Source organism: Hansschlegelia zhihuaiae (assembly GCF_004103825.1).
GTDB classification, from domain to species: Bacteria; Pseudomonadota; Alphaproteobacteria; order Rhizobiales; family Methylopilaceae; genus Methylopila; species Methylopila zhihuaiae.
Genome location: NZ_RYFI01000006.1, coordinates 20,584 through 61,625, shown reverse-complemented (window position 1 = coordinate 61,625; position 41,042 = coordinate 20,584). Strand labels below are relative to the sequence as shown.

Genomic DNA, 41,042 nt, shown 5'->3' with positions numbered 1-41,042 from the left:
CCGGGGAGCCGGGAGGCCGCGGCGAGGCAGGCCTCGAATGGATCGGCGGCGTCGGCCGCCGTGTGGAGCGAGCCGCCGGAGGCCATGATTGCCTCGATCAGCATCAGATTGTCGTGGAGGTCGAAATCCTCGACCACGAGCCCGTCAAAATGAAGCGACCGGCCATCGGCGAGAACGACCAGCGCCTCCCTGCCGACGCCGTCCGTCATGCGCTCGAACAGCGGGAGCGCGTGCTCGGAGTAGCCGAACACCGGCTTGCCGAGCGCGAACATGAAACCGAGTTCGAAGGCGGTCCCGGGATCGGCGCTCGGGCTGCGGAATGGGGTGAGGTTGGCGATCACGACGTCGGCCGCGCGCATCATCGCGATATTTCCGGCGAAGATTGCAGGAGAGACCGCGCCGGGAGCGAACCCTTCGAGCGCCTGGTCGAACGGATAGAGCGGCTCGATCCCGTAGGCCCGGCACGCCGCCTTCTTGCGCGCCCCGATCGCCGCGGCGTCCGCGCGGAATACGTCCGGCCCGGCGAGATAGGCTTTCATGAGCGCGAGCCGGTCGCGTCACGCATATTGCGCCACGCCGTCGCCGAAGGACCAGTTCTCCTTCTTCACCTCGACGAGGTTGATCAGGACGTTGTTGGGCTTCACGCCGGCGGCCTTCTCGAAACGCCCGACGATCGCCTTGTAGAGCGCCTTCTTCTGGTCGAGCGTGCGGCCTTCATTGGCGGTGATCTGGACGATCACGAGGTCGTCGTCATGGGCCACGTCGAGATAGCTCGCGGCGTAGACGAAGCCCGCCCGGTCGTGCTCGTGCAGCACGACGAACTTGTCGTTCTCGGGAATGCCGAAGGCCTCGCGCAGCGCCTCATAGGCGGCCTCGCACATGGCGTGCTTGTGGGCCTCGTTGCGGCCTTTCAGGAGCGAGATGCGGACGAGGGGCATCAGCCTGCCTCCTCGTCGCTTGGCGCGTCACCTCGCAACTGCATGTTATTATTACGTGGCGACGTAGGCCAAACAAATTGAAACAAACCCACCGCCAACATGGGAGTCATTATTTCCATGACATTGCCCGTCTTATCGAGACGATACAATACACTATAGAACAAAAAGCAAAATATCGACGTTATGAGCAGCCTTACTAACAAATTATCGACGATCGCCACTATCAGAAGTGCAAAGCAAATACAAAGTGGTGCAAACATAATCAACCAAAGCGCGAGAAATCCAAACTCCGTTTCTAAGTCAAGCCGAAAACCACCGTCTGAAGCGCTGTATCCAGCCACCAGTACGGCAACAAGTAACAATACAGCGGCAATTTTTCGCATCATGTCACATGTATATCAAGAACAAACAATATTATACAAGCATCCCCATCGGTTTCTCGATCAAACGCTTCACGACCGAAATCAGCGTGGCGCCGAGCGCGCCGTCGACGGCGCGGTGGTCGCAGGAGAGCGTGAGGCTCATCACGGTCGCGATCTTGATCTCGCCGCCCTTCACCACCGCGCGCTTCTCGCCGCCGCCGACCGCGAGGATCGTCGAATGCGGCGGGTTGATCACCGCCGTGAAGTCCTTGACGCCGAACATGCCGAGGTTCGAGACCGCCGTAGTGCCGCCCTGATACTCCTCGGGCTTCAGCTTCCGGTCCTTGGCTCGGGCGGCGAAGTCCTTCATCTCCTTCGCGATCGCCGACAGCGTCTTGGTCTCGACGGCCCTTATGATCGGCGTGATCAGGCCGTTGCCGGGCAGCGCGACCGCGACGCCGACGTCCGCATGCTTGTGGCGGAGCATCGCGCCCTCGGTCCAGGTCACGTTGGCGTCCGGCACCTGGGCGAGCGCGACGCCGAGCGCCTTGATCACCATGTCGTTGACCGAGACCTTCCAGGCAGGCTTGCCGTCCTGCTCAGGCGCCGAGGCGTTGATCTCTCCGCGGAGCTTCAGCAGGTCGTCGATCTCGCAGTCGACCGTGACGTAGAACTGCGGGACGGTCTGGCGGGCCTCGGTGAGGCGCCGCGCGATCGTCTTGCGCATGCCGTCATGCGGGACTTCCTCGAACGAGCCTTCGGGGAACAGCTTCTTGGTCGCCTCGTCCGCCGGCGCAGGCGGCGCCTTGGCGGCAGGCGCTCCATCGGGAGCCTTCGCGGCCGGCGCGGGCTTGGCGCCGCCCGAGGCCTTTGCCTGCTCGACGTCGGCCTTGATCACCCGGCCATGCGGACCGGAGCCCTGGATGGCGCCGATTTCGATGCCGGCCTCCTTGGCGAGGCGGCGGGCGAGCGGCGAGGCAAAGACGCGCGATCCCTTGTCATGGCCGTTCGCGGCGGGCTTCGGCGCGGGCTCCGATTTCGGCGCCTCGTCGTGCCTGGCCTCGCTCGGCCGCGGCGCGGACGCCTCGGTCTTCGGCGCTTCGGACTTGGCCGGCTCAGGCGCGGTCTTCGGCGACGGCTTTGGCGCGGCGTCGAGCGCGGACTTGTCCTCGCCCTCCTCCAGCAGGATCGCGATCAGCTCGTTGACGGGAACGTCGGACGTGCCTTCCGCCACCACGATCTTGCCGACCGTCCCCTCGTCGACTGCCTCGACCTCCATCGTGGCCTTGTCGGTCTCGATCTCTGCGATGACGTCGCCGGACTTCACCGCGTCGCCTTCCTTCACGAGCCACTTTGCGAGGTTGCCCTTCTCCATGGTGGGCGACAGCGCGGGCATCAGGATGTTGGTGGGCATCGTCTCAGGCCTCTTCGGAAGGCTTCTGGGAGGGCGTGTCGAACGGAAACAACGCGTCCATCGGAAAACCGACGGCGTCGAAAGGCGCGACGCGCACCTCGTCGCCCATTTCGAACGTCGCTTGGAGCAGCCATCGGCCCGCGGCCAAAGCAAACGCTTCGAGAATGCGCGCCGAGGGATCAAGCAGCCAGAGAAAGCCGACCCCGGCCTCCGCATAGATCCGGCGCTTCGACCCACGGTCGAGCCGCTCTGTCGATGGCGATAGAATCTCGCAAACCCAGTCGGGCGGCGTTTCGATATAGGTCGTCTGAGGTTCGGCAGGCAGTCGCTCGCGTCGCCACCCTGCAAAATCGGGCACCACGACATCGAGACCAAGATGGAGTTCCGGCTCGGGCAGAAACAACCAGCCTCCGGGCCCGCCTCGCCCGCGACCATAAGGGCCGGTGAGTTCGTAACCGAGTTCGTTCGCCGCCCCGCCATGGCTGGGCCGCGGCCGCGGATGCGTCTCCAGCCGGCCGTCGATGATCTCCGCCACGAGATGCGGCGGGACCGCCTCGAGATCGGCGTAGGTCGCCTTTCGAATGGCCGGGTCGGCGGTCACGCGGTCAGCGCCTCATGAAACGCTCGAGGACCTTGCGGATCACGTGATGCGCCGCCCGGTGCTGGGCCTCGCGCATCGAGGTCGGCGGCAGGCGGCGGGGGCCGGTCCCGGTCTGCGCATGGCGGCGGCGGAGGAATTCATTCGCGACGGTCTTGATGATGCGGCCGATCATGGAGCTCTCCTACTGGATGGCGCTCGTCGTCCCGACGTCGGTCGCGCCGTCCCATTCCGCGTCGAGCGCCGACTTTATGGCGGCGAGTGCGGCGTCCTGCGAACAGACGCCCTCGGTGTCGAAGATGCGGGAGACGTGCCGGGCGACGTCGGTCAGCAGCACGCCCCAAACCGCCGGATCGTCGAAGCCGCGCTGCAGCGAGACGTGCAGCCCGTTGTCGACGATCCAGGCTCGCAGCACCTCGGCCGCCTGGTCCGCCTCGTGCGCGGCGAACGGGATGGCGAGTTCGGCGGGCTTCGTCACCGGTAGCACACCGCCTTGGCCGCCTCGACCACCTCGGCGACGCTCGGCAGGGCGAGCTTCTCGAGATTGGCCGCGTAGGGCATCGGCACGTCCTTGCCCGAGACGCGCGTCACCGGCGCGTCGAGCCAGTCGAAGGCGTGCTCCATGACGCGCGCCGCGATCTCGGCGCCGACGCCGGACTGCGCCCAGCCCTCCTCGACCGTGACGATCCGCCCGGTCTTCTTGACTGACTCGACGATCGTCTCGGTGTCCATCGGGCGGATCGTGCGCAGGTCGATGACCTCGGCCTCAATGCCCTCCTCGGCGAGCTTCTCTGCGGCCTTGAGCGCGTAGGTCATGCCGATCGACCAGGCGACGATCGTGACATGCTCGCCCGGCCGCGCGATCTTGGCCTTGCCGATCGGAACCACGTAGTCGTCGAGCTTCGGCACCGGGAACGACTGTCCGTAGAGGATCTCGTTCTCGAGGAAGATCACCGTGTTCTCGTCGCGGATCGCGGATTTCAGCAGCCCCTTGGCGTCGGCCGCGGTGTAGGGCGCGATAACGGTCAGGCCCGGCACGTTCGAATACCAGGAGGCGTAGTCCTGGCTGTGCTGCGCCGCGACGCGCGCCGCCGCGCCGTTCGCCCCGCGGAACACGATCGAACAGCCCATCTGGCCGCCGGACATGTAGAGCGTCTTGGCGGCCGAATTGATGATCTGGTCGATCGCCTGCATGGCGAAATTGAACGTCATGAACTCGACGATCGGTTTCAAACCCGCAAGGGCAGCCCCTACTCCCACACCTGCGAACCCGTGCTCGGTGATCGGCGTGTCGACCACCCGCTCTTTGCCGAACTCGTCGAGCAGGCCCTGGCTCACCTTATAGGCGCCCTGATATTCGGCGACCTCCTCGCCCATCAGGAACACCCGGTCGTCGGCGCGCATCTCCTCGGCCATCGCGTCGCGCAGCGCCTCGCGCACCGTCTGCGACACCATCTCCGTGCCTTCCGGCACGTCCGGCTCCGGCAGCGCCTTCGGCTGGGGCGGATTGGCGGCGGCGGAGCCGGTCGCCTTGGCCTCGGCCGGCGACTGCTTGCCGACGTCGTCCTTGGCCGCCTTTTCGGGCGTGGCGGGCTTGGCCGCGGGCTCCTTGCCGGGCTTTTCTCCGGCGCCGTTGCTCAGCGCGGACTTGTCCTCGCCGTCGCCCAGGATGAGCGCGATCGGCGTGTTGACCTTGACGTCGTCAGCGCCCTCTTCGACCAGGATCTTTCCGAGCGTGCCCTCGTCGACCGCCTCGACTTCCATGGTCGCCTTGTCGGTCTCGATCTCGGCGATCACGTCGCCCGACGTGACGCTGTCGCCCTCCTTCTTGAGCCATTTGGCGAGCTTGCCCGCCTCCATGGTCGGCGAAAGCGCCGGCATGAGGACTTCGATCGGCATGGGGGGACGTCCCTCTGGTTCAGTCTTCTTGCCCGGCGCCCTTCGGCGTCCGCTTTATTTCCGAGTCAGCGCAGGATGTCGGTCCACAGCTCCGACGGATCGGGCTCCGGATCGTTGGTCGCGAATTCGGCGGCGGCGTTGACGAGGTCGCGGACGTCCTTGTCCGCCGCCTTGAGCTCGTCCTCGCTCGCCCAACCCTTCTCGATCAGGCGTTTCCTCACCTGCTCGATCGGGTCGTGGGTCTCGCGCATCTTCTGGACCTCCTCCTTGGACCGGTATTTCGCCGGGTCCGACATGGAGTGGCCGCGATAGCGGTAGGTGATCATCTCGAGGATATAGGGCCCCTTGCCCTCGCGGGCGTGCTTGACGGCCCGGTCGCCGGCGGCCTTGACCGCGCGCACGTCCATGCCGTCGACCTGTTCGCCCGGAATGTCGAAGCTCGCGCCTCGCTGGCTGAGATTGGTGGTCGACGAAGCGCGCTCGAGCGACGTCCCCATGCCGTATTTGTTGTTCTCGACGACGTAGACCACGGGCAGCTTCCAGAGCTTCGCCATGTTGAAGCTCTCGTAGACCTGGCCCTGGTTCGAGGCGCCGTCGCCGAAATAGGCGAGCGCGACCTTGCCGTTCTTGCGGTATTTGTTGGCGAAGGCGAGGCCGGTGCCGAGCGAGACCTGGGCGCCGACGATGCCGTGGCCGCCATAGAAGTTCTTCTCGACGCTGAACATGTGCATCGAGCCGCCCTTGCCCTTGGAATAGCCGCCGCGGCGCCCGGTGAGCTCGGCCATCACGCCTTTCGGGTCCATCTCGCAGGCGAGCATGTGGCCGTGGTCGCGGTAGCCGGTGATCACCTGGTCGCCCTGCTCGAGCGCCATCTGCATGCCGATCACCACGGCTTCCTGCCCGATATAGAGGTGGCAGAAGCCGCCGATGAGCCCCATGCCGTAGAGCTGTCCGGCCTTCTCCTCGAAACGGCGGATCAGCAGCATCTCGCGATGCGCGTGGAGCTCCTGCTCCTTGGAGAAGTCGAGCGCGCCATTCGCGGACTTGGCCGCTCCCGAACCGCTTCGCGCGCCCGACGGGCTCGCGCGTTTGCCGGCGGCGCGGCCGGATGATTTCGGCGCGGCGTTAGACAGCGCGGACTTTGCGGCAGTGCTGGCCATGGCGTCCCCTGATCGCTTCCCGTCTTCTTTTCACCCAAGCTAACGCGGCGCCCACCCGAAGGCGAGACGCCAAGCCGTGAACTCGAGAGCTTGAGCTTGGACGAGCGATGACCAGAAGCCTAGACGAAGGTCGAAGCGCGGCTCAAGCCGCGTCCGACGCATGACGGGCGCCGCGCGCCCGCAGGGCTCAGTCGCTCTGGAGGAGGACCCGGTCCGCCGGGCTGACCCAGCCGAGATCGGAGCGCGCCTGCTCGTCGAGCAGGTCCGGATCCAGTCGCTCGGCGCTCAGCAGGTCGATGCGGTGCTCGATGCCGGCGCGCTCGGCCTTGATGGCGGCGAGCCGCGATTCGAGCTGGGCGATCTCCGTCTCCATGGAGCGGCTCGCGACCAGCCCATGGTCGCCCACATAGGCCTGCTGGCCGAAATAGGCCACGGCCCCGCCTGCGACGAGCCAGAGCGTGACCTGAGCGGCGGCCATGCGCCATTTGGTGCGGACGATCATGGCGCGAAGCTTGGGACCCGCATGGTTTCCGAACCGTTTACGAGGCCGGAAGCCGGGACTTGATCGCGTCGACGATGCGCTTGACCGGCGCGCGGCCCGACGGCGCGGACGCGGCCGGTTGCTCCAGCGCGACCGAGCGCTCGTCGTCGAGGTCGCCCTCGTCCTCGAGTCTCAGGCCGGCCCGAAGCACCCTGCCCTCGTCGACGCCGCGCACGATGAGCGTGGCAGGGCCGAAGCCGAGCGTGTCGCCGACCGCCGGCTCGTGCTCGAAGCGGTTGTCGAACAGCTCGGCCACCGTGAGCCCAGCGTCCTCGGGCGCGACCGCGAGCCCGTAGAGCTCGGAGAGTTGGGCCAGCGCCGTCTCGCCGCGCAGCGGGAACTCGCCGAGCGACGGGCGCGCGCGGCCCGCCTCGGTGGACGCGAACAGGCCGTCGAGCTCCGCGACCCTCTCCGTGGCGGTGAGGAAGTAGCCGTAGTCGCCGGGCTTCAGCGAGCCGGCCTGCAGCGGGTCGAGAATCGCACCCTCGCGCATCACGAAGACCGGCTTCACCCATTTCGGGATCGAATCGCGGTTGAGGATCGGGCAGTGCGGCGTGACCAGATAGCCGACCATCTCATGCGAGAGCTGTCCGGGCAGGTCGATCTCGACGCGCTGAACGCTGCGCGTCGTCTGGCGGACGGCGAGCTGCAGCCGCTTGGCGAGCGGCGCCACGGTCCAGCCCTGCACGATGAGCGAGACGATCACCACCACGAAGGCGACGTTGAAATAGACGTCGGCGTTCGGCGCCTGGGCGAGCGTCGGAATGGCGGCGAGGAAAATCGACACCGCGCCGCGCAGCCCGACCCAGCCGACGAAGGCGGTCTCCCGGCGCGAGAAGCCGAACGGATAGAGGCAGAGCGCGACCGCCACGGGACGCGCGACGAAGATCAGCATGAGCGCGATCGCGAGCGCCGGCAGGATGGTGGGTCCCATCGTGGACGGCGTCACCAGCAGGCCGAGCACGATGAACATCACGATCTGGCAAAGCCAGGTGACCGTGTCGTGGAACGTGATGATCGAGGGCAGCGCTCGCACCTGCCGGTTGCCCACCACGATTCCCGCGAGGTAGACGGCGAGGAAGCCGGAGCCGTGCAGCGCGCCCGACAGGGCGTAGAGCGCGACGACGAACGCCACCGCGAACAGCGGGTGAAGGCCTGACGGCAGCTCCACCCGGTTCAGCACGAAGGCGAGCGCGAAGCCTCCCGCGACGCCGGCCGCGGCGCCGATCAGCGCCTCCTGGAGGAAGTGCCCGACGATCGCGCCGGCCGACTCGCCGCCGGTCGCGGTGAGCACCCCGACCAGCAGCACTGTCAGGAACACGGCGACCGGGTCGTTGGTGCTCGACTCCATCTCGATCGTGACGCCGACTCGCCGCTGCAACTGGAGGCCGCTCGCGCGGATCAGGAAGAACACCGCGGCCGCGTCGGTCGACGCGATGGTCGCGCCGATCAGCAGCCCCTCGAGCCAGGTCAGCCCGAGCGTCCAGGCGGCGAAGATCCCGATCAGGCCCGCGGTCGCGAGCACGCCTGCGGTGGCGAGCGTCACCGCCGGCCACAACGCTCCGGCGAGGTGAGAGACGCGCGTCCGCAGTCCGCCGTCGAACAGGATGATGGCGAGCGCGATCGAACCGATCAGATAGGTGACGCGGTAATTGTCGAAGGCGACGCCGCCGGGGCCGTCCTCGCCGGTCAGCATGCCGATCACGAGGAAGACGAGGAGCAGCGGGGCGCCGAATCGCGAGGCCACTAGCGAGGACAGGATGCCGACCAGCATCAGCGCCGCGCCGAACAGCAGGATCGCGTTGACGACGGCGATATTTTCCATGTCCGCCCGACAGACCCCCACGACGGCGCGGACGCGCCCGGCGCCGTCGGGCGTGCTCCGAGCGCCGAAGCCTCAGAAAGGAAGGCTTTGAATTTCACGGAGAAATGGCGCGATATCAAGGCGGCGTGACGCGCCCGTGATCAACTCCGCGGAAACTCCAGCCCCATCTCGCGATAGCGCTCGGGATCGTCGCCCCAGTTCTCGCGGACCTTCACGAACAGGAAGAGATGCACGGTCGCCTCGGCGATCTCGGAGATCTCCTTGCGGGCCTCGGTCGAGATCGCCTTCACGGTCTGGCCGCCCTTGCCGATCACGATCCGCTTCTGGCTCTCGCGCTCGACATAGATGGTCTGCTCGACCCTGACCGAACCATCGGCGCGCGCCTCCCATTTCTCGGTCTCGACCGTGGAGGCGTAAGGAAGCTCGTCGTGCAGCCGGGCGAACAGCTTTTCGCGCGTGATCTCGGCCGCGAGCGCGCGCATCGGCAGGTCGGAGACGTCGTCGGCCGGGTAGAGCCAGGGGCCGAGCGGCATCTCGTCGGCGAGCCAGGCCGGGATGTCCGAGACGCCGTCGCCGGTCTTGGCCGAGACCATGAAGATGCGGTCGAAAGACACGCGGGCGGCCGCCTCCTGCGCCATGCCGAGCAGCTTTTCCCGCGCGACCGAATCGATCTTGTTCAGAATCAGCAGCTTGCGGCGCGGGGTTTCGGCGAGCTTGTCGAGGATCGCGAGATTGTCGTCGTCGAGCCCCTTCTTGGCGTCGATGAGCAGCGCGATCACGTCGGCGTCGGCCGCGCCGCCCCACGCTGTCGAGACCATGGCGCGGTCGAGCCGGCGCTTCGGCGCGAAGATGCCGGGCGTGTCGACGAACACGATCTGCGCGCCGTCGTGGATCAGCAGCCCCCTGATCAACGCCCGCGTGGTCTGGACCTTGTGGCTGACGATCGAGACCTTCACCCCGACGAGACGGTTCACCAGCGTCGACTTGCCGGCGTTCGGCGCCCCGACGAGCGCGACGAAGCCGCAGCGCGTCACGCCCTCATAGCCGGTCTCGGCTGGTTCCTCAGGCAATGTTGACCACCCCTTCGCGCGCGAGCAGGGCCTCGGCCGCCGCCTGTTCGGCGGCGCGCTTCGAACGGCCGCCGCCCTGCGCCTCCTCGACTCCTTCGACCATCACGGCGACCCGGAACTGCGGATTGTGGTCGGGTCCGGAGCGGGCGACCTCGCGATAGACCGGCGCCGCGAGGCCGCGTCCCTGCGCCCATTCCTGGAGCTCGGTCTTGGGGTCGCGGAGCGGCCGTTTCGGCGCAAGCAGCCGCTCGCCCCAGAACCGCTCGACCAGCGCGGCCGCAGCCGCGTAGCCGCCGTCGAGATGGGTCGCGCCGATCACCGCCTCGCAGACGTCCGACAGGATCGCGGCCTTTCGACGGCCGCCCGAGCCAGCCTCCCCCGCGCCGAGCCGGATATAGGGCCCGAGCTCCATCGCCTCCGCGACCTCGGCGCAGGTCTCGGCGCGCACGAGCTCGGCGAGCCGGCGCGACAGTTCGCCCTCGTCGGCCGTCGGATAGGCTCCGATCAGCATGTCGGCGACCGCAAGGCCGAGCACGCGGTCGCCCAGGAATTCGAGCCGCTGGTAGCTGCCGAGCCGGCCCTCCTTGGAGCGCGCCGCGGTGATATGGGTGAGCGCCCGTTCGAGCAGCGTCCTGTCCGCGAAGACGTGGCCGAGCCGCGCCTCGAGCGCGCCATCCGCCGACGCCCGGCGCTTCATGCCGCTCCGGCCGTCATTCGAGGACCGTCCCGATCCGCGACCAGCGCACCGTCCAGGGCCATTTCCAGAACGCCCAGGCGGCCTCGCCGCGCTCGACGGAAAAGAACAGCAGCTCGGCGCGTCCGACGAGGTTCTCCATCGGCACGTAGCCGACCGCCGACTGGACGCGGCTGTCGGTCGAGTTGTCGCGGTTGTCGCCCATCATGAAGAGATGCCCCGGGGGCACCTCGTAGACCGGCGTGTTGTCGAGGAAGCCTGAGCGGTCCATGTCCAGGACCTCGTATTTGACGCCGTTGTCGAGCGTCTCCTCGTAGCGCGGGATGTGGCGGGCCGCCCCGCCTTCGCCGTCGATATAGTCGTTCGGCAGCCTGACCTTCGGCACCGCCCGCTCGTTGATGTGCAGCACGCCGTCGATCATCTGGATGCGGTCGCCCGGCAGCCCGATCACGCGCTTGATGTAGTCGGTCCAGCCGTCGCCCGGCACCCAGACCTTGAACACCGCGATGTCGCCGCGCTTCGGCACGCCCTCGAAGAGGCGGCCCTTGAAGATCGGCGGGCTGAAGGGCAGCGAATGGTGGCTGTAGCCGTACGAGAACTTGTTGACGAACAGATAGTCGCCGACCAGTAGCGTGTCCTCCATCGAGCCCGACGGGATGTTGAAGGGCTGGAAGATCAGCGTGCGGATGACGACGGCGATCAGCAGCGCCTGCGCGCAGATCTTGACGACCTCGGCGAAGCCGCCTTCCGACGCGTCCTTCTTTTCGGTCGTCACGCTCATGTCCGTCCTGTCCGGGGCGCCGCGCCGCGTCATAAGGGCGGCGACGCGTGATAGCCCCGCCCGCGCCCGGTGGCAAACGACGCGCCGCCCTTCTCCTCTCCCGCGAGGGAAGAGAGGTCCCGTCGCCGATGTCCCGGCCCTGGGCCCGGACCCATTCGACTCGGTCCTGCGCCGAAAGACCCTCGTCGCACAGCGCTCTCCACGCCGGCGCCGGTCCCGCAGGATGGGTCCCGGCCCAGGCCGGGACATGCGTGGAGCGTTCGCCGGGGAGCGTCGCCGACCGTCCTGCAACGCAGGGCGCGCCCCTCCCTGCCCCGCGGCAGCGGGGAGGATGGACCCGAGCGCAGCGAGGGCCGGGAGGGGGCTTGGGGCGTGCAGCGCACGCCGACCGAAGAGCTCCATCCTGCCCGATCCCCACCCGGCGGGGCGGCGCCCGTCCTCCCTCCCCTTTGAAAGGGGAGGGAGAGGCGCGCCTCCTCGTCCGCCGGCCCGGATCAGCCGCCGTCGCCTCAGCTCCGCGATGGTCACGCACTCACATCAGTGGAAGGCGCAGGGCGCCGGGCCACCACATGCCGCAGTCTGTTCGGCGATCCGGTCGCCCGACGCCCCGCGCGCGGCGTCTTTTCACCGGCCGCTCAGCCGCTGCTCCGGCGCGGACGTCGCTCCCGGTCGGGAGACGACGCCCGCCCTTAAGGCGCCTCGATGGCGCGGCCCCGTCATAATGCGGGACGGGCGGCGTTCAGAGCGACAAGACCCGAAGACGGGGCGTTCGCGCCTCGCCTCAGACCTGCCGCCCCAGCGGCCGGCGTCCCGGGACCGCGGGCTCCGGGGCTCGCGGGCGCAGGCGCCGCCCCTCCCCCGCATGGCCGGCCGGTCCGGACACGCCTTCCGAAACGGGAAAGGGTGACGAAATGGGAGCATGGATAAAAGCGGATGTCAAGGAATTAATTCCTAATTATGTAGCTGACATAGCCAAAATCGTGATAGCCTTCCTTCTTAAGGCTCCGGGAGACATTGGAAACTTTGGAGGATTGCTAGATGACGATGAACGGAGAGGTTGATCTGCATCGTGGGACGCTTGTCGTCGCCGAGTATTCCCCTCGCAGGCTAGACGATCTGAAGCCGAGCGTTCGCAGGTGCATTGGGCGGATTGGCCGATTTGAAGCGCTTTGGCAGATTGAAGACGGCTATGACTACGCTGGGGATTGGGCGATGATGTTGCCGCCTGACTGGCGCACAGACGCCGTATGGACGCCGCTAGGCGATCTTAGGATTTTAGCTGCTCGTATAACGGACGGACACCATTCAACGTAACGGAGGTAATGGCGATCATGCTTATTAAAGGGTATGGCTGACCGTTGAAAGTTCCCTGTCGTGCAGTTTCATGTATAACTTGATGTACAAGTTCTCCAACTCGTGGCTTACCTTGATGCGTACCTCCTCCAACGTTTGACACGTATGTTATAAGCTCTCGCACGGTTATCCTGGTTCCGCGGAGGCTGAAAATCATGTCAGACAGAAATTCATCTAAACCCACTAGGCGTGAAGGCAATCCAGGTTCCGGAACGATCTTATGAAACCAATAGACGATGTCGCCTTCAGCTATCATCCTTGATTCAAGTTCTTTGGTTGACACGGCACCGATAATCTCAAATTTTGGTTTAAATTGGTGTTTGCGGGCAAGCTTATGAAGCAGTGGGTCCTTGTCAATCAACAGCTTTCTTAAACGAGTTGAGCAGGTTAAAAGACCATCCACTGTAGGGTTATCGAGAACTAAGGACATAGCTTCAAAATCCAAAAGGAAAATGTGTTCATCAGGGAACATTGCCATGACCAAAAACGAGAAAAATACATCCGATCTTAGTGATATTTCAAAACGCAGAGACAACGCTCTTAGACGCGCTCTTTCAACCCCGCCGAAGCCTATACGGGAGTCGGGGGAGTCGAAAGAGCAAAAGTCGAAGCTAGCGGAACCTAAATCAGGCTCTTAGGGTGGCGCTTTCGCCAGTAGGCAACGGCCCTCGCTTTCTGTTTAGGCGTGACCGGCATTTTCAAATTGGTTGTACGTAAGGCGCTTGCCTGACGCGCCTCTAATGGCGTCGTCAGTGCGCTCGCGGTCGCTGATCTTCAGGGCGGTGCGTCGGTTGTACCGGAAATCAAACTCGGCGAGGTAGCGGTGCAGGTGAGCCTCGCCGCAGTGCTGATAGACGCCAACCATGCCGCGCTTGAACACAGAGAATACGTTCTCGATCGTGTTGGAGTGAACGATAGCTTCGGCATCGCGGCGGACGTACTCGCCAGCCGAGTGCTTCACGGTGCGGTGCCCGTTGAACTCTTTGCCGGTGATCGTGTAAAGGCGGCTTTCATCGGTATGGAGCACCGAAGCGCGGTCGACGTTGCGGACCAGAACCTCGCGCACGGTGTCCCTTGTGGCGTGATTGATGTGGACCATGCGGGTGCGCCCACCGCGCTCGACGAGTCCGATCACGACGCGCTTCTGAGCGCCGCCAGCCTTGCCGCTCTTGGTCGGCGTAGCGATGCGACCACGCGACAGCTTAGCAGGCGTCTCGCGCTTGCCGATGTAGGTTTCGTCCGCCTCGACGATTTTGCCTTCGCCACCGAGCGGCCCTGACGACGCAACGTCTTCCTTCATGGCCTCGCGGATGCGGTGCGCCATGAACCAAGCCGTCTTGTAGGTGACGCCGAGCATGCGGTGAAGCTGATGGGCCGACATACCCTTCTTCGAAGCGGCCATTAGGTGAAAGCCGAGAACCCACTTCGCGAGCGGAACCTTCGAACGCTCCATGACGGTGCCGACAGTCACCGTGAAGTGCTGGCGACAGGCGTTGCACTGGAACAGACCCGGTCGGTGCGACTTGCCCTGGAGCTTGTGAATGCTGGTCTCGTCCGCGTTGCCGCAATGAGGGCAATACAGGCCGTTCTCCCAGCGGATCGCCTCAAGGTGCTCGCGCGCCTTGTCGTTGTCGTGAAAAATTGGGTCGGTCAAAGTGGACATCGGCTAACTCCTAGAGCCTCTTATAGCTCAGGTGCTCAGCTATGTCACGTATATAATTAGGAATTAATTCCTTGCACGCGAGCCCGTCAACTCGTAGCCATGCGGCCGCGGCGTTCTAGGTCCGCCCTCTCCACCGCTGCGCCGTCCCCCTCTCCGCTTCGCAGGGGAGGAGCGCTGCGCCGACCGTCCCGGATCCTCCTCCGTGGCGGCGGCGGAAAGGAGCCATGCGCGATGGCGCCAGGCCGGCGTCAAGCGCCCCCCGCCGGTCGGAGCTCAGGCGTAATACGCCGCGCCCGTGCGCAGGGCCCTCCATTGCGCGTCGTCGTGACCGCAGACGACCGTCGCGCCGGCCTGAGCGAGGCGCGCGATCTCGTCGATCGAGGCGAGGCAGTCGTCGACGTCGACGGTGTTCGTCGGCGCGTAGCGGCGCGCAAGGCAGGCGGAGACCGGCGCGGCGTCGGACGCCAGCACGAACAGGCCGTCCCGGTCGAGCGCGACGCAGGCGGCGATCGATCCCGGCGTATGGCCCGGGACCGGAATCAGCGTGACGCGGCCGTCGCCGAAGACGTCGTGCTGGCCCTCGATCGTGACGGGTGGCGCGCCGACGTCCCAGTCGTTGCGATGATAGCCCATCGCGACGGCGTCCGAGGCGCGTGCGGCGGCGAGCTCGCGCGCGTGGCAGATGACGGTCGCGCGCGGAAAGAACGCGTTGCAGCCGCAATGGTCGAAATGGAGGTGGGAGCAGACGACGACGTCGACGTCTCCAGCGGACAGGCCGGCGACGTCGAGCTGCCCGACGACCGCTGACGCCGGTTCGAAGATCGGCTCGCAATATTTCGCCGCCGCGCCCCACCGCGCCTCGGCGTCCACGGACGCGTCCGGATGACAGCCGGTGTCGAACAGAACGACGCCCTGGCGGTGCTTGATCAGCCCGCAGACGACCGGCATCTCGAGGGTCTCGTCGGCGGCGGCGTCGAGATAATAGACGTCGCGGCGCATGCGCAGCCGCCCGCCCGACAGGAGATGCAGCCTCACGGTCGGATCTTTCGCGGCGACCCGGCGCTCGACGCGGCCCCCTGCGCCCGCGTCACGCCTTCAGCACCACGCTGATGATGACCACGGCCGCGGCCATCGGCGGCTCGTCGGTCAGCGTCACGTCGATGCGCGCCTCGTAGCCTTCCGGGACCATGCGGTCGAGATGCTCCTTGGCGCCGCCGGTCAACGCCATTGTGGGGCGGCCGGAGGGCAGGTTCACGACGCCCATGTCGCGCATGAAGGTCCCGGCGCGGAATCCGGTGCCGAGCGCCTTGGAGCAGGCCTCCTTGGCCGCGAAGCGCTTGGCGAGCGTGTTGGCCGGATCGCCTCTCGCGAAGGCGCGCTTGCGCTCGATCTCGGTGAAGACCCGGTCGAGGAAGCGGTCGCCGAAGCGTTCGAGCGCCCGCTCGATGCGGCGGATGTCGCAGAGGTCGTTGCCGAGACCGAGGATCACGCCGCCACCCTCCGGCGGCCGCGCGCCATCGCCGCCTTCATCAGCCGGATGGTCTCGGGGAAGCCGACGGCGAGCGCCTCGCCCACGAGATAATGGCCGATGTTGAGCTCCGCTAGCTCGGGCAGCCGGGAGATCGTCTCGGCGCTGTCATAGTCGAGCCCGTGGCCGGCATGGACCTCGAGGCCGAGCTTCGCCGCGCGGATCGCGCCCGCCGCCAGCCGGTCAAGCTCCCGCTTGGCGCGTTCGGTCTCGCCGGAAGCGAGCGCCTCGCACCACGAGCCGGTGTGCAGCTCCACGACCGGCGCGTCCATCAGCGCCGCCTGTTCGAGCGCCTCGTCGTGGGGCTCGACGAACAGCGAGACCCTGATCCCCGCCGCGACCAGCTCCTTCACCACCGGCGCGACCTGCGCCTTCTGGCCGACGACGTCGAGCCCGCCCTCGGTGGTCCGTTCCTCGCGCTTCTCCGGGACGATGCAGGCGGCGTGGGGCTTCAGCCTCAGCGCGATCGCCAGCATCTCGTCGGTCGCGGCCATTTCGAGATTGAGCGGCCGGTCGATCTCGGCCATCAGCCGCTCGACGTCCTCGTCGCGGATGTGCCGCCGGTCCTCGCGCAGATGCGCGGTGATCCCGTCCGCGCCGGCCTCGATCGCGAGTTTCGCGATCGCCACGGGGTCGGGATGGAGGGCGTCCCGGGCGTTCCGCACGGTCGCCACGTGGTCGATATTGACGCCCAGTCTGATGATGTCGGTCATGAACCTGCCTAGACGAAGGGCCTGCGTGCTTCGAGACGCCGTCCCAGGGGACGGCTCCTCAGCATGAGGACCGTTTGTGTTTCCTCCCCGCTCCTCATGCTGAGGAGCGCCGAAGGCGCGTCTCGAAGCACGCGACACGCCTCCGTTCTTCTATCCTACCCGTTCACCCGCTCCGCGTTGCTGACGACCGGCGTCTGCCTCAGATCCGCGATGATGGCGCCCAGGTGCTTGGCGTCGAACACGCCGAGGTCGAACACGATGTCGTGGAAGTCCGGCGAGCGCGAGACCATGCGGACGTCGTCGATGTTCGCCTCGTAATTCGAGATGATGCCCGCGATCAACGCGAGCGAGCCCGGCTCGTTGATCGACGTCACGGTGACGCGGACCGGAAACCGCTCGCGGCGGCCGAAATCGACGTCCCAGCGCACGTCGAGCCAGCGTTCAGGCTGGTCGTCGAAGGCTTTGAGCGCCGGCGACTGGATCGGGTAGATGGTGATCCCCTGCCCCGGATCGAGGATGCCGACGATCCGGTCTCCCGGCACCGCGCCGCCATCCGGCGCGAAGCGGACCGGCAGGTCTCCGCGCAGGCCCCGAATCGGGATCGAGGGACGGTCGCCGTCGCCCTCCTCGGCGCCCGGCGCCTTGAAGCGCAGCGATCCGGCGTGCTCGAGGCCGAACCAGCCATTGGCGAGACCCGAGGCGCCGACGGTCGGCGACCGGTCGTCCTTCACGTCCGGATAGACCGCCCGCACCACGTCGAGCGAGTGCATCTCGCCGCGGCCGACTGCGGCCAGCACGTCCTCGACGGAACTCCGGGCGAGCCGGTGCAGCGAGGCGCGCAGCTTGTCCTCCGCGAAGGTCTTGCCCGACCTGTCGAAGGCGCGCTGGACGATCTGGCGGCCGAGCCCGGCATATTGCTGGCGCACCGCCGAGCGCGTCGCCTTCCGGATCGCCGCCCGCGCCTTGCCGGTGACGACGATCGCCTCCCAGGCGGCCGGCGGCGTCTGCTTGTCGGAGCGGATGATCTCAACCTCGTCGCCGTTCTGCAGCGGCTGGACGAGCGATTCGGTGCGGCCGTTGACCTTCGCGCCCACGCATTCATTGCCGAGATTGGTGTGGACCGCATAGGCGAAGTCGATCGGCGTCGCGCCGCGCGGCAGCGCGATCAGCCTTCCCTTCGGCGTGAAGCAGAACACCTGGTCGGAGAACAGCTCGAGCTTGGTGTGCTCGAGGAATTCCTCCGGGTTGTCGCCTTCGGCGAGGAGCTCCACCGTCCGCCGAAGCCACCCATAGGCGCGGCTCTCGCGCGACAGCGCCTCGACGTCGCCGCCGAGCCCGTCCTTGTAGAGCGCATGCGCCGCGATGCCGTATTCGGCGAAGCGGTGCATCGCGTCGGTGCGGATCTGGAGTTCGACGCGCTGGTGGCCGGGACCGACGATCGTGGTGTGGATCGACCGGTAGTCGTTCTCCTTCGGGGTCGAGACGTAATCCTTGAAGCGCCCCGGCACGACCGGCCAGCCGGAATGCAGCGCGCCCAGCGCCCGGTAGCAGTTCGGGACGTCGCTCACGATGACCCGGAAGCCGAAAACGTCGGAGAGCTGCTCGAAGGCCACCGACTTGCGCTCCATCTTGCGCCAGATGGCATAGGGTTTCTTGGCCCGGCCGCTCACCTGGGCGTCGATGCCCTGCGCCTCGAAGCGCTTTTCGAAGGCGAGCTTGATCTCCTCGATCGACTGCGCGCTGCGCGAGGCGAGCCGGTTCAGCCGTCCAGTGATCGACTTGTAGGCGTCGGGAAACAGAGTGCGGAACGCGGCGTCCTCGAGCTCCTCGCGCATCGCCTGCATGCCCATGCGGCCGGCGAGCGGCGCGTAGAGGTCGAGCGTCTCCTGCGCGATGCGGCCGCGCTTCTCCTCGGGCACAAAATGCAGCGTGCGCATGTTGTGCAGGCGGTCGGCGAGCTTGACCAGCAGCACGCGGACGTCGGCCGCGATCGCGAGCAGCAGGCGACGGAGGTTCTCGGCCTGCGCCGCCTCCTTGGTGACGAGGTCGAGCTTCTTGAGCTTGGTCAGGCCTTCGACCAGCTGGCCGATCTGCTCGCCGAACAGGGCGTCGATCTCGGCGCGGGTGGCGTCGGTGTCCTCGATCGTGTCGTGCAGCAGCGCCGCCACGATGGTGGCGTCGTCGAGCCTCAGATCCGTGAGGATCGCGGCGACCTCGAGGGGATGCGAGAAATAGGGGTCGCCCGAGGCCCTGAGCTGCGCGCCATGGGCCTTCATGGCGTAGACATAGCCGCGGTTGAGCAGCGCCTCGTCGGCGTGGGGATTGTACGCCTTGACGCGTTCGACGAGCTCGTACTGCCTCATCATGGGTCGGGGGCCGAGATCCTTTCGGGGCCGTCGGTCACGCGACCGGAGATTGCCCTTCGATCAAGATATCGTGGCCTCTTCCGCGCCGCACAAGAAATCGGCGCCGAAACGAAAACGCCGCCGCGGGGTCTCCGCGGCGGCGTCTCGAGCGGGAATCGCTGCGTTCGAAGGCGTCACTCGCCCTCGTCGTCCGTCTCTGCCGGCGGAACCAGCCCCTCGAGGCCGCGCAGGAGGTCTTCCTCCGTCATGCGGTCGAAGGCGATGTCGCCGTCGTCGGCGCTGGAACCCGCAGAGCCGGCGAGCGCCGGAACGGTCTCGGCCTCCGGCTCGTCGACCTCGACATATTTCTGGAGCGAATGGATCAGGTCCTCGCGCAGGTCGTCGGGCGCGACGGTCTGCTCGGCGATCTCGCGCAGGGCGACCACCGGGTTCTTGTCGTTGTCGCGATCGATCGTGATCGGCTGTCCGGAGGAGATCAGCCGGGCGCGGTGCCCAGCCAGAAGCACGAGGTCGAAACGGTTCTCGACCTTGTCGATGCAATCCTCGACGGTGACGCGGGCCATGGGGGCCTCCGCTGCTTGTGAGAGTTTAGCGTCTTGGGAACGAACGCGGTCTTTACCGCGGGACCGAACTCGTGGCAAGGACCGTCGGATAGCGTCCCAGCGTCGTCGCAACTCGGTCGTTTGGCCGGAGACGAAACGCGGCGCGGCGCGCCTCAGCCTGACTGTTCCACCGTTTGCGAGAGAGATCGTTCTTCCATGTTCTATTCAGACGAGCGCCTCGGCCTGTTCATCGACGGCGCCAATCTTTACGCCACGGCTCGCGGCGTCGGCTTCGACATCGATTTCCGGCGTCTGCTGCGCGATTTTCAGGGCCGCGGCTATCTCATCCGAGCCTATTACTATACCGCGCTGGTCGAAGACCTCGAGGTCTCGACCATCCGTCCGCTGATCGACTGGCTCGACTACAACGGCTACACGGTGGTGACGAAGCCGACCAAGGAGTTCACTGACTCTCAAGGGCGGCGCAAGGTGAAGGGCAATCTCGACATCGAACTCGCGATCGACGCGCTCGAGATGGCCGAACACATCGACCACATGGTGCTGTTCTCGGGCGACGGCGACTTCACGCCGCTGGTCGCCGCGATGCAGCGCCGCGGCGTGCGGGTGACTGTGGTGTCGACCGTGACCACCCAGCCCGCGATGATCGCCGACGATCTGCGCCGGCGGGCCGACCATTTCCTCGACCTCGCCGATCTCGCCGCCAAGATCGGCCGCGACCCGGCGGAGCGCGCCGCCCGCGAGGCGCGCCGCCAGGCCGCGATCGACACCACGCCGGAAGCCTGACGACCGCCCGACGTGGAGACCGTTTCCGCGCCTGAGGCCCCTCCCCGCGACTGCCAGCGCTGTCCGCGTCTGGTGGCGTTCCGGGAGGAGCAGCGGACGAAGCATCCCGACTGGCACAACGCGCCGGTGCCGTCCTTCGGGCGGCCGCCGGCGCGGCTGCTGATCGTCGGTCTCGCCCCCGGCCTGCAGGGCGCGAACCGCACCGGCCGGCCCTTCACGGGCGATTGGGCCGGCGACCTGCTCTACGCGACCCTGCTGAAGTTCGGCTTCGCGACCGGCGTCTATGACGAGCGGCCCGACGACGGGCTCGAGCTCGTCGACGCCCGCATCGCCAACGCGGTGCGCTGCGTGCCGCCGCAGAACAAGCCAGACGGCGCCGAAATCAACAATTGCCGGCTATATTTGGCGTCGGAACTTGAAGCGCTGTCGGATGGAGCCGCGGTGCTCGCGCTCGGCCGCATCGCGCATGACAGCCTGTGCCGCGCCCTCGGCGTCCGGCTCAAGGATGCGCCCTTCGGGCACGGCGCGTGCCATCCGCTGGGACGACGGCTGACGCTCTTCGACAGCTACCACTGCTCCCGCTACAACACGAACACCGGCGTGCTGACGACCGAGATGTTCGAGGCGGTGTTCGCCGAAATCCGGACGTTCGTGGGCACCTAAGGCTCCGGCGCCTGATCGGCTGCGATTTCCTGCTCTTTCCCGACGACCCTGAACTCGAGCTCCAGCAGCTCGGACCGGGAGACGCCCTCTGTCGGGACCGCGACCCGCAGACGGTCGCCGTCGCGCGGATAGACGTAGAACGGGCCGCGCAGGGCGTCGTCCTCTCGGCCGAGAAGCCGGACATTGTCGGCGGCGATCACGGCGCGCGTCACGATCTCGCAGGCGGAATCGAGCTCGATGTAGCGAAGCCTCAGGTCATGGCGCGGCTCACCGATCGTCGGACCGATCCGGATCGCCGTCATGTGCTGCGCGACCGCCCCGTCCACGCTGAGCTTGGCCGCCGCGAACTGTTGATACGAGAACTCCTCCTGATCCTGCGCCGAGAGATAGGGCGTCGCGCGGCCGAGCGACCGGCCGTCCTCGCCCAGGGGCTGGCAGGCCTCGCGGATCACCTCGTCGCGACGCGGGGTCTGCTGGAGACGCACCGCGAGCACGCGATCGCCGCCCCTGAGGGTCGCGACGTCGGCGGCCGTCACGGACCGCAACAGGACAGGGTCCTGGGCGCCGTCGGGCGGCGGCACGCGCACCCGGAAATCGCGCTTCGTCTCCACGACCGTCCCGTCGGCGTCGATCTGCGCCATGTCGATGCGCCGCGCGAAATCGCCGACCGCGAAGACCTGGACGCCGCCCTGCGGCCTCGGGCCGATCGCGAAGGACCTCGCTTCGTCGGCTTCGAGACGGAACGGCAGCCAGCTTTGCCACTTCTGCCGAAACGACGGCAGCTCGAAGGCGCTCAGGAACACTCGTCCATCCTGATCGAACAGCCGCACGGCGGCGGTCAGGACATAAAGCGTCCCGTCATGGACGAAGGATTCGAAAGCGAGGTCGCGTCTCGGCCCGTCGAAGGCCTCGATGACGCCGCGCCGCAGAGTCCCGTTCAATGCGTTCCAGGACAGATAGCCGATGACCCAGCCGCGGTGCAGCCCGTTTTCGTTCAGACAGCGCGCCTGATAGGTCGCGGTCACGCCGCCCGCCGTCAGGGTGAGGTTCGCGGCGGCGAGGTCGTTGCGCCCGGTCTCGGCGATGTCCGGATCGCAGGCCGGGAAGTCCTCGACGGACTGCTCCAGCCCGCCGAAGAACCGGATGAGCCGGAGCTTCTCGCTGGGGCGCGCGCCGCCTAGCGAGCCCGCCAGAAACTGATAGGTGAAGCGCTCATCGAACGAGCGCGCGACGACGATGTCGTGGTCGCCAATGAACTGTTCCGGCTCACGGACGCCGGCGAAGTAGGTGCGGTGCAAGACCTTCTTGTCGACGAACTCGAGCTCGACCGCCTTGGCCCGACCGGGTTCGGCGAATGCGCCCAGCAGCCCGAGGGCCACGATCGCGATGCGGACGCATGACTCACTCAAGACGCGCATTGTCGCCTCCAGCGGTCGATTGCGGGCCTAGGGACGCCCTGAGCGCATTGCGCTCCCGCTGGAGCCGGACGTCAACTGGATTCCCTCACCCCCGGTCGCGCATGATCCGCGCCTTGTCGCGGTTCCAGCTCTTTTCCTTCTCGGCCTGCCGCTTGTCGTGGAGCTTCTTGCCGCGCGCGAGCGCGATCTCGACCTTCGCGCGGCCGCGGGCGTCGAAATAGATCTTCAGCGGCACGACCGTCATGCCCTCGCGGGTCACCGCGCCGGTCAGCTTGTTGATCTCGTTCCGGTGCAGCAGCAGCTTCCGAGGCCGGCGGACCTCGTGGTTGAAGCGGTTCGCCTGCAGATATTCCGGGATGTACGAGTTGTAGAGGAAGATCTCGCCGCCGTATTCGCCGGCATAGGCCTCACCGATCGTCGCCTTGCCCTGCCGCAGCGATTTCACCTCGGTGCCGACCAGCGCGACGCCTGCCTCGAAGGTCTCGCCGATCTCGTAATTGTGGCGGGCCTTGCGGTTGTCCGCGACGATCTTGAACCGGGGATTGGGCGCCTTGGCGTTCATCGGCGATATATGGGGTCGTCAGGCGCGCGCCACGACCCGCGGCGCGCCCGTCTCGGCCGGCAGCACGCCGGCATGGACCATCGCGGCGCGGACCGTGGCGCGCGTCGCGTCGGAGCACGGCACCATCGGCAGGCGCATCTCCTCCGAGCAGCGCCCGAGGATCGCGAGCGCGACCTTGGCCGGGCCGGGATTGGTTTCGCAAAACAGGTCCGTGTGGAGCGGGAACAGGCGGTCTTGCCAGGCGAGCGCGGCCCGATAGTCGCCAGCCATGCACGCCTTCTGGAACGCGGAGCATTGCGCGGGCGCGACGTTCGCCGCGACCGAGATGCAGCCATGGCCGCCATGCGCCATGAAGCCGAGCGCGCTCGCGTCCTCGCCGGAAAGCTGGATGAAGTCCGGCCCGAGCTTGGCGCGCTGCTGGCTCGCGCGGACGACGTTCGCGGTCGCGTCCTTCACGCCGACGATGTTCCGGATCTCGTAAAGCCTCGCCATGGTGTCGACCGACATGTCGACCACCGAGCGGCCAGGGATGTTGTAGATCAGGATCGGCAGCGAGGTCTGCTCGGCGATCGCCCGGAAATGGGCGTAGAGCCCGTCCTGCGTGGGCTTGTTGTAGTAGGGCGTCACGACGAGCAGGCCGTCGGCGCCGTCCTTCTCGGCCTGACGGGCGAGCGAGATCGCCTCGGAGGTCGAGTTCGAGCCCGCGCCGGCGATGACGGGCACGCGCCCTCTCGCCTCCTCGACGCACCAGCGGACCACGGAATTGTGTTCGTCATGGCTGAGCGTCGGGCTTTCGCCCGTGGTGCCGACCGGCACGAGGCCGTGCGTGCCTTCGGCGATCTGCCAGTCGACCAGCCCGCGGAACGCGGCCTCGTCGAGCTTGCCGTCGCGCATCGGCGTGACGAGCGCGGTGATGGAGCCGTGGAAGATCGGTTGGGTCATGGCGTTGGACTTCAAGGCTGTGGCGCTTGGGTAACGTCGGGCGGATGACGTCGGCGGCGCCATCTTGGCGTCAAGATCAGTCGACCTTGATAGCCGTGCTTGCCCGCGAGCGGAAGCCCGTCTTGCGGAGGTCGGGGGACGAAGCGTAGGTCGCGGCGGCGGCCAGTCTCGGTTAGCGTTTCGTAAAGCGAGCATGGCGAAACTGCGGCTTCATCCCTGATGCGAGTCCGGCCGTTAAGGCCGGTCACGAACCCGAAGCCGAGAGCCCATGCGTATCCCGAGCTTTCTCCTTCGCGGCGTCGCCGCCCTCGCCTTGTGCAGCGCCGTCGGCGCGACGAGGGCCGAGACCTTCGTGGAGGCGCCCGTCGGCGACGCCGACAAGTTGTCCGCCGAGACCATGAAGACCGCCGAAATCGTGCTGGCCTATGACGCCACCACGACCGGCACCATCTCGACGACCTCCCGCGTCGCGCCGAGCGAGAGCGTCTCGACCAGCGACGTCGCGCAGATCAAGGCGGCGATCGCGGCCTTCGAGCGCGGCGATACGTCGGGGGCCTTCGCGGTGCGCTCGTCGCTGAGCGACCCCGGCGCGGTCGCGCTGCTCGACTGGCTCGGCGTGCGCCTCGCCTCGCGGCAGGCGGGCTTCTCGCGGCTCGACGCCTTCTATCGCGCACATCGGGACTGGCCGATGGCGAATTGGGTTCGCCGCCGCGCCGAGGAGGCGCTCTGGCTCGAAAACGTGCCGGCCCCGACGGTGCGCGGCTTCTTCGCCGCCAACGGCAAGCCCGAGCGGCCGGAGGGCAAGCTCGCGCTCGCCCGCGCGTTGCTCGCAAGCGGCGATCGAGCCTCGGCCGCCACGGTGGCGCGCGACGCCTGGCGCCATGACGAGCTCGAAGGACCGCTCGAAGCCCAGGCGCTCGCGACCTTCGGGCCAATGCTCTCCGCGGCCGATCACCGCGCCCGCGCCGAGGCGCGTTTCCTCGCCGATGAGGTCGAGGCCGGCATGCGCGCCGCGAACCGCGCCGGCGGAAACTACCTCGCGGTGGCGAAGGCCCGCGTCGCGGTGATCCGTAAGCAGCCCGGCGCTGGCGCCGCGCTCGCCGCCGTGCCGAGCGCCCTCCGGTCCGATCCGGGCTATTTGTTCGCGCTCGCCAAATACAAGCGCCGCGAGGACAAGCCGCGCGAGGCGGCCGCGGCGCTGGCCCAGGCGCCGCGCGGCGGCGCTGCGCTGGTCGACCCGGACGCCTGGTCGGTGGAGCGCCGCGTCGTGGCGCGCGACCTGCTGGACGTCGGCGACGCGCGCGGCGCCTATCAGGTGCTGGCGCGCGACGAGCCGAGCTCGGACATCGACAAGATCGAGTCGGATCTGCTCGCCGGCTTCATCGCGCTCCGCGCGCTCGGCGACGCCAAGACCGCCTACCGGCACTTCGCGGCGGTCCACAAGGAGGCGACGATCCCGGGCACCGAGTCGCGCGCGCTCTACTGGCAGGGCCGCGCCCTCGAGGCGATGGGCGATTCCGGCTCGGCGCGCGCGGTTTATGAGCGCGCCGCCCGCTACGTCACCAGCTATTACGGCCAGATCTCCCGCGCGCGGCTCGGCCTGACCGACCTGCCGATCCGGTCTCTGCCGACGCCGACCGCCGCCGACCGCGCGGCCTTCGGGGCGCGGCTTTCGGTGCGGGCCATCGACCTGCTCTACCGTGCCGACCAGAAGGAGCTCGCTCTGCCGCTCGCCGGCGCGCTTGCCGACGACCTGAAGAGCCCGGGCGAGATCGTGCTGCTCGGCGCGATGACGCAGAAATACAAGGATCCGCGCGCGACGCTGACGGTCGGCAAGGCCGGGCTGAAGAACGGCTTTCCGGTCGACGCCCTCGCCTATCCGACGAGCGGCATCCCGGCCTATCGCGCCGTCGGGCCGGCGATCGAGACGCCGGTGGTGCACGCCATCGGCCGCCAGGAAAGCGCGTTCAACTCGAAGGCGGTGAGCCATGCCGACGCCCGCGGGCTGCTGCAATTGCTGCCCGGCACCGCCGCGCGCACCGCGAAGGCCGCCGGCGTCTCCTTCGACGCCAAGCGCCTGACCACCGACGCCGCCTTCAACGCCCAGCTCGGCGCCGCCCATCTCGGCGAGCTCGCGAAGAAATATGACGGCTCCTACGTCATGGTGTTCGCGGCCTACAACGCCGGGCCGAGCCGGGTGCTCGAATGGACCCGGCGCTACGGCGATCCCCGCAAGGCGGAGGTCGATCCGGTGGACTGGGTCGAGCGCATCCCGTTCGCGGAGACGCGCAACTATGTGCAGCGCGTGATGGAGAACACGCAGGTCTACCGCACGCGGCTCAACGGCCGCACCGCCCTGATGATCGACCGCGACATGGCGCGCGGCGCGAACCAATAGGCGGTTCGCCCCTCGCCTTCCGAAAGAGCCGCCGCCGTCATGCCCGGACTTGATCGGGGCATCCATCGTCTTTGCGAAGGGGATGGATCGCCGGGTCAGGCCCGGCGATGACGTTTTATCCTGGTGGCGTCAAGCTTTAGAACTCGACCTGCGTTCGGAAGCCCAGCACCGTCGCGTTCTTGATGCGCCGGCTCGGGTCGGCGGGCCGTGGATCGCCGCCGCCCGGGCGCACGACGTACTGGGCGAAGGGCTGCAGCGCGAGCCAGGGAGCGAGCTGCGCCTTGTAGGACGCCTCGAACACCATTTCGGACGAGCGCACCGGCACTCCCCCGTCGTCGCGGTCGGCGCGCTGGGCGTCCCTGCTAATATGCGCATAGGCGCCCGCAATGCCGAACACGTCGTCGGCGCGCCCGGCGATCAGCCCCTTCACGTTGAAGCCGGCGTCGAAATAATAGTCGATCAGGTTGCGGTTCTGCTGCGGCGCGAACACCGCGCGGGCGAAGACCGAGAGGCTCGAGGTCGACGGCGTCGGGTCCTTGAGATCCTGTCCGCCGCCCCATTCGGCGACCGTCTGGTCGATGACCCCGTAGACCGCATAGTCGCCGCCATGGGTGACGCCCGACAGGCGCACGTCGTCGAACTTGTTCGCGGTGTTGAACCAGCCGCCGGCCTTGATGACGCCCGGCTTCCCGAACACGCCGTCGGTCTTGTACGCCACCTCGCCGATGCCGAAGACGCCCTCGTGCAGCGGGAAGTCGAGATTGTGCGGGTTGACGTTGTGGCCCGCCGGATCGCCGTTGTAGATCGCCGCCTGCACGGACCAGGCGTCGTTGAACTCGTATGCGACGTGAACGCCCGGCGTCGGCACCGGATAGGCCGGGCCGCCGCTCGGCAGGTTCGTTCCCATGAGGCCGGGCCAGCCGAAGGTCGAGTTCACGAACAGGCCCGCGGTGTCGCTCACCACAAATTCGCTGTCGGCCAAAAGCTGTCCGACGCGGATCGAGAACCGGTCGTCGAACAGGGTCTGCTTGAAATAGACCTCGCCGAGCCGGTTGGCGCGGTCGGCCTCGATGTTGGAGATCGTCAGCAGGTTGCCGACCTCGTAAGTCGACAGGCCGTGGCCGCGGATGAAATAGGCGCCGGCGTAGACCTCGCCGCCGGTCCAGCCGACAAGCTTCTCGAGATCGAGCGTCAGGCCGAGCTGGAGAAGACCGGAGAACCCTTCGTCGCGGCGCAGGCCGCCCGAGACGAGGGTCGAGGCGTCGCCCGTATAGGTCGCCTCGAACTTGACGCCGCGCTCATAGAGCTTGGTGCGGGCTCCGCCCCAGTCGCCGGTCAGCGAGTCGCGCGTCAGGAGATCTCCGGCATAGCTTGGCGCGTCGTCCTCCGCGCGCGCCGCTCCGGCGCCCGCCACGAATGAGATGGCGACAGCCGCCGCCGCGACGACGCGCTTCGACATTCCGCAGCCTGAATTGACTCCGCCCATCTCGCCCTCGATCCGCGCCGCTCCGGACGCGCGTTCACGGTCCTGTGACTCTTCTCTGCCGCAGAGAAGCCGTCCGCGCAATGGGTTTGGCAAATATAAATGACGGGGGAGCGAAGTCTCGGGCAGTCGGTCTCCTGAGAGCAACAGTCGTCTCAAGATTAGATTTAATCTAACTCTTGAGTTGCTCGATCCGCAGTCGACGTCAAAAGAGCTTTCTTCGCAAAAGAAAAGGGCCCCGGCGTCGCCGGGGCCCCATCATCCTCGAGGAGGATTTCGATCAGAAGTCGCGCTGGACGCGGAGACGGCCGATGAAGGCGTCGTCGTCCTTGCGGCTGGCGTTGGCCGGGAACGACGCCCGGTTGGAGTAGTCGGTGTTCACGTAGACCAGCTCGGCGCCGATATCGAGCTTCTTGACCGGCGTCCAGATCAGGTTGCCGGCGACCGACCAGGCGCTCCAGTCGGCGTTCAGCTTGCGATAGTTGACGTCGACATAGGTGCCCTGCAGGGCCGAGCGCCACTGCGGCGACCAGTAGTGCAGCGCGCCGAGGTTGGCGTTGAACGCCTTGGTCTTCTGCGTGTCGCCGTCGAGGTAGTAGTCGCGCTGCGGGTTGAAGGCGGTGATGTTCTGAGTGCGGCCCGAGCCGACATTGGCGTCGCCGAGACCGACATAGGAGAGACCGGCGCCGTCGACATAGCCGGCCTGGCCCCAGATGAAGTCGCCCTTGGCGTCCGAGGTGTTGGCGGTCGGCAGGTTGAGCTTCACGCCGCCCTGGACGCCCCAGCCCCACTCGTTGTCGCCGCCGACGCCCGTGGCGATGCCGCCAACCTGGTCGGCGTAGCCCTTCTTCGGGTTGATGTAGCTCGCGACGCCCGAGATCTGGGCCTCGCCCCAGCCCTGCTTGACCCGGATGTTGGCGACGATGTCCGGCGCCTCGGTGCCCGCGTTCGGCGTGGCGTTGGTCGAGTCACGATAGCGGTAGGTCTTGTCTTCCAGCGAGAGGCTCGCCGACGCGTCGCCGAACTTGGCGGTGTAAGCGAGGACCGGCACCGTGCGGTCCGAGATGAAGGGGTTCTGGAAGGTCGGGTAGGGCTTGAAATCCCAGAACGAGTCGGTGACGCCCGCCGTCAGGCCCGCGAACTGCACGAAGGCCTGATCGTAGAAGAAGTCGTCGCCTTCGAACTGCGGGTTCGCCGAACCGGCCGTGCCGACTGCGCCGGTCTCACGCTGGAACTGGAGGCGGATGAAGGTGCGCAGCGCGCCATATTCGGTGTCGGTGCGGGCGTCGAACCAGACGCGGGCGCGGACGCGGTAACCCACCTTGTTGGCGTCGTCGTCGTTGGTCACTTCGCCGTAGGTCGTCTCGAGACGGGCGAAGCCGCCGATCTGAAGGCAGGTCTCGGTGCCCGGAATGTAGAAGAAGCCGGTGCTGCCCTTGATGTCGCAGACCTTCACGTAGTCCACGGGCTCGGCGCCCGGCAGGTCGGCCGCCTGAGCGCCGGCCGTCATTACGAAGGCGGCAGCGGAGCCCAGCACAAGGCTCTTGACCAGTTTCATGTTCGTCCTCCAACCCCGAAATCGGCGGGTAGAACCCCGACCACCGCCGACGTTCGCCGGCCCCGGAAATCCTGAATACGATCGCCGATCCCCCGACGACCCCCGACTCTGGAGCACAGCCCCCGTGTCGCAGAACGACCTTATTCGTGGCGGAGGCGTGCGCAAGCAGGATCACGAGTGTGACGGCCGCCATGGAAGCCTTTGGTCCGTCCTGTGGCTGGAATGCCACGAAACAATGCGCGCAACCTTTCAAAACGCAGCACAAATCAGGGGCGCGTCGCACCGCGCTGGGCCCGCGCTCGCCCGTCGCCTCATGCCGCGGCCGGCCCCCTCCCAATTGAGGCGAAGCGCGGGCGGCCGACCTGAAGCGCGAGTCGCCGCCGCTTTGCGCTGCACTGACGGCGGGCGTATTCAGGCTTCTCCAAGAGCGGCCCGCTTCGGCGAGCGGCGAGCCCGAACGAAAGGCCACCGGAAGATGTCAGCGAGCCCAGCCGTCGTGGCGCTTCGCCCCGCGCCGACCAACAATCTCGAAGCCTTCTGGATGCCGTTCACGGCGAATCGTCAGTTCAAGCAGGCCCCTCGCCTGCTCGCCGGCGCGCGCGACATGCATTACGTCACGACGGACGGCCGCGAGATCCTCGACGCGACCTCGGGGCTCTGGTGCGTCAACGCCGGCCACTGCCGGCCGAAGATCGTCGAGGCGATCCAGGCCCAGGCCGCCGAGCTCGATTTCGCCCCGACCTTCCAGTTCGGACACCCCAAGCCCTTCGAGCTCGCGAGCCGCCTCGCCGCAATGGCGCCGACGGGCCTCGACCACGTGTTCTTCGTGAATTCGGGCTCTGAGGCGGTCGACACCGCGCTCAAGATCGCCCTCGCCTATCACCGCGCCCGCGGCGAGGGGCAGCGGTTCCGATTCGTCGGCCGCGAGCGCGGCTATCACGGCGTGGGCTTCGGCGGCGTCTCGGTCGGCGGCATGGTGGCGAACCGCAAGACCTTCGGGCCGGGGCTGCCGGGCGTCGACCATCTGCGGCACACCCACGATCTCTCCCGCAACAGCTTTACGCGGGGCCTGCCGGAGCATGGCGCGGAGCTCGCGGACGATCTCGAGCGCCTCGTCGCGCTGCACGGAGCCGAGACCATCGCGGCCGTCATCGTCGAGCCGGTCGCGGGCTCGACCGGCGTGCTGCCGCCGCCGAAGGGCTATCTCGAGCGGCTTCGCGCGATCTGCGACCGACACGGGCTGCTGCTGATCTTCGACGAGGTCATCACCGGCTACGGGCGGCTCGGCTCGGCCTTCGCCGCCGACCGGCTGGGCGTGACCCCGGACATCATGACGACCGCCAAGGGCGTCACCAACGGCACGATCCCGATGGGCGCGGTGTTCGCCTCGTCGGACATCTACGAGGCCTTCATGCAGGGCCCGGAGAACATGATCGAGCTGTTCCACGGCTACACCTATTCGGGCCACCCGATCGCCTGCGCGGCCGCGCTCGCGACGCTCGACGTCTATCAGGAAGAGGGGCTGTTCGAGCGGGCCGCGGCGCTCGAGACCCGATGGGCGGACGCGATTCATGGTCTGAAGGGCCTGCCGCACGTCATCGACATCCGCACGATCGGCCTCGTGGCGGGCGTCGAGCTCGAGCCCATGGAAGGAAAGCCGACCGCCCGCGCCTTCCAGTCGATGGTCAAGGCCTATGAGGACGGCATGATGCTGCGCGTGACAGGCGACATCATCGCAATGTCGCCGCCGCTGATCGTCTCCGAGGCGCAGATCGACGAGATCGCCGAGCGCCTCGCCAGGGTGCTGAAGGCAATCGACTGACATGCGCGACGACGCTTCGACGCCGGTTCAGGAGAAGACCGTCGGCCGCGCCGCCTTCCTGGGCGGGCTGCTGGCCTTCTCCTCGCTGGTCGCGCTCTCGGTGATCGGCGTCGGGCACAGCCGCAGCCTCGAGGGATCGGCCAACGCGCAGTACTGGATCGTGGTGGCGCTGACGGCGGCGGTCCTCGCGGCCGCCGCCGCAGGCCTTGCGCGCACCTCGGCGCGAAGCTCCGCCGGCGAGGCGGCGCGCCGGATCGGCGTCGCGCTTGCTGGGCTGTGGCTCGCGGTTTTTCTCTGGGAGGCGGTCGCGATCGGCAGCGGCGCTTTCGCCGGGCCCTTCGAAATCGGCTGGGCGCTGACGCGCTGACGCGCCCATTCGTATCGATTGTCGGCCGCGCGCCGGTCTGCTACGCCTCGCTCATTCGCTTCGGCTCCCGCAAGGGATCAAAAGGGAATCCGGTGAGGGGCCTCGCGCGTCCCGAGTCCGGAGCTGCCCCCGCAACTGTGAGCGGCGAGCGGCGCGCCGATGGTTGGCCACTGGATTTCGTGATCCGGGAAGGCCGGCGCGCTTCGCTTCGACCCGTGAGCCAGGAGACCTGCCGGAACGAGCAACCCAAAGGCCCTCGGAGGGAGGGCGCGAAAGGCTCAATCCATGTCGAACGTCCATCACGCCGAAACCTCGTCCGTCGCGCTGACCCAGTCTCGCGCGGCCCCGATCTTCGCAGCCCTCATGCTCGGAATTTTCGTGATCGCGGGCGCGGGTTTCGTGTCGGTCCCGGCGGTGCACAACGCCGCGCACGACCAGCGTCACGCCATCGGCTTCCCCTGCCACTGAGCGGAGGCGAGCCAATGCAAATCTTCCGCAGCATCGTCTTCCTGGCGGCGCTGGCCGGCCTCGCGGCCGGCCTGACGCTGACCGCCGTCCAGCAGTTCGGCACCCAGCCGCTGATCGTGAAGGCCGAAATTTTCGAGAACGCGAAGGCCGCCAAGGCGGCCGAGCCGCATGACCACGCCGCCGCCGGCGAGCACGACCATGCGGCGCTGACCGCCAAGGAGGAGGCGGCCGCAGCCGAGCACGACCACGGCGAGGGGTGGGCGCCGGCCGACGGCGCCGAGCGCTTCGGCTGGACGCTGGTCGCCAATGTGGTGGCGGGAATCGGCTTCGCGCTGCTGCTCGTCGCGGCGAGCGAGCTCAAGGGCGGGCTGCGCTCCTGGCGCGAGGGCCTGCTCTGGGGCCTCGCCGGCTTCGCGGCCTTCACGCTGGCGCCGTCGATCGGACTGCCGCCCGAGGCGCCGGGCGTCGAGGGCGCGCCGCTCATGGACCGGCAGATCTGGTGGGTCGCGACCGCGGTCGCGACCGCGGTCGGCATCGCGCTCATCGCCTATGGGCGCTCGGCGCTGCCGGCGGTCGCGGGGCTCGCCCTGATCGCGGCGCCTCACATCATCGGCGCGCCGCAGCCATCGGAGCCGCCGGCCATCCCCCACGACCTCGCTCATGACTTCGTGGTCGCGGTCATCGTCACGGGCTTCGTGTTCTGGGCGACGCTCGGGACGCTGGCCGGCCTGCTGCGCCGTCGTTTCGCAAGCGGCTGACGGGATGCCCGCGCCCACCGCGCGCGGGGCCGTGACCCTCGTCCTCGGCGGCGCGCGCTCCGGCAAGAGCCGCTTCGCCGAGCAGCTCGCCGCGGCTTCGGGCCTTAGCCTCGTCTATGTCGCGACCGCGAGCGCGCATGACGACGAGATGCGCGAGCGCATCGCCCATCATCGCGCCCGCCGCGACGACCGCTGGCGAACCGTCGACGTGCTGCTCGACCTCGCGGGCGCGCTCGACGCCGAGACCGAGCCTGACAGGCTTGTGCTGGTCGACTGCCTGACGCTCTGGCTGACGAACGTGATGCTGGCCGGCGCGGATATCGACGCCGAGATCGAGGCCCTGCTTGTGGCGCTCTCACGGGTCTCCGGACCCGTGATCGCGGTGTCGAACGAAGTGGGCTACGGCATCGTGCCCGACAACGCGCTCGCGCGCGCTTTCCGCGACCATCAGGGCCGCCTCAACCAGCGGGTCGCTGCGCTTTCGACGCGCGTGACGCTGGTCGCGGCTGGCCTTCCGCTCGACCTCAAGCTCCCGAAGGCGCCGAACGAATGACCGTCCCCCACAAGATCCCCGCGACCGTCGTGACCGGCTTCCTCGGCGCCGGCAAGACCACGATCATCCGCCACCTCCTGCAGAACGCCGGCGGCCGGAGGATCGCGCTGATCGTCAACGAGTTCGGCGACGTCGGCATCGACGGCGAGGTGCTGAAGGCCTGCGCGAGCGAGGCCTGTCAGGAGGACGACATCGTCGAACTCGCCAATGGCTGCATCTGCTGCACCGTGGCGGACGACTTCATCCCCGCGATGGAGAAGATTCTTTCGCGGCCCGAGGCCGTCGACCACATCGTCATCGAGACATCCGGCCTCGCCCTGCCGCAGCCGCTGGTCAAGGCGTTCCGCTGGCCGGAGATCACGACCCGCGTGACCGTCGACGGCGTCGTCACCGTGATCGACGGACCGGCGGTCCGCGACGGCCGCTTCGCCCATGACGAGGCGGCGGTCGCGGCCCAGCGCGCGGCGGATCCGAACCTCGACCATGATGATCCGATCGAGGAACTGTTCGAAGACCAGGTGCGGTCCGCCGACCTTCTGGTGGTGCACAAGTCCGACCTGCTGTCCGAGGCGGAAGCCGAGGCCGTGCGAACCGGCGTGCTCGAACATGCGAGCGAGGGCGTCCGGGTGGTGTCGGCCGCCAATGGCGCGCTGCCGGCCGAGGTGTTGCTCGGCCTCGCCTCCGGAGCCGAGGACAAGATCGACGCGCGGCCCTCGCATCACGAGCTCGAAGGCCATGACGACCACGACCATGACGAGTTCGAGAGTTTCGTGGTCGAAATCGGCGAGGCCGAGGACGCCGAGGCGCTGGCCGAGCGCGTGCGGAGTGCGCTCGCGACGTTCGATGTGCTGCGGCTGAAGGGCTTCGCGCCGGTGAAGAGCAAGTCCGCGCGGTTGGTCGTTCAGGCGGTCGGCCAGCGGGTGGAGAGCTATTTCGACCGTCCGTGGAGGGAGGGCGAGACGCGCTCCGGGCGCTTGGTGGTGATCGGCGAGACCGGCCTCGACCGCGCCGGCATAGCGGCGGCGCTGCGGGGATGCCCGCGAGAGCCGCCGCGCCCATGTCCCGGCCTTGAGCCGGGACCCATTGGGCTCGACGGTTCCGAAGCGGGCGTCGCGATCAGGCGCCGATCGTCCGGCGCAGGCGGCGGTGATGGGTCCCGGCTCAAGGCCGGGACATCGAGGGCGGAGTTGAGCGGAGACCGATGCATCTCCTGAAGGCGCAAGGGCAGCCGATCGGCGACGGGACGGAGGCGGTCGATCTCGACCTGTCGCCGGCCGAGATCGTGATCGTCTCCGCGGCCGACACGGAGATCGCAGGCCTCGCACGCGCCCATGCGGCGCTCGGGGCCGCCGCGCCTTCGCTCCGGCTCGCCAGCCTCCAGAAGCTCCGCCACAACATGTCGGTCGACCTCTTCCTGGAGAAGACCGTGGCGCGCTCGCGCCTGCTGGTGCTCCGTCTGCTCGGCGGCGCCTCCTACTGGCCCTACGGCGTCGAGGAGAGCGCGCGGATCGCTCGCCGGCATGGCGTGAAGCTCGCCGTGATGCCGGGCTGCGGCAACGCCGACCCGGACCTGATCGCCCGCTCCACCGTGCCGGCCGCCGAGGCCGAGGCGCTGTGGCGGATGCTGGTCGAAGGCGGTCCAGAGAATCTGGCCGCCGCGCTGCGCGCCTGCCGCGCCTGGCTCGACGGCGGCGCGCCGGCGCTCGATCCGGCGCCGACCCCGCCCGCCGGCCTGTTCTGGCCGGGCATGGCGGCGCCGACGCTCGACGCCATCCGCGAATGCTGGCCGGAAAGCGCGCCGGTCGCGCCGGTCGTGTTCTACCGGGCGCAATATCAGGCCGGCGACGTCGCGCCCGTCGAGGCGATGGTCGACGCGCTTTCCGCACGAGGGCTCGGCGCGCTTCCGATCTATGTGACCTCGCTGAAGGACCCGGCGGCCGCCGCCTTCGTCTGCGAGACCTTCGCCGCCGTTCGGCCGGACGTTGTGCTGAATTCGACCGCCTTCGCGGTTTCGAAGCCCGGCGCCACCTGGGAGGGCTCGCCGCTCGATTCGGCCGACGCGCCCGTCCTCCAGCTCGTCTTCGCGGGTTCCGACCGCGCGACCTGGGAAGGTTCGCCGCGCGGCCTCGGCGCGCGAGACCTCGCGATGGCGGTGGCTCTGCCCGAGATCGATGGGCGGGTGCTGTCGCGCGCCGTGGCGTTCAAGTCCGCCGGCCGGTTCGATCCGGCGACCGAGACCGAGATCGTCGCGCTCGAGCCGGTCCCGGACCGGATCGCCTTCGCGGCCGACCTCGCGGCCAACTGGGCGCGGCTGCGCCGAACGGCTCGGCCGGAGCGCCGCGTCGCGCTGATCCTCGCCAACTACCCGACCGGCGCTGCGCGACTCGCCAACGGCGTCGGCCTCGACACGCCGGAAAGCACAGCCGTGATGCTCGATGCGCTGAAGCATGCGGGCTACGCGGCCGACGGCGCCCCCCGGACCGGCGCCGAGGTCGTGGCTGCGATGACGGCAGCGCTGGAAGGCTCAACACCATGTCCCGACCGAAGCGGCGCAGCCGCGCAGAGCCGGGACCTATACGCGCCGCGCTCGACGGAGATGCATGACGCCGTCCCGTCCGACATGGAAGCGGCCGAGCAGATGGGTCCCGGCTCTCCGCTTCGCTGCGGCCGGGACACGAGCGCGGAGCTCTCGCTCGCCGCTTATTGGCGCTTTCTCTCCGCCCTCCCCGCCCGGACCCGCGAAAAGATCGCCGCCCGCTGGGGCGGGCCTGAGGACGACCCGACCTTCGACCGCGATGCGCAGGCCTTCCGCCTCGCGCTCCGCCGTTACGGAAACCTCGTCCTCGGCGTGCAGCCCTCCCGCGGCTTCGACCTCGATCCGAAGGCCGCGCATCACGATCCAGACCTGCCGCCGCCGCATGGCCACCTCGCCTTCTACTGCTGGCTCCGGGAAAGTTTCGGGGCGCATGCGATCGTCCATGTCGGCAAGCACGGCAATCTCGAATGGCTGCCCGGCAAGGCGCTGGCGTTGTCCCTAGAATGCTTCCCCGAGATCGCGCTCGGCCCCCTGCCCCATGTCTATCCCTTCATCGTCAACGACCCCGGCGAAGGCACCTCCGCAAAGCGCCGGAGCGCCGCCGTCATCGTCGATCACCTGACGCCGCCGCTCGCGCGGGCCGAGGGAGCCGCGGCGCTGCGCGAGATCGAGACGCTGGTCGACGAATACGCCGAGGCCGAGGGGCTCGACCCGCGCCGCGCGAAAGCGCTGGCCAAGGAGATCCTCGCCCGCGCCGCCGATCTCGGCCTCGACCGCGACTGCGGTTTCTCCATCGCCGACGACCCGGACGACGCGCTGACCAAGCTCGACGCGTTTCTGTGCGAGGTGAAGGAGCTGCAGGTCCGGAACGGCCTGCATGTCTTCGGCCGCTCGCCGGAGGGCCGCAAGCGCGCCGAGCTGCTGGTCGCGCTCGCCCGCTCGCCTCGCGGGCCGAGTCCCGGGGACGCATCGCTGCTCCGCGCGCTGGCGGCTGATCTGGGGCTCGACGGCTTCGACCCCCTCGCCGCTGAGTTCTCGGCGCGCTGGGAGGGTCCGCGGCCGGAGGCGCTCGCCGAGGTTTCGGACGAGCTCTGGCGGATCGCGGGCGACACGGTGGAGCGGCTCGAGGCGCTGGCGTTGCGGTTAGTGGAAGAGGCGGCGCCCTCTTCACCGTCATCCCCGGGCTTGACCCGGGGATCCATCCCAAGCGCAGAAAAGGATCGGTCCAGGCCGATGGTTGGTCGGGTCAAGCCCGGGCATGACGATGGACGCGGCCTAGCCCTCCCCGCTGGCGCCGCCGTCCTCCGCGAAATCGCGACCGTCATCGCGCCGCGCGTCGACGCCTCCGGCGCCGCCGAAATCGACGGCCTGCTGCGCGCGCTCGACGGGCGCTTCGTGCCCCCCGGTCCCTCTGGCGCGCCGACGCGGGGGCGGCTCGACGCGCTGCCGACGGGCCGCAACTTCTTCGCGCTCGACCCGCGTTCCGCGCCCACGGAAGCCGCCTGGCGGCTCGGCTGCGCCGCGGCCGACCTGCTCTGCCGCCGCCATTTCCAGGACAATGGCGAATGGCCGAGGCGGCTCGCGATCTCCGCCTGGGGCACGGCCAACATGCGCACCGGCGGCGACGACGTCGCGCAGGCGCTGGCGCTCGTCGGCGTCGCGCCGCAATGGGAGGCGGGATCTTCGCGGGTCGTGGGACTGGAGGTCCTGCCGCTTTCCGAGCTCAGGCGCCCCCGCGTGGACGTGCTGTTCCGCATCTCGGGCTTCTTCCGCGACGCCTTCCCGTTCCAGATCGACCTGATCGACGAGGCGGTCAGGCTCGTCGGCGCGCTCGACGAAGACGCCGACTCGAACCCGATCGCCGCGCGGATGCGGGAGGAGCGCGACGGAGGCCGCGCCTCGCACGCGATCTTCGGCGCGCGGCCCGGCGCCTATGGGACGGGGCTCGCGCCGCTGCTCAATGAAGGGGCGTGGGAGACCCGCAAAGACCTCGCCGAGGCCTATCTCGCCGCGAGCGGCTTCGCCTATGCGCAAGGGACCGAAGGCGCGCCGGCCCGCGAGGCGTTGGAAGCGATGGCGGACGGCGTCGACGCCGTGGTGCAGACGCAGGACGCCCGCGAGTTCGACCTGCTCGATTCCGACGACGTGCACGAATTCGCAGGCGGACTGTCGGCGGCCGTAGAGGCTCTCACTGGCGCCGCGCCTGCGATCTACCATCTCGACACGTCGCGGACCGAGACGCCATCTGTCCGCACGCTTGCCGAAGAGATCGCGGTCGTGGTCCGCGCCCGCGCCGCGAACCCGAAATGGATCGCGGCGATGCGCGGCCACGGCCATAAGGGCGCGGCCGAGATGCTCGCGACGGTGCGGAATCTGATGGGCTTCGCCGCGACCACCGACGCCGTCGGATCGCACCAGTTCGACGCGCTCTACGACGCCTATCTGATGGACCGCGACACGCGCGGCTTCGTCGCCGCCGCAAATCCCGCAGCGCTCGCCGAGATGGCGCGCGCCTTCCTCGAGGCCGAGCGGCGCGGCCTCTGGAGGCCGAAGCGCAACAGCGCGCATGACGACCTCGCCGCGCTCGCGACGGAGACCGTGCAATGACCGAAGACGCCGCCCGCCATGCGGAGAAGATGAAGGCGCGCAAGGCGCATCAGGACAAGATCGTGGCTGCGCGCCAGGTCGAGAAGGGCCTGCTCATCGTCCACACCGGCAAGGGCAAAGGCAAGTCGACCGCCGCCTTCGGCATGGCGATGCGCGCGATCGCCCACGGCATGAATGTCGGGGTCGTGCAGTTCATCAAGGGGCCGTGGGAATCGGGCGAGCGTGACCTGCTGCGCAAGTTCCCCGACCAGGTCGAGGTCCACGCCATGGGCGAGGGCTTCACCTGGGAGACGCAGGACCGCGAGCGGGACGTGCGGGCGGCGCGCGAGGCGTGGGAGATGTCGAAGAGGTTCATCGCCGACCCGGAGGTGAAGCTCGTCATCCTCGACGAGCTCAACATCGTGCTGCGCTACGACTATCTCGACCTCGGCGAGGTTGTTGAAGTCCTGAAGAGCCGGCCGGCCGACTGCCATGTCGTGGTGACGGGCCGCAACGCCAAGGACGAACTGATCGAGATCGCCGACCTCGTCACCGAGATGACGCAGGTGAAGCACCCGTTCCGCGACGGCGTGAAGGCGCAGGCGGGAATCGAGTTTTGACGGGACGGCTCCACGCTCATGGCGGCGGCGCCGCTGGATGAAGAAACCGCGCCCCACCCCCGCCATCATGTTCCAGGGCACCGGCTCCAATGTCGGCAAGTCGCTGATCGTGGCGGGGCTCTGCCGGCTGTTCGCGCGGCGGGGGGTGTCAGTCGGGCCGTTCAAGCCGCAGAACATGTCGAACAACGCGGCGGTCACCGCAGACGGCGGCGAGATCGGCCGGGCGCAGGCGCTGCAGGCTCGCGCGGCCGGGCGCGAGCCGATCATCGACATGAACCCCGTGCTGCTGAAACCCGAGAGCGAGACCGGAAGCCAGGTCGTGCTCCGCGGCCGCCGGATCGGCTCCTACAAGGGCAGCGCCTACAGCGCGCTGAAGCGGAGCCTGATGGCGCCGGTGCTCGAAAGCTTCGAGGCGCTGGCGAAGGACGCCGACATCGTGCTCGTCGAGGGCGCGGGTTCGGCGGCCGAGGTCAATCTTCGCGAGAACGACATCGCGAACATGGGATTTGCAGAGGCGGCTAAGGTTCCTGTCGCGCTTATCGGCGACATCGACCGCGGCGGCGTGATCGCCACGCTCGTCGGAGTTCACGCGCTGCTTCCGCCGAGCGATCTCGCTCTGATCCGAGGCTTTCTCATCAACCGGTTTCGCGGCGACCCCGGCCTGTTCTCGGCCGGCTTGGCGACAATCTCGGAGCGGACCGGATGGCCGTCGCTCGGCGTCACGCCCTGGTTTCCGGAAGCCGGCAAACTTCCGGCCGAGGATTCGGTCGATCTCTTCTCGCGACAGGCCACGCCGAATTCGGGCGTCCGCGTCGTCGTCCCCGCCTTGCCCCGCATCGCGAATTTCGACGATCTCGATCCGCTCCGGCTCGAGCCCGACGTGTCGCTGGAGCTCCTTACGCCCGGCGCGCCGCTGCCCGTCGACGCCGATCTCGTGCTGCTGCCCGGCTCCAAGGCGACGATCGCCGATCTCGCGGCGCTCAGGGAGCATGGCTGGGATCACGACATCCACGCCCATGTCCGCCGCGGCGGGCGGGTGCTGGGACTCTGCGGCGGCTATCAGATGCTCGGCCGCTCGATCGCCGATCCCGACGGCGTCGAGGGTCTCCCCCAAACCGTGGCGGGCCTCGGGTTGCTCGACGTCGACACCACGCTGGACGGCGAGAAGCGGCTCGCCCGCGTTTCGGGCCGCGACGTCGCCAGCGGCCAGGCGGTCGCGGGCTACGAGATCCATATGGGCCGCACCGTCGGGCCGGACTGCGGCCGCGCGCCCTTCGAGGTCGAGGGCCGAGCCGAGGGCGCGGCGTCGGCGGACGGCCTTGTGTCGGGCGCCTATCTCCACGGCGTCTTCGCAGCCGACGGGTTTCGCCGCGCGTTCCTCTCAACGCTCGGCGTCGCCGGATCGTCGCTGGCCTATGAGGCGACGGTCGAGGCGACGCTCGACGCGCTGGCCGACCATCTCGAGGCCCATCTCGACGTCGCCCAGATCATCCGGATCGCGCGCTCCCGCAGCGCCTGATCAGGCGAACGAGTAGGCGACAGCAAGCACGCCCGCGACCAGCGCGGCGTGCACCGCGCAGGCCGCGACCAGCAGCCTCAGCGCCTGCGAGATGTCGTCCGGCGTCGCGTCCTGGCGGCCGCCCTCGTTCATCCAGGGGTCGTCGAGCGTGACGCCCGAATAGACCCGCGGGCCGCCCAGCGCGACGCCGAGCGCTCCCCCGAAGGCGGCCTCGGGCCAGCCGGCGTTGGGCGAGGCGTGGCGATGGGCGTCGCGGCGCATGGCGTGCAGCGCCGCCCTCGCCTTCCGGCCGGTCAAGAGCGCCGCAAGCGCGACGATCCCCCCCGAAAGCCGCGAGGCCGGCAGGTTGACGAGGTCGTCGAGCCGAGCCGCCGCCCAGCCGAAGGCGCGGTGCCGCTCGGTCTTGTGGCCGATCATGCTGTCGGCGGTGTTGATCGCCTTGTAGGCCATGAGGCCCGGAAGCCCGAACAGGACGCACCAGAGCGCAGGAGCGACCACGCCGTCGGAAAAATTCTCGGCGCAGGATTCGATCGCGGCG

At 68.2% G+C, this 41,042-nt stretch carries 38 protein-coding genes, 1 pseudogene and 1 riboswitch; of the genes and pseudogenes, 12 read left to right on the top strand and 27 right to left on the bottom strand.

Features of this window, described 5'->3' with window-relative positions:
• The 21 genes from EK403_RS07875 to rpoZ form a co-directional block, all read right to left on the bottom strand.
• The coding region (locus EK403_RS07875) for a nucleoside 2-deoxyribosyltransferase (protein ID WP_128777075.1) at positions 1–539 on the bottom strand (539 nt) is incomplete at its 3' end.
• Positions 540–557: 18 nt separating this feature from the next.
• Positions 558–938, bottom strand: a complete 381-nt coding sequence (locus EK403_RS07870) for a tautomerase family protein (protein WP_128776956.1) — start codon at positions 936–938, stop codon at positions 558–560.
• Entirely contained in the window at positions 938–1,324 is a 387-nt protein-coding gene (locus EK403_RS22285; RefSeq protein WP_164919535.1) for a hypothetical protein, read from the bottom strand. Before EK403_RS22285 ends, EK403_RS07870 begins: the two co-directional genes overlap by 1 nt.
• Before the next feature lie 28 nt (positions 1,325–1,352).
• Entirely contained in the window at positions 1,353–2,714 is a 1,362-nt protein-coding gene (locus EK403_RS07865) for a pyruvate dehydrogenase complex dihydrolipoamide acetyltransferase (protein WP_128776955.1), read from the bottom strand.
• 4 nt (positions 2,715–2,718) lie between these two features.
• The gene (locus EK403_RS07860) at positions 2,719–3,315 is read right to left on the bottom strand and encodes a Uma2 family endonuclease (RefSeq protein ID WP_128776954.1); all 597 of its coding nucleotides are present in this window, start codon (positions 3,313–3,315) and stop codon (positions 2,719–2,721) included.
• 4 nt (positions 3,316–3,319) lie between these two features.
• Entirely contained in the window at positions 3,320–3,487 is a 168-nt protein-coding gene (locus EK403_RS22280) for a hypothetical protein (RefSeq protein WP_164919534.1), read from the bottom strand.
• A 9-nt stretch (positions 3,488–3,496) separates the two neighbouring features.
• Complete coding sequence (locus EK403_RS07855; protein ID WP_164919533.1) at positions 3,497–3,790, bottom strand: DUF5076 domain-containing protein; 294 nt, start codon at positions 3,788–3,790, stop codon at positions 3,497–3,499.
• Positions 3,787–5,211 carry a pyruvate dehydrogenase complex E1 component subunit beta gene (locus EK403_RS07850; RefSeq protein ID WP_128776952.1) on the bottom strand — a complete coding sequence of 475 codons (1,425 nt, stop codon included), beginning with the start codon at positions 5,209–5,211 and terminating at the stop codon, positions 3,787–3,789. Before EK403_RS07850 ends, EK403_RS07855 begins: the two co-directional genes overlap by 4 nt.
• A gap of 65 nt (positions 5,212–5,276) precedes the next feature.
• Complete coding sequence (gene pdhA, locus EK403_RS07845) at positions 5,277–6,371, bottom strand: pyruvate dehydrogenase (acetyl-transferring) E1 component subunit alpha (protein WP_164919532.1); 1,095 nt, start codon at positions 6,369–6,371, stop codon at positions 5,277–5,279.
• Positions 6,372–6,558: 187 nt separating this feature from the next.
• Positions 6,559–6,873: an FtsB family cell division protein gene (locus EK403_RS07840; protein WP_128776951.1), complete on the bottom strand. Its 315-nt coding sequence runs from the start codon at positions 6,871–6,873 to the stop codon at positions 6,559–6,561.
• 37 nt (positions 6,874–6,910) lie between these two features.
• Entirely contained in the window at positions 6,911–8,737 is a 1,827-nt protein-coding gene (locus EK403_RS07835; RefSeq protein WP_128776950.1) for a potassium/proton antiporter, read from the bottom strand.
• Between the two features lie 140 nt (positions 8,738–8,877).
• Complete coding sequence (gene era, locus EK403_RS07830; protein WP_128776949.1) at positions 8,878–9,807, bottom strand: GTPase Era; 930 nt, start codon at positions 9,805–9,807, stop codon at positions 8,878–8,880.
• Positions 9,800–10,504, bottom strand: coding sequence for a ribonuclease III (gene rnc, locus EK403_RS07825; protein ID WP_128776948.1), 705 nt, complete (start codon positions 10,502–10,504; stop codon positions 9,800–9,802). The genes era and rnc overlap by 8 nt, the downstream gene beginning before the upstream one ends.
• A 13-nt stretch (positions 10,505–10,517) precedes the next feature.
• A complete protein-coding gene (gene lepB, locus EK403_RS07820; RefSeq protein ID WP_128776947.1) occupies positions 10,518–11,282 on the bottom strand; it encodes a signal peptidase I in 765 nt (254 codons plus the stop codon).
• Positions 11,283–12,549: 1,267 nt separating this feature from the next.
• Positions 12,550–13,170, bottom strand: coding sequence for a hypothetical protein (locus EK403_RS07815; RefSeq protein WP_128776946.1), 621 nt, complete (start codon positions 13,168–13,170; stop codon positions 12,550–12,552).
• Positions 13,171–13,314: 144 nt separating this feature from the next.
• The gene (locus tag EK403_RS07810; RefSeq protein ID WP_128776945.1) at positions 13,315–14,298 is read right to left on the bottom strand and encodes an IS1595 family transposase; all 984 of its coding nucleotides are present in this window, start codon (positions 14,296–14,298) and stop codon (positions 13,315–13,317) included.
• Positions 14,299–14,571: 273 nt separating this feature from the next.
• On the bottom strand, positions 14,572–15,333 hold the full coding sequence (locus EK403_RS07805; RefSeq protein ID WP_128776944.1) for an N-acyl homoserine lactonase family protein: 762 nt from the start codon (positions 15,331–15,333) through the stop codon (positions 14,572–14,574).
• A 52-nt stretch (positions 15,334–15,385) separates the two neighbouring features.
• Entirely contained in the window at positions 15,386–15,787 is a 402-nt protein-coding gene (gene acpS, locus EK403_RS07800) for a holo-ACP synthase (RefSeq protein ID WP_128776943.1), read from the bottom strand.
• Positions 15,784–16,539: a pyridoxine 5'-phosphate synthase gene (locus EK403_RS07795; protein ID WP_128776942.1), complete on the bottom strand. Its 756-nt coding sequence runs from the start codon at positions 16,537–16,539 to the stop codon at positions 15,784–15,786. Before EK403_RS07795 ends, acpS begins: the two co-directional genes overlap by 4 nt.
• Positions 16,540–16,694: 155 nt before the next feature.
• Entirely contained in the window at positions 16,695–18,905 is a 2,211-nt protein-coding gene (locus EK403_RS07790; protein ID WP_128776941.1) for a RelA/SpoT family protein, read from the bottom strand.
• Positions 18,906–19,078: 173 nt separating this feature from the next.
• Positions 19,079–19,468: a DNA-directed RNA polymerase subunit omega gene (gene rpoZ, locus EK403_RS07785; protein WP_128776940.1), complete on the bottom strand. Its 390-nt coding sequence runs from the start codon at positions 19,466–19,468 to the stop codon at positions 19,079–19,081.
• Positions 19,469–19,663: 195 nt separating this feature from the next.
• On the opposite strand from rpoZ, the gene EK403_RS07780 reads away from it, so the two are divergent.
• Together EK403_RS07780 and EK403_RS07775 are read left to right on the top strand one after the other, a co-directional pair.
• Positions 19,664–20,251 carry a LabA-like NYN domain-containing protein gene (locus EK403_RS07780; protein ID WP_128776939.1) on the top strand — a complete coding sequence of 196 codons (588 nt, stop codon included), beginning with the start codon at positions 19,664–19,666 and terminating at the stop codon, positions 20,249–20,251.
• Between the two features lie 12 nt (positions 20,252–20,263).
• Complete coding sequence (locus EK403_RS07775) at positions 20,264–20,914, top strand: uracil-DNA glycosylase (RefSeq protein WP_128776938.1); 651 nt, start codon at positions 20,264–20,266, stop codon at positions 20,912–20,914.
• On the opposite strand, the gene EK403_RS07770 is transcribed toward EK403_RS07775, so the two are convergent.
• The 3 genes from EK403_RS07770 to dapA form a co-directional block, all read right to left on the bottom strand.
• Entirely contained in the window at positions 20,911–22,332 is a 1,422-nt protein-coding gene (locus tag EK403_RS07770) for a hypothetical protein (RefSeq protein ID WP_128776937.1), read from the bottom strand. The genes EK403_RS07775 and EK403_RS07770 overlap by 4 nt on opposite strands.
• A gap of 85 nt (positions 22,333–22,417) precedes the next feature.
• A complete protein-coding gene (smpB, locus tag EK403_RS07765; protein WP_128776936.1) occupies positions 22,418–22,894 on the bottom strand; it encodes an SsrA-binding protein SmpB in 477 nt (158 codons plus the stop codon).
• Positions 22,895–22,912: 18 nt separating this feature from the next.
• The gene (gene dapA, locus EK403_RS07760; RefSeq protein ID WP_128776935.1) at positions 22,913–23,836 is read right to left on the bottom strand and encodes a 4-hydroxy-tetrahydrodipicolinate synthase; all 924 of its coding nucleotides are present in this window, start codon (positions 23,834–23,836) and stop codon (positions 22,913–22,915) included.
• Positions 23,837–24,104: 268 nt separating this feature from the next.
• Here dapA and EK403_RS07755 point away from each other — a divergent pair, with 268 nt between their 5' ends.
• Positions 24,105–26,234 carry a lytic transglycosylase domain-containing protein gene (locus EK403_RS07755; protein WP_128776934.1) on the top strand — a complete coding sequence of 710 codons (2,130 nt, stop codon included), beginning with the start codon at positions 24,105–24,107 and terminating at the stop codon, positions 26,232–26,234.
• A 136-nt stretch (positions 26,235–26,370) separates the two neighbouring features.
• On the opposite strand, the gene EK403_RS07750 is transcribed toward EK403_RS07755, so the two are convergent.
• Entirely contained in the window at positions 26,371–27,693 is a 1,323-nt protein-coding gene (locus tag EK403_RS07750) for a carbohydrate porin (protein ID WP_164919530.1), read from the bottom strand.
• 304 nt (positions 27,694–27,997) lie between these two features.
• A complete protein-coding gene (locus tag EK403_RS07745) occupies positions 27,998–29,275 on the bottom strand; it encodes a porin (RefSeq protein WP_128776932.1) in 1,278 nt (425 codons plus the stop codon).
• A 475-nt stretch (positions 29,276–29,750) separates the two neighbouring features.
• Between EK403_RS07745 and aptA the strand changes: the two genes are divergently transcribed.
• From aptA to EK403_RS07700, 9 genes and pseudogenes are all read left to right on the top strand, one after another.
• Positions 29,751–31,097 carry an omega-aminotransferase AptA gene (aptA, locus tag EK403_RS07740; RefSeq protein WP_128776931.1) on the top strand — a complete coding sequence of 449 codons (1,347 nt, stop codon included), beginning with the start codon at positions 29,751–29,753 and terminating at the stop codon, positions 31,095–31,097.
• A 1-nt stretch (position 31,098) separates the two neighbouring features.
• Positions 31,099–31,464: a hypothetical protein gene (locus EK403_RS07735; protein ID WP_128776930.1), complete on the top strand. Its 366-nt coding sequence runs from the start codon at positions 31,099–31,101 to the stop codon at positions 31,462–31,464.
• A 44-nt stretch (positions 31,465–31,508) separates the two neighbouring features.
• A riboswitch (cobalamin riboswitch) is annotated at positions 31,509–31,715 on the top strand.
• A 34-nt stretch (positions 31,716–31,749) separates the two neighbouring features.
• On the top strand, positions 31,750–31,932 hold the full coding sequence (locus tag EK403_RS07730) for a CbtB domain-containing protein (protein ID WP_128776929.1): 183 nt from the start codon (positions 31,750–31,752) through the stop codon (positions 31,930–31,932).
• 14 nt (positions 31,933–31,946) lie between these two features.
• Positions 31,947–32,690, top strand: coding sequence for a CbtA family protein (locus EK403_RS07725; RefSeq protein WP_128776928.1), 744 nt, complete (start codon positions 31,947–31,949; stop codon positions 32,688–32,690).
• A gap of 4 nt (positions 32,691–32,694) precedes the next feature.
• A complete protein-coding gene (gene cobU, locus EK403_RS07720) occupies positions 32,695–33,243 on the top strand; it encodes a bifunctional adenosylcobinamide kinase/adenosylcobinamide-phosphate guanylyltransferase (RefSeq protein ID WP_128776927.1) in 549 nt (182 codons plus the stop codon).
• Positions 33,240–34,274: pseudogene (cobW, locus tag EK403_RS07715) on the top strand (cobalamin biosynthesis protein CobW); the annotation flags it as partial. The gene cobU and the pseudogene cobW, both read left to right, overlap by 4 nt.
• Positions 34,275–34,444: 170 nt before the next feature.
• Entirely contained in the window at positions 34,445–38,386 is a 3,942-nt protein-coding gene (gene cobN, locus EK403_RS07710; protein WP_128776925.1) for a cobaltochelatase subunit CobN, read from the top strand.
• Positions 38,383–38,985: a cob(I)yrinic acid a,c-diamide adenosyltransferase gene (gene cobO / locus EK403_RS07705; protein ID WP_128776924.1), complete on the top strand. Its 603-nt coding sequence runs from the start codon at positions 38,383–38,385 to the stop codon at positions 38,983–38,985. The genes cobN and cobO overlap by 4 nt, the downstream gene beginning before the upstream one ends.
• A 37-nt stretch (positions 38,986–39,022) precedes the next feature.
• Entirely contained in the window at positions 39,023–40,504 is a 1,482-nt protein-coding gene (locus tag EK403_RS07700; RefSeq protein WP_128776923.1) for a cobyric acid synthase, read from the top strand.
• Here EK403_RS07700 and EK403_RS23020 read toward each other — a convergent pair.
• A partial coding sequence (locus EK403_RS23020) for a cobalamin biosynthesis protein CobD/CbiB (protein WP_245479571.1) occupies positions 40,505–41,042 on the bottom strand: 538 nt, incomplete at its 5' end.

Bases quoted from the DNA above. Each gene is read 5' to 3' on its own strand.
- EK403_RS07870 (WP_128776956.1), bottom strand. From the start codon at position 938: ATGCCCCTCGTCCGCATCTCGCTCCTGAAAGGCCGCAACGAGGCCCAC.
- EK403_RS22285 (WP_164919535.1), bottom strand. From the start codon at position 1,324: ATGATGCGAAAAATTGCCGCTGTATTGTTACTTGTTGCCGTACTGGTG.
- EK403_RS07865 (WP_128776955.1), bottom strand. From the start codon at position 2,714: ATGCCCACCAACATCCTGATGCCCGCGCTGTCGCCCACCATGGAGAAG.
- EK403_RS22280 (WP_164919534.1), bottom strand. From the start codon at position 3,487: ATGATCGGCCGCATCATCAAGACCGTCGCGAATGAATTCCTCCGCCGC.
- EK403_RS07850 (WP_128776952.1), bottom strand. From the start codon at position 5,211: ATGCCGATCGAAGTCCTCATGCCGGCGCTTTCGCCGACCATGGAGGCG.
- pdhA (WP_164919532.1), bottom strand. From the start codon at position 6,371: ATGGCCAGCACTGCCGCAAAGTCCGCGCTGTCTAACGCCGCGCCGAAA.
- EK403_RS07840 (WP_128776951.1), bottom strand. From the start codon at position 6,873: ATGATCGTCCGCACCAAATGGCGCATGGCCGCCGCTCAGGTCACGCTC.
- EK403_RS07835 (WP_128776950.1), bottom strand. From the start codon at position 8,737: ATGGAAAATATCGCCGTCGTCAACGCGATCCTGCTGTTCGGCGCGGCG.
- rnc (WP_128776948.1), bottom strand. From the start codon at position 10,504: ATGAAGCGCCGGGCGTCGGCGGATGGCGCGCTCGAGGCGCGGCTCGGC.
- lepB (WP_128776947.1), bottom strand. From the start codon at position 11,282: ATGAGCGTGACGACCGAAAAGAAGGACGCGTCGGAAGGCGGCTTCGCC.
- EK403_RS07810 (WP_128776945.1), bottom strand. From the start codon at position 14,298: ATGTCCACTTTGACCGACCCAATTTTTCACGACAACGACAAGGCGCGC.
- EK403_RS07795 (WP_128776942.1), bottom strand. From the start codon at position 16,539: ATGACCGACATCATCAGACTGGGCGTCAATATCGACCACGTGGCGACC.
- EK403_RS07790 (WP_128776941.1), bottom strand. From the start codon at position 18,905: ATGATGAGGCAGTACGAGCTCGTCGAACGCGTCAAGGCGTACAATCCC.
- rpoZ (WP_128776940.1), bottom strand. From the start codon at position 19,468: ATGGCCCGCGTCACCGTCGAGGATTGCATCGACAAGGTCGAGAACCGT.
- EK403_RS07780 (WP_128776939.1), top strand. From the start codon at position 19,664: ATGTTCTATTCAGACGAGCGCCTCGGCCTGTTCATCGACGGCGCCAAT.
- EK403_RS07770 (WP_128776937.1), bottom strand. From the start codon at position 22,332: ATGCGCGTCTTGAGTGAGTCATGCGTCCGCATCGCGATCGTGGCCCTC.
- smpB (WP_128776936.1), bottom strand. From the start codon at position 22,894: ATGAACGCCAAGGCGCCCAATCCCCGGTTCAAGATCGTCGCGGACAAC.
- dapA (WP_128776935.1), bottom strand. From the start codon at position 23,836: ATGACCCAACCGATCTTCCACGGCTCCATCACCGCGCTCGTCACGCCG.
- EK403_RS07755 (WP_128776934.1), top strand. From the start codon at position 24,105: ATGCGTATCCCGAGCTTTCTCCTTCGCGGCGTCGCCGCCCTCGCCTTG.
- EK403_RS07750 (WP_164919530.1), bottom strand. From the start codon at position 27,693: ATGTCGAAGCGCGTCGTCGCGGCGGCGGCTGTCGCCATCTCATTCGTG.
- EK403_RS07745 (WP_128776932.1), bottom strand. From the start codon at position 29,275: ATGAAACTGGTCAAGAGCCTTGTGCTGGGCTCCGCTGCCGCCTTCGTA.
- aptA (WP_128776931.1), top strand. From the start codon at position 29,751: ATGTCAGCGAGCCCAGCCGTCGTGGCGCTTCGCCCCGCGCCGACCAAC.
- EK403_RS07735 (WP_128776930.1), top strand. From the start codon at position 31,099: ATGCGCGACGACGCTTCGACGCCGGTTCAGGAGAAGACCGTCGGCCGC.
- EK403_RS07730 (WP_128776929.1), top strand. From the start codon at position 31,750: ATGTCGAACGTCCATCACGCCGAAACCTCGTCCGTCGCGCTGACCCAG.
- EK403_RS07725 (WP_128776928.1), top strand. From the start codon at position 31,947: ATGCAAATCTTCCGCAGCATCGTCTTCCTGGCGGCGCTGGCCGGCCTC.
- cobU (WP_128776927.1), top strand. From the start codon at position 32,695: ATGCCCGCGCCCACCGCGCGCGGGGCCGTGACCCTCGTCCTCGGCGGC.
- cobN (WP_128776925.1), top strand. From the start codon at position 34,445: ATGCATCTCCTGAAGGCGCAAGGGCAGCCGATCGGCGACGGGACGGAG.
- cobO (WP_128776924.1), top strand. From the start codon at position 38,383: ATGACCGAAGACGCCGCCCGCCATGCGGAGAAGATGAAGGCGCGCAAG.
- EK403_RS07700 (WP_128776923.1), top strand. From the start codon at position 39,023: ATGAAGAAACCGCGCCCCACCCCCGCCATCATGTTCCAGGGCACCGGC.